This is a genomic window from Desertimonas flava, from assembly GCF_003426815.1.
GTDB lineage: Bacteria > Actinomycetota > Acidimicrobiia > Acidimicrobiales > Ilumatobacteraceae > Desertimonas > Desertimonas flava.
Window position 1 is genome coordinate 1 of record NZ_QKYK01000017.1, and the last position, 56,419, is coordinate 56,419.

General features: G+C 70.6%; 54 protein-coding genes and 1 pseudogene (1 of these 55 cut by a window edge). 22 read left to right on the top strand and 33 right to left on the bottom strand.

The genetic code is table 11. From position 1 onward, the window contains the following. The first annotated feature begins 356 nt into the window (after positions 1 to 356). Positions 357 to 983: an anti-sigma factor gene (locus DN771_RS18025; protein ID WP_116998950.1), complete on the top strand. Its 627-nt coding sequence runs from the start codon at positions 357 to 359 to the stop codon at positions 981 to 983. 65 nt (positions 984 to 1,048) lie between these two features. Here the strand turns inward: DN771_RS18025 and DN771_RS18030 are convergent, their stop codons facing one another. After that, complete coding sequence (locus DN771_RS18030) at positions 1,049 to 2,470, bottom strand: PhoH family protein (RefSeq protein ID WP_162942090.1); 1,422 nt, start codon at positions 2,468 to 2,470, stop codon at positions 1,049 to 1,051. Between the two features lie 107 nt (positions 2,471 to 2,577). On the opposite strand from DN771_RS18030, the gene DN771_RS18035 reads away from it, so the two are divergent. The 4 genes from DN771_RS18035 (at position 2,578) to DN771_RS18050 (ending at position 4,779) form a co-directional block, all read left to right on the top strand. Next, entirely contained in the window at positions 2,578 to 3,030 is a 453-nt protein-coding gene (locus tag DN771_RS18035) for an HIT family protein (RefSeq protein WP_116999047.1), read from the top strand. A gap of 167 nt (positions 3,031 to 3,197) precedes the next feature. Further along, positions 3,198 to 3,488 (top strand): HU family DNA-binding protein, encoded by a 291-nt coding sequence (locus DN771_RS18040; protein ID WP_116998952.1) that lies wholly within the window; start codon positions 3,198 to 3,200, stop codon positions 3,486 to 3,488. Between the two features lie 6 nt (positions 3,489 to 3,494). Continuing rightward, positions 3,495 to 3,875, top strand: a complete 381-nt coding sequence (locus tag DN771_RS18045) for a hypothetical protein (RefSeq protein WP_116998953.1) — start codon at positions 3,495 to 3,497, stop codon at positions 3,873 to 3,875. Between the two features lie 121 nt (positions 3,876 to 3,996). Next, the gene (locus tag DN771_RS18050) at positions 3,997 to 4,779 is read left to right on the top strand and encodes a TIGR03084 family metal-binding protein (protein WP_116998954.1); all 783 of its coding nucleotides are present in this window, start codon (positions 3,997 to 3,999) and stop codon (positions 4,777 to 4,779) included. Positions 4,780 to 4,814: 35 nt separating this feature from the next. On the opposite strand, the gene DN771_RS18055 is transcribed toward DN771_RS18050, so the two are convergent. From DN771_RS18055 to DN771_RS18065, 3 genes are all read right to left on the bottom strand, one after another. After that, the gene (locus DN771_RS18055) at positions 4,815 to 5,705 is read right to left on the bottom strand and encodes an AraC family transcriptional regulator (protein ID WP_116998955.1); all 891 of its coding nucleotides are present in this window, start codon (positions 5,703 to 5,705) and stop codon (positions 4,815 to 4,817) included. A gap of 131 nt (positions 5,706 to 5,836) precedes the next feature. Continuing rightward, entirely contained in the window at positions 5,837 to 6,613 is a 777-nt protein-coding gene (locus DN771_RS18060) for a PIG-L deacetylase family protein (RefSeq protein ID WP_116998956.1), read from the bottom strand. Next, on the bottom strand, positions 6,580 to 7,260 hold the full coding sequence (locus DN771_RS18065; protein ID WP_162942091.1) for a CofC family guanylyltransferase: 681 nt from the start codon (positions 7,258 to 7,260) through the stop codon (positions 6,580 to 6,582). The genes DN771_RS18060 and DN771_RS18065 overlap by 34 nt, the downstream gene beginning before the upstream one ends. 20 nt (positions 7,261 to 7,280) lie before the next feature. Between DN771_RS18065 and DN771_RS18070 the strand changes: the two genes are divergently transcribed. Beyond that, positions 7,281 to 8,447: a hypothetical protein gene (locus DN771_RS18070; protein WP_162942092.1), complete on the top strand. Its 1,167-nt coding sequence runs from the start codon at positions 7,281 to 7,283 to the stop codon at positions 8,445 to 8,447. 15 nt (positions 8,448 to 8,462) lie between these two features. On the opposite strand, the gene DN771_RS18075 is transcribed toward DN771_RS18070, so the two are convergent. Further along, positions 8,463 to 9,071, bottom strand: a complete 609-nt coding sequence (locus tag DN771_RS18075) for a TetR/AcrR family transcriptional regulator (protein ID WP_162942093.1) — start codon at positions 9,069 to 9,071, stop codon at positions 8,463 to 8,465. 40 nt (positions 9,072 to 9,111) lie between these two features. Continuing rightward, positions 9,112 to 10,746 carry an MFS transporter gene (locus DN771_RS18080; protein WP_227462403.1) on the bottom strand — a complete coding sequence of 545 codons (1,635 nt, stop codon included), beginning with the start codon at positions 10,744 to 10,746 and terminating at the stop codon, positions 9,112 to 9,114. 160 nt (positions 10,747 to 10,906) lie between these two features. On the opposite strand from DN771_RS18080, the gene DN771_RS18085 reads away from it, so the two are divergent. From DN771_RS18085 to DN771_RS18095, 3 genes are read left to right on the top strand one after another with little or no spacing between them, the layout of a single operon-like run. Further along, the gene (locus tag DN771_RS18085) at positions 10,907 to 12,148 is read left to right on the top strand and encodes an aspartate aminotransferase family protein (protein ID WP_116998960.1); all 1,242 of its coding nucleotides are present in this window, start codon (positions 10,907 to 10,909) and stop codon (positions 12,146 to 12,148) included. Positions 12,149 to 12,198: 50 nt separating this feature from the next. After that, positions 12,199 to 12,816, top strand: a complete 618-nt coding sequence (locus DN771_RS18090; protein ID WP_116998961.1) for an NUDIX domain-containing protein — start codon at positions 12,199 to 12,201, stop codon at positions 12,814 to 12,816. Between the two features lie 11 nt (positions 12,817 to 12,827). Then, positions 12,828 to 13,559: a ribonuclease HII gene (locus DN771_RS18095; RefSeq protein WP_116998962.1), complete on the top strand. Its 732-nt coding sequence runs from the start codon at positions 12,828 to 12,830 to the stop codon at positions 13,557 to 13,559. 81 nt (positions 13,560 to 13,640) lie between these two features. On the opposite strand, the gene DN771_RS18100 is transcribed toward DN771_RS18095, so the two are convergent. Further along, entirely contained in the window at positions 13,641 to 14,048 is a 408-nt protein-coding gene (locus DN771_RS18100) for a hypothetical protein (protein ID WP_116998963.1), read from the bottom strand. Between the two features lie 153 nt (positions 14,049 to 14,201). On the opposite strand from DN771_RS18100, the pseudogene DN771_RS30915 reads away from it, so the two are divergent. Beyond that, positions 14,202 to 14,294, top strand: a pseudogene (locus tag DN771_RS30915) (winged helix-turn-helix domain-containing protein); the annotation flags it as partial. A 125-nt stretch (positions 14,295 to 14,419) separates the two neighbouring features. Here DN771_RS30915 and DN771_RS18110 read toward each other — a convergent pair. Genes DN771_RS18110 through DN771_RS18155 form a run of 10 tightly spaced genes read right to left on the bottom strand, consistent with a single transcriptional unit; the run spans position 14,420 to position 26,248 of the window. Further along, the gene (locus DN771_RS18110; protein ID WP_116998964.1) at positions 14,420 to 15,616 is read right to left on the bottom strand and encodes a cystathionine gamma-synthase; all 1,197 of its coding nucleotides are present in this window, start codon (positions 15,614 to 15,616) and stop codon (positions 14,420 to 14,422) included. Beyond that, the gene (locus DN771_RS18115; RefSeq protein ID WP_116998965.1) at positions 15,609 to 17,042 is read right to left on the bottom strand and encodes a cystathionine beta-synthase; all 1,434 of its coding nucleotides are present in this window, start codon (positions 17,040 to 17,042) and stop codon (positions 15,609 to 15,611) included. The genes DN771_RS18110 and DN771_RS18115 overlap by 8 nt, the downstream gene beginning before the upstream one ends. Positions 17,043 to 17,081: 39 nt before the next feature. Then, positions 17,082 to 17,915: an IclR family transcriptional regulator gene (locus DN771_RS18120; RefSeq protein WP_116998966.1), complete on the bottom strand. Its 834-nt coding sequence runs from the start codon at positions 17,913 to 17,915 to the stop codon at positions 17,082 to 17,084. Between the two features lie 54 nt (positions 17,916 to 17,969). Continuing rightward, positions 17,970 to 18,743, bottom strand: a complete 774-nt coding sequence (locus tag DN771_RS18125) for an HpcH/HpaI aldolase family protein (protein WP_116998967.1) — start codon at positions 18,741 to 18,743, stop codon at positions 17,970 to 17,972. Further along, complete coding sequence (locus DN771_RS18130) at positions 18,743 to 19,792, bottom strand: Gfo/Idh/MocA family protein (protein ID WP_116998968.1); 1,050 nt, start codon at positions 19,790 to 19,792, stop codon at positions 18,743 to 18,745. The genes DN771_RS18125 and DN771_RS18130 overlap by 1 nt, the downstream gene beginning before the upstream one ends. Next, entirely contained in the window at positions 19,785 to 20,774 is a 990-nt protein-coding gene (locus DN771_RS18135; RefSeq protein ID WP_116998969.1) for an NAD(P)-dependent oxidoreductase, read from the bottom strand. The genes DN771_RS18130 and DN771_RS18135 overlap by 8 nt, the downstream gene beginning before the upstream one ends. Beyond that, positions 20,774 to 22,861 carry a dipeptide ABC transporter ATP-binding protein gene (locus DN771_RS18140; protein ID WP_162942094.1) on the bottom strand — a complete coding sequence of 696 codons (2,088 nt, stop codon included), beginning with the start codon at positions 22,859 to 22,861 and terminating at the stop codon, positions 20,774 to 20,776. The genes DN771_RS18135 and DN771_RS18140 overlap by 1 nt, the downstream gene beginning before the upstream one ends. Beyond that, a complete protein-coding gene (locus tag DN771_RS18145) occupies positions 22,854 to 23,699 on the bottom strand; it encodes an ABC transporter permease (RefSeq protein WP_116998971.1) in 846 nt (281 codons plus the stop codon). The genes DN771_RS18140 and DN771_RS18145 overlap by 8 nt, the downstream gene beginning before the upstream one ends. Further along, positions 23,696 to 24,622 (bottom strand): ABC transporter permease, encoded by a 927-nt coding sequence (locus DN771_RS18150; protein ID WP_116998972.1) that lies wholly within the window; start codon positions 24,620 to 24,622, stop codon positions 23,696 to 23,698. The genes DN771_RS18145 and DN771_RS18150 overlap by 4 nt, the downstream gene beginning before the upstream one ends. A gap of 9 nt (positions 24,623 to 24,631) precedes the next feature. Beyond that, positions 24,632 to 26,248 carry an ABC transporter substrate-binding protein gene (locus DN771_RS18155; protein ID WP_116998973.1) on the bottom strand — a complete coding sequence of 539 codons (1,617 nt, stop codon included), beginning with the start codon at positions 26,246 to 26,248 and terminating at the stop codon, positions 24,632 to 24,634. Positions 26,249 to 26,381: 133 nt separating this feature from the next. Between DN771_RS18155 and DN771_RS18160 the strand changes: the two genes are divergently transcribed. Further along, positions 26,382 to 27,206, top strand: coding sequence for an SDR family NAD(P)-dependent oxidoreductase (locus tag DN771_RS18160; protein WP_205528655.1), 825 nt, complete (start codon positions 26,382 to 26,384; stop codon positions 27,204 to 27,206). Positions 27,207 to 27,265: 59 nt separating this feature from the next. Here DN771_RS18160 and DN771_RS18165 read toward each other — a convergent pair whose 3' ends face one another. From DN771_RS18165 to DN771_RS18175, 3 genes are read right to left on the bottom strand one after another with little or no spacing between them, the layout of a single operon-like run. Further along, on the bottom strand, positions 27,266 to 28,264 hold the full coding sequence (locus DN771_RS18165) for a Gfo/Idh/MocA family protein (protein ID WP_116998974.1): 999 nt from the start codon (positions 28,262 to 28,264) through the stop codon (positions 27,266 to 27,268). After that, positions 28,261 to 29,007 (bottom strand): MBL fold metallo-hydrolase, encoded by a 747-nt coding sequence (locus DN771_RS18170; RefSeq protein WP_116998975.1) that lies wholly within the window; start codon positions 29,005 to 29,007, stop codon positions 28,261 to 28,263. The genes DN771_RS18165 and DN771_RS18170 overlap by 4 nt, the downstream gene beginning before the upstream one ends. Beyond that, entirely contained in the window at positions 29,004 to 29,375 is a 372-nt protein-coding gene (locus DN771_RS18175) for a RidA family protein (protein WP_116999050.1), read from the bottom strand. Before DN771_RS18175 ends, DN771_RS18170 begins: the two co-directional genes overlap by 4 nt. Positions 29,376 to 29,488: 113 nt before the next feature. On the opposite strand from DN771_RS18175, the gene DN771_RS18180 reads away from it, so the two are divergent. Genes DN771_RS18180 through DN771_RS18195 form a run of 4 tightly spaced genes read left to right on the top strand, consistent with a single transcriptional unit; the run spans position 29,489 to position 33,123 of the window. Then, positions 29,489 to 30,469, top strand: a complete 981-nt coding sequence (locus DN771_RS18180; protein ID WP_162942095.1) for a dihydrodipicolinate synthase family protein — start codon at positions 29,489 to 29,491, stop codon at positions 30,467 to 30,469. Further along, positions 30,462 to 31,430: a succinylglutamate desuccinylase/aspartoacylase family protein gene (locus DN771_RS18185; protein ID WP_116998977.1), complete on the top strand. Its 969-nt coding sequence runs from the start codon at positions 30,462 to 30,464 to the stop codon at positions 31,428 to 31,430. Before DN771_RS18180 ends, DN771_RS18185 begins: the two co-directional genes overlap by 8 nt. Beyond that, the gene (locus DN771_RS18190; protein WP_116998978.1) at positions 31,427 to 32,191 is read left to right on the top strand and encodes an SDR family NAD(P)-dependent oxidoreductase; all 765 of its coding nucleotides are present in this window, start codon (positions 31,427 to 31,429) and stop codon (positions 32,189 to 32,191) included. The genes DN771_RS18185 and DN771_RS18190 overlap by 4 nt, the downstream gene beginning before the upstream one ends. A 59-nt stretch (positions 32,192 to 32,250) precedes the next feature. Further along, positions 32,251 to 33,123: a fumarylacetoacetate hydrolase family protein gene (locus DN771_RS18195; protein WP_116998979.1), complete on the top strand. Its 873-nt coding sequence runs from the start codon at positions 32,251 to 32,253 to the stop codon at positions 33,121 to 33,123. A 16-nt stretch (positions 33,124 to 33,139) separates the two neighbouring features. Here DN771_RS18195 and DN771_RS18200 read toward each other — a convergent pair whose 3' ends face one another. The 5 genes from DN771_RS18200 to DN771_RS18220 form a co-directional block, all read right to left on the bottom strand. Further along, positions 33,140 to 34,240, bottom strand: coding sequence for a pyridoxal-phosphate dependent enzyme (locus DN771_RS18200; protein ID WP_162942096.1), 1,101 nt, complete (start codon positions 34,238 to 34,240; stop codon positions 33,140 to 33,142). Continuing rightward, positions 34,237 to 35,694 (bottom strand): M81 family metallopeptidase, encoded by a 1,458-nt coding sequence (locus tag DN771_RS18205; protein WP_162942097.1) that lies wholly within the window; start codon positions 35,692 to 35,694, stop codon positions 34,237 to 34,239. The genes DN771_RS18200 and DN771_RS18205 overlap by 4 nt, the downstream gene beginning before the upstream one ends. Further along, positions 35,691 to 36,956, bottom strand: a complete 1,266-nt coding sequence (locus DN771_RS18210; protein ID WP_116998982.1) for an aspartate aminotransferase family protein — start codon at positions 36,954 to 36,956, stop codon at positions 35,691 to 35,693. Before DN771_RS18210 ends, DN771_RS18205 begins: the two co-directional genes overlap by 4 nt. A gap of 229 nt (positions 36,957 to 37,185) precedes the next feature. Next, a complete protein-coding gene (locus DN771_RS18215) occupies positions 37,186 to 38,085 on the bottom strand; it encodes a metal ABC transporter permease (protein WP_205528656.1) in 900 nt (299 codons plus the stop codon). 42 nt (positions 38,086 to 38,127) lie between these two features. After that, a complete protein-coding gene (locus DN771_RS18220; protein ID WP_162942098.1) occupies positions 38,128 to 39,168 on the bottom strand; it encodes a metal ABC transporter substrate-binding protein in 1,041 nt (346 codons plus the stop codon). A gap of 45 nt (positions 39,169 to 39,213) precedes the next feature. Here DN771_RS18220 and DN771_RS18225 point away from each other — a divergent pair, with 45 nt between their 5' ends. Together DN771_RS18225 and DN771_RS18230 are read left to right on the top strand one after the other, a co-directional pair. Then, positions 39,214 to 40,128 carry a metal ABC transporter ATP-binding protein gene (locus tag DN771_RS18225; RefSeq protein WP_116998984.1) on the top strand — a complete coding sequence of 305 codons (915 nt, stop codon included), beginning with the start codon at positions 39,214 to 39,216 and terminating at the stop codon, positions 40,126 to 40,128. Between the two features lie 60 nt (positions 40,129 to 40,188). Next, positions 40,189 to 40,908 (top strand): nucleotidyltransferase domain-containing protein, encoded by a 720-nt coding sequence (locus DN771_RS18230; protein ID WP_116998985.1) that lies wholly within the window; start codon positions 40,189 to 40,191, stop codon positions 40,906 to 40,908. Positions 40,909 to 40,924: 16 nt separating this feature from the next. On the opposite strand, the gene DN771_RS18235 is transcribed toward DN771_RS18230, so the two are convergent. Genes DN771_RS18235 through DN771_RS18250 form a run of 4 tightly spaced genes read right to left on the bottom strand, consistent with a single transcriptional unit; the run spans position 40,925 to position 45,514 of the window. Further along, positions 40,925 to 41,638 (bottom strand): ABC transporter ATP-binding protein, encoded by a 714-nt coding sequence (locus tag DN771_RS18235; RefSeq protein ID WP_193615385.1) that lies wholly within the window; start codon positions 41,636 to 41,638, stop codon positions 40,925 to 40,927. After that, positions 41,635 to 43,359, bottom strand: coding sequence for a branched-chain amino acid ABC transporter ATP-binding protein/permease (locus tag DN771_RS18240; protein ID WP_116998987.1), 1,725 nt, complete (start codon positions 43,357 to 43,359; stop codon positions 41,635 to 41,637). The genes DN771_RS18235 and DN771_RS18240 overlap by 4 nt, the downstream gene beginning before the upstream one ends. A gap of 1 nt (position 43,360) precedes the next feature. After that, a complete protein-coding gene (locus tag DN771_RS18245) occupies positions 43,361 to 44,233 on the bottom strand; it encodes a branched-chain amino acid ABC transporter permease (RefSeq protein WP_116998988.1) in 873 nt (290 codons plus the stop codon). Between the two features lie 3 nt (positions 44,234 to 44,236). Next, complete coding sequence (locus DN771_RS18250; RefSeq protein ID WP_116998989.1) at positions 44,237 to 45,514, bottom strand: ABC transporter substrate-binding protein; 1,278 nt, start codon at positions 45,512 to 45,514, stop codon at positions 44,237 to 44,239. Positions 45,515 to 45,661: 147 nt separating this feature from the next. On the opposite strand from DN771_RS18250, the gene DN771_RS18255 reads away from it, so the two are divergent. Both DN771_RS18255 and DN771_RS18260 read left to right on the top strand, forming a co-directional pair. Beyond that, positions 45,662 to 46,564, top strand: coding sequence for an alpha/beta hydrolase (locus DN771_RS18255; RefSeq protein WP_116998990.1), 903 nt, complete (start codon positions 45,662 to 45,664; stop codon positions 46,562 to 46,564). Beyond that, the gene (locus DN771_RS18260; protein WP_116998991.1) at positions 46,561 to 47,685 is read left to right on the top strand and encodes an alpha/beta hydrolase; all 1,125 of its coding nucleotides are present in this window, start codon (positions 46,561 to 46,563) and stop codon (positions 47,683 to 47,685) included. The genes DN771_RS18255 and DN771_RS18260 overlap by 4 nt, the downstream gene beginning before the upstream one ends. 48 nt (positions 47,686 to 47,733) lie before the next feature. On the opposite strand, the gene DN771_RS18265 is transcribed toward DN771_RS18260, so the two are convergent. The 4 genes from DN771_RS18265 to DN771_RS18280 are packed head-to-tail and all read right to left on the bottom strand — an operon-like array spanning position 47,734 to position 52,768. Further along, positions 47,734 to 48,213: a nuclear transport factor 2 family protein gene (locus DN771_RS18265; protein ID WP_116998992.1), complete on the bottom strand. Its 480-nt coding sequence runs from the start codon at positions 48,211 to 48,213 to the stop codon at positions 47,734 to 47,736. A gap of 58 nt (positions 48,214 to 48,271) precedes the next feature. Further along, positions 48,272 to 49,891 carry an NHL repeat-containing protein gene (locus DN771_RS18270; protein ID WP_162942099.1) on the bottom strand — a complete coding sequence of 540 codons (1,620 nt, stop codon included), beginning with the start codon at positions 49,889 to 49,891 and terminating at the stop codon, positions 48,272 to 48,274. Between the two features lie 41 nt (positions 49,892 to 49,932). Continuing rightward, positions 49,933 to 51,510 (bottom strand): AMP-binding protein, encoded by a 1,578-nt coding sequence (locus tag DN771_RS18275; protein WP_116998994.1) that lies wholly within the window; start codon positions 51,508 to 51,510, stop codon positions 49,933 to 49,935. A gap of 1 nt (position 51,511) precedes the next feature. Beyond that, positions 51,512 to 52,768, bottom strand: coding sequence for an acyl-CoA dehydrogenase family protein (locus tag DN771_RS18280; RefSeq protein ID WP_162942100.1), 1,257 nt, complete (start codon positions 52,766 to 52,768; stop codon positions 51,512 to 51,514). Positions 52,769 to 52,951: 183 nt separating this feature from the next. On the opposite strand from DN771_RS18280, the gene DN771_RS18285 reads away from it, so the two are divergent. The 3 genes in view from DN771_RS18285 to DN771_RS18295 are tightly spaced (each overlapping or abutting the next) and all read left to right on the top strand, a layout consistent with a single transcriptional unit that may run on beyond the window. Further along, positions 52,952 to 54,238 (top strand): ABC transporter substrate-binding protein, encoded by a 1,287-nt coding sequence (locus DN771_RS18285; protein WP_162942101.1) that lies wholly within the window; start codon positions 52,952 to 52,954, stop codon positions 54,236 to 54,238. After that, positions 54,235 to 55,119 carry a branched-chain amino acid ABC transporter permease gene (locus tag DN771_RS18290; RefSeq protein ID WP_116998997.1) on the top strand — a complete coding sequence of 295 codons (885 nt, stop codon included), beginning with the start codon at positions 54,235 to 54,237 and terminating at the stop codon, positions 55,117 to 55,119. The genes DN771_RS18285 and DN771_RS18290 overlap by 4 nt, the downstream gene beginning before the upstream one ends. After that, on the top strand, positions 55,116 to 56,419 hold the 5' portion of the coding sequence (locus DN771_RS18295) for a branched-chain amino acid ABC transporter ATP-binding protein/permease (protein ID WP_116998998.1). Its footprint extends 376 nt past the window's final position; the window shows 1,304 of its 1,680 coding nt (coding positions 1-1,304); its start codon is at positions 55,116 to 55,118; its stop codon lies off the right edge, out of view. The genes DN771_RS18290 and DN771_RS18295 overlap by 4 nt, the downstream gene beginning before the upstream one ends.

The window sequence follows — 56,419 nt, forward strand, 5'->3', positions numbered from 1 at the left end:
CGCAGCGATCGACAATGACATCCATCGACACCTCCTGTCAGGATCCGAGGCCCGGCCGGAGCGCGAAACAAAGAGGGTGCTACGCGTGCTCGAAGCGACATTGTCGGACACCTGCGCGTTCCTCCGTCATGGTGTCACGCGGGCTGCAAGCGCCAGCCCTTCACGACGTACCCGGACCACCCGCCATCAGAGCCCCAACCGCGACCGCAGATCAAGGCCCACCCCGCGACCAGACCGCAACCCGGAGCAACATCAACTCTCCCATGTCGGGCGAGCGCCGAAGGCGCTCATGATTGGTGTCACACAGTTTCCGGTGGCGCCGGGCACGACCGCTCACTTCGTACCATGAGGGCGACATGAGCGGCCCCGACGACCCCGACGACGACGCCGTGCTGGCCGAGCTCACCCGGCTCGCCGAGGCGGGGGAACTGCCGCCCGACGAGGCCGCCGAGGTCGCCGCGCTCGTGGCGGCCCGTCGAGACCGGGCGGAGAGCGCGGCCGCGCCGCCAGCGACGGCACAGGCTCCCGGGCGCCGCTTCGGCTGGCTGCTCTACCTGCTCCCGGCCCCCCTGGTGGCCGGTCTCGTCATCGGTGTCGGCGCCGTGGTGCGGCGTGACGACGGTCCCGACAAGACGCCCCTCGAGCGCATCCTCGACGATCCCGACATCGTGGTCGGGGTGTTCGGCGGTGACCTGCCCGAGCTGTCGATCGTGTACTCGCCCGACGTTGCCGACGGCCTGCTGTCGGGCGACGACGTCGAGGCGCCCCCGACGGGGGAGGTGTACCAGCTCTGGCGCACCGAGGCAGACGAAGGAGACGGCGACCTGGTGTCACTCGGTGTCTTCACGCCGGATGCCTCGGGCACGGTGGAGGTGCTGCTGGACGGCGCCGAGTCCCCGGCCGATGTCGCCTACACCGTCACGCTCGAGCCGACCGGCGGATCCGAGCAGCCCACCGGTGACGTCATCGCCGAGACCGGCTGACCCGCCTGGCTCTGCTGGCGCGAGAAGACCGTGGCAGGGCGTTGTTGCTCCTTCAGAACCGCCGGCTAGAGCAGTTCGGCGGCGAGGGAGGCGACGTCGCTGCGCTCGCACGCCGTGAGCGTGATGTGGCCGAAGCACTGCTGGCCACGGAACGCCTGGGCGAGCACGGCGAGGGCGTTGTTCGACTCGCCGAGGTAGGGGGCGTCGATCTGGCTCGTGTCGCCGGTGAAGATCACCTTCGTGCCCTGACCGACCCGCGTGAGGATCGTGCGCAGCGTGGTGGGCTCGAGGTTCTGGGCCTCGTCGATCACCACGATCTGACGCTGCAACGACCGGCCCCGCAGGAACGTCACCGACTCGAGCGACAGCTGACCACGCGTGGTCAGCTCCTCGATGAGGCGGCGAGCATCGGCGCTCGACGTGTGATCGGTGAGGGCGACCACGGCGTCGTGGATCGCCGACATCCACGGGTCGAGCTTCTCCTCCAGGCCGCCCGGCAGGTAGCCGACGTCGGCGCGGCCGACGGGGACCAGCGGCCGGTAGACGGCGAGCCGCTCGTAGCGGTTGTGCTCGACGACCTGTTCGAAGCCGGCCGCGATGGCCAGCAACGTCTTGCCGGTCCCGGCGCGGCCGTCGAGGGCGACCACCTCGATGGCCGGATCGAGGAGCAGTTCGAGGGCGAAGCGCTGCTCCTTGGACCGGGCCCGCAGGCCCCAGGCCTCAGGAGCCGTGTGGGAGAGCAGCTCGAACTCGTCACCGACGCGGCGGGTGAGCGCGGACTGTGATCCGGCGCGCAGCACGGCGAACTCGTTCTCACCGATCATGCTTCCACCGTCGACGGCATCGGCGTCGATCGCGCCGGCTGCGTACAGGCAGTCGATCACGTCGAAGCCCGTCTCGAGGGTGGCCCAGCCCACCGACTTGCGATCGGGGTGACGGGTGGTGCGCGAATGCTCGGCCGCGTCGACCCCGAGATGGGCGGCCTTGATGCGGAGCGCGGCGTCGTTCGACACCATCGTCGTCGGCGCCAGTTCGGCCTGTCCGAGCGCGGCGCCGATGATGCGATTGTCGGGGCTCGCCGGATCGAGGCCGTGCTCGACGAGGCGATGCTTCTGCACGCTGTTGATCTCGATGCGCAGGCTGCTCGTTCCCACCTGCACCGCGGTGGCGAGCGAGCCGCCGTGGCGGACGCGCAGCTCCTCGATGGCGCGCAGCGCCGTTCGGGCCGACCGGCCGACGTCGTCGAGACGGTTCTTCAGCCCGTCGAGCTCTTCGATGACGGTGAGTGGGAGGACGATGTCGGCATCGTCGAAGGCAGTGAGACAGTCGGGGTCGGCGATCAGCACCGAGGTGTCCAGGACGATTCGCTGCCGAACCCGTTGCGGCGCCGTCTGGTCGGTTGCCGCCCCCTCTCCGGTTGTGAGCCGTCCTGATCGTTCCGCAGCCACGAGGGCTGGGTCGCCGGTCACGCGGAGAACATCGGTCACCGCCACTCCTTGTCGTCGGGGTTGGGGGTCGTCGGGGTTGGGGCCCGGACGTCCTCGGAAGTTGTATCGCGGCGGGGTGCCGCGGTGGTGGATGGCAGGATGAGCCGATGCCCGAGCGCCCGGCAGTCCGCGATCCCTCGTGCCCGTTCTGTGCGATCGTCGCCGGCGAGGCCGTTGCCGAGGTCGTCCACGAGACCGAGACGGCCGTGGCCTTCCTCGATCGGTCGCCGTTGTTCGCCGGGCACGTCCTCGTCGTACCACGGATTCATGTGGTCACGCTGCCGGAACTGACGGATGTCGGCCCGTTCTTCACCGAGGTCCAACGCATCGCGGCGGCGGTTCCTGCGGCCCTCGGTGCCCAGGGAACGTTCGTCGCGATGAACAACGTCGTCAGTCAGAGCGTGGCCCACCTGCACGTCCACGTCGTACCCCGAACCAAGGGCGACGGCCTGCGCGGGTTCTTCTGGCCCCGAACGAAGTATCGCGACGGCCAGGCCGCGGCCGTCGCGCAGGTGTTGCGGGGCGCCCTCGAGCCGCGTTCCGATTCGAAGAAAGCTTGACGCGTCAAGGCGCTGCGAGGTTGATGTTGCATCTGCAACGAGAGTGATGCTTGCGATTCATCCCTCGCCGCAGTGTCATATCCAACTGCTGCCACACGACAAGCGAGTGGCGGACGGAGCAACGGGCACCGACGCCCCTGACCCGTAGTGGAAATGAAAGAGGACAGATGGCAACCAAGGCAGAACTGGTCGACGGTGTGGCGAAGGCCGCCGGCGTCACGAAGGCCGACGCCGAGCGCACGATCGCTGCGTTCTTCGACGCAGTTGTGAGCGGGGCGAAGAAGGGCGACAAGGTCGCCTGGCCCGGGTTTGGGTCCTTCAGCACCTCGAAGCGTGCCGCTCGCACCGGTCGGAACCCGCAGACGGGTGAGCCCGTGAAGATCGCCGCGTCGACGGCGCTTCGCTTCTCGCCCAGCGCGACGTTGAAGGCTGCACTCAACCCCAAGAAGAAGAAGTAGGTCATCATGGTTCGCAAGCTCGCAACGAAGAAGGCTCCGGCTGCCAAGAAGGCCCCGGCCAAGAAGGCTCCCGCCGCGAAGAAGGCTCCGGCTGCCAAGAAGGCCCCGGCCAAGAAGGCTCCGGCCGCCAAGAAGGCTGCGGCCAAGAAGGCCCCGGCCAAGAAGGCTCCCGCCGCGAAGAAGGCTCCGGCTGCCAAGAAGGCCCCGGCCAAGAAGGCTCCCGCCGCCAAGAAGGCTCCGGCCGCCAAGAAGGCCCCGGCCAAGAAGGCTCCCGCCGCGAAGAAGGCTCCGGCTGCCAAGAAGGCGGCGCCCGCGAAGCGAGCTCCTGCGGCCAAGAAGGCACCGGCCAAGAAGGCTCCCGCCAAGCGGGCAGCGGCCAAGAAGTAGATCCTCGCCGCCGGACGGCCGCGCCTGCGTGGCCCGGCGCCCGACGCGATCGATCGATGAACGGAGGGAACCCGGCGTGCCGGGTTCCCTCCGTTCGCGTCCAGGCTGCAAAGCTGCCGGCGTGGACGCACTCTGTGACGACGTGACCGCCGAGCACGTCGACCTCGACTGTCTCGTCAGCAGCGGATCGCTCGCCGATCTCGATCGCCCGACGCCAGCTCCGGGATGGTCGGTCGGTGACCAGATCAGCCACCTCTGGTACTTCGATCAGCAGGCGTTGCTCGCCCTGACCGATCCCGATGCCTTCCGGGCGTCGACCGAGCAACTCCTCGCGACGGTGTCGGGCGGCGAGGATCCGTCCGTGGCCGCCGGCCGGGCGATCGGTCCGGCCGAACTCCTCGAGCGCTGGAGGGCCGACCGACAGGCGCTGGTGTCCGCCGCGCGTACGGTCGATCCCAAGGCGCGGGTGCCGTGGTACGGGCCGGCGATGAGCGCCCGCTCGTTCGTCACCGCTCGGCTGATGGAGACGTGGGCGCACGGCCAGGACGTGGTCGACTCGCTCGGGGCGGAACGGCGGCCGACGGCTCGGCTCCGCCACGTCGCCCACATCGGCGTCGGGGCGCGGGCGTTCAGCTACGTCACCAACGGTCGCCAGGTTCCCGACGCAGACGTCTTCGTCCGCCTCGACGCGCCCGACGGTGACGAGTGGACGTGGGGAGACCCGAACGCTCCCGACCGCGTGGACGGCCCGGCCCTCGACTTCTGCCTGCTCGTCACGCAGCGCCGCCACCGATCCGACACGGCGGTGCGCGCCACCGGCCCGGCCGCCGACGAGTGGCTCGACATCGCCCAGGCGTTCGCCGGACCGCCGGGGCCCGGTCGTTCACCCGGAGCGTTCTCCTGATCGCGCGGTCGTCGCCGCGCAGGTCTCGCCGGCGCTCAGCGCCGGAAGCGGAGCATCTCGATCTCGGTCGTCATCAGCAGTTCGCGGATGCGTGATGGCGGCTTGCCGTACTGGGCGACGATCGAGCGGGTCATGTGGCTGTGGTCGGCGAAGCCCGTACGCGCGGCCAGCGCGGCCAGGTCGTCGTCGCCCGCGGCGAGTCCCGACATCGCCTCGTGCACGCGCAGCCGGTTGCGGTACTGCGGGATGGTCAGGCCCGTGATCTCGCGGAACACCCGCGAGAGGTGGAACGGAGAACAGCCGACCGACTTGGCCAGGCCGAGCAGGCTGACGCCGGAGGGGTTGGCGTGGATGGCGTCGCAGGCGCCCGACACCAGGCGCCGGTGCTCCGACTCGGTGGTGCGCCGCGAGTAGCTGCGGATGCGCTGGTCGCGCTGACCGACCGCCGCCGCGATCAGGCTCAGCGAGGCTGCTTCGAGTGTCAACGTGTCGGCGTTGGCCGCGTGGGCGTTGCGCAGCTGGCGATGGAGCAGGTCGATCTCCGGCGTGATCGCGAAGTCGGGTCGCGGCGTGTCGGCGCCGGCGACGATGTCGCAGCGGTCGGGGTCGACGCTGATGAACGTCACCTTGTTGGGCTCGATCGGAGTGACGTCGTCGACGCGCCGGGCGCCGATGCGGGCGAGGCCCACCTCGTCGCCGTCGCAGCGCAGGAACCCGGTGTTGGTGTCGACGACCTGCTCGATGCCGTGGGCCATGCGCCGGTACGCGCCGGAGCGGGCGATGCCGAGGCCCCAACCCTCGTTGCGCCAGAACTCCCATGTGGGAGGGGGACGCAATTCGTCGTCGTCGGTCATGTAGATGCCGTCACCACGCCAGACGACGGTCTGGACGTGGTCATCGGTGTCGTGGAGGGGCGCCGCAGCCACGTCCTACATCCTGCCACGTCGTTCGGCATTCGGGCGCCGGACATCCGCGAACTGGAACATGCGTTCCGAACGTCGGTTCCGACCGCCGCTGTGAGCGAGGACCGTCAACGGAGCGTCCGTCACCATCGCCGTCAGAGATCGTCCATCCGGTGGAACACCTCGGCGTGCGTCATCCCCCAGCTCCGCCCGAGCTCGGCGAGCCGATCGGTGATCCGGCGCCGGAACGTCTCGAGCTCGGCGGCGTCGCCGGTGCGGGCGCCCATCGTCGACTCGAACTGGCTCTCGTGGGCGAGCAGCGCGTCGAGCTTCCGGCCGAGCCCGATCGCGGCCGCTTCGGCATGGTTGGGCTCGTCGGCCTCGAACAGGAGGAGCGACTCCGGCCGGAACGGGGCGATCCCGAGCTCCTTGAAGAAGTGGGGGTCGCGTGCTCCGACGATGGCGTCGCAGACCAGTTCCCCGGTGTGGCGGTGGTCGGGGTGCAACCGGTAGCGCTTCCACGGATCGTGCGTCAGCACCACGTCGGGTCGTAACCGGCGGATGGCCCGGACGATCTCGGTCCGCGTCGCCAGGTCGTTGCTCAGCTCTCCGTCGACACGCCCCAGGAAGATCACCTCGCCGGCGCAACGACCGGCGAGACGGCGGGCCGCCTCGCGTTGCTCGTCCTGCCGACGGGCGACGAGCGCGACCGTGTCGGCCGCTGCGTCCCAGGTCCCCTTCGAGCCGTCGGTGCACACGAGGTGGTGGACCACGCAGCCGGCGTCGGCCCACTTGGCAAGCGTCGCGCCGGCGCCGAACTCCACGTCATCGGGGTGGGCGCCGATGGCCAGGGCGACCGCCGGCGGTGTCCGATCGATCGTGGCCTCGACGGTGCCGCTCAGCGGCGGTTGGCCAGGATCGTTCGCAACCATTCGGGAAGCTCCGTTCGTAACGCGGGGTGGGCGAGGTCGCCGGGGGTGTCGACGTCGAGGGCCAGCCGGGAATCACGACGCACCTCGACCCGGTACGGCAGCGACAGCGCCTGACGCAGATGGGCGCGATACGAGCTGGCTCCGTAGCTGGCCGTGATCGGCGCCACGACGGGCGACGCCAGGACATTGGTGCCGTCGCGGCGTCCGTCGGGGACGATCGTGATGGTGCCCGGGCTGGCGACGTCGCCGAGGCTGACGGCAAGCGGCAGATCACTGTGGGCGACGATCAGATGAGTGAAGCCCTTGCCGCCGATGGTCTCGCGACTCGAATCGACGGCTCCGTTGAGCCCGACACCGGGGGTCCAGAGCACCTCGGCACCGATGTCGTCGGCCCACGATGCCACCCCGTCGTCGTCGCACGCCACGAACACGGGGTGCGGCCGGGATGCGGCGACGACCCGGGCCGCGAGCCAGCGCGCGAGGTGAACCCGTTCGGCGGGTTGGAGCAGGCCCGACAGCCGGCCCTTGGCGTGCTCGAAGCGCTTGACGGGGATCAGGACGGCGATGTGCGGAGCATCCGACCGGTCATCGGTGCCCGTCGCCCCACCGCCGCGGCCGTCGGGGTTTCCGTCCACGAGTCCCGGCACCCGCCTTAGCCTATGGCCGTGTGACTGCGACGACAGGGGCCCTGGGCGGAAGCTGGCGGGCCGAGGTGACGCCCGCCGGCGATGTTGAACCCTGGGACGGGTCGGCCCCGCTGCGGTGGTACGTCGCCGCCGACGACCGCTGGCACGATCCGGCGGTCGACGCCGGGGTGCGGCATGAGCGGGTCGACGGCACGGCGGTGTTCGAGACCCGGCTGCGGATCCCGAGTGGCGACGCCGTGCAGCGGGTCTGGTCCGTCGCCGACGCCGGTGGCCTGACCCTCGTCGAGGTGGCCAACGACTCGCCGCTGCCGATCGCCTGCGCCTTCACCCGCCCGGACGTGCTGACCACCCGGCCGCCGACCGACGTCCCGATTCAAGGCATCGATCTGCCTGCGGGCACCGTCGTGGTCCCCATCGGCCACCGCACAAGGGCCGTGGTCGCGCTGTCGCACTCGGGTGGGCTCACCGCCCTTCCCGGCGGGCTCCCCGACTCCGCCGCCGTCGTGCGCGGCTGGGTCACGCGCACCGACGCGGCGAGCCGGCTCGACCTTCCCGACGCTGCGCTGGTGTCGGCGGTCCGTGCCGCCCGCTGTGAGATCGCCCTGGCGGGACCGTCCGACCCAGGCGACGATCCCGAGCGCTTCCTGCTCGGCGTCGCCGAGCTGGTTCGCATGGCGGAGATCGATCGGCGCGGGGCGGGTCAGCTGGCCGCCGATGTGGCGCATGCGGTCGAGATCGTCGCCGAACGGGAATCCACCCTCGCCGCCGCCGCGCTCGACGCCGCCGGGGTGGTCCTGGCCGCCGCCGGCGAGCGGCGCGCCCTGTCCGACCTGGCGCGGATCATCGCGTCGCGGGCGCCGGCGACGCTGGTGCCGGCGGCGGTCGACGTCGACGCCGATGCCGCCGACGTGGCGACCGTGGCGGCCGTCGAGCGGCGGATCGCCGCGGGCGGCCGGCTCTTCCCCGATGGCATCCCGACAGCGTGGATGGGCCAGGGCCTCGAGGCGCACGGCTTGATCGGCGGCCCCTCGTCGCGGGTCTCGGTGGCCGTTCGTTGGCACGGGCCGAACCCTGCGGTGCTGTGGGACGTCACCGGCGACCGGCTGGCGTTGTCCTGCGATGTCGGCGTCGAGCCGTGGGGCACCGAGGCGCCCAGCGGCGAGACGCTGTGGCGACTGCCCGCGTGACCGGACGGGCGTTGCTCAGCCCCGTGCGGCCGACGCCGCGAGTGCGCTCCGCAGGGCGAAGTCGACCAGGCGCGTGGCGTAGGCGCTGGTGAAGGGTTCGCCACTGACGAGCCGGCGATAGAACCACGCGCCCTGGAGGATGTCGACGATCATGTCACGGTCGTCGTCGTCGGTGAGCTCGCCGCGCTGGAACCCGCGATCGATGATCGTGCGCAGGACTCGCTGGCGCAGCCGCGAGTACTCGTTGAGCGAGGCGCGGAGCCGCTCGTCGTAGCACGCCGCCTCGATGAGGTGGGGGAGCACGTCGGATGTCGGCTTGGCCGCCAGCTCGGCGAGGGCCGCGGCGTAGGCGAGGAGGTCGCTGCGCACCGAACCGGTGTCGGGGATCTCCACCGAGGGGGTGCTGGACAACGCCTCGAGGACGAGTTCCTCCTTGGACGACCACCGCCGGTAGATCGTCGCCTTGCCGACGCCCGCCTGCTTGGCGACGAGGTCCATCGAGAGCCCGGCGATCCCACCGTTGCCGAGCAGCTCGATGGTGGCCGACAAGATGGCGTCGTTCGCCGACTCGTCCCGGGGCCGGCCGCGCCGCGCCGGCGACGGGTCCCCGAGCCGGCTGGTCATGGACGTCATCATGGCCTCGTCGCGCCGTCCCGAGCCAGCGTCAGCGTCCGCCGGCCGCGACCGAGATGGTCGGGTCGCCGGGCGTGACCTCGGCGGCTTCGCCGGAATGGTCGGCCAGGGCGTCCGCCGAACGTGCCGGGAGGAACTTCCAGACCACGAGGGCGGCGACGACGATGACCGACGCGCTGAAGCGCAGGCCGATGCTCAACGATCCGACGAAGGCGTCCTTGACGTCGTCGATGAAGCTGGTGCCGGACGTCGACATCTCCCGCCCGACGTCGATGGCATTGGCGAGCGAGTCCTTGGCCCGGGCGAGCGACTCGCCGCGCACGTCGAAGCGGCCCGCCACGTCGGTCACGCGGCTGGAGTACACGCTCGTGACGATGCTCCCGATGATCGCCACGCCCAACGCTCCACCGACCTGGCGGGTGGTGTCGTTCACGGCCGAGCCGACGCCCGCCTTCTCGCGGGGCAGCGAGCCCATGACCGACTCGGTCGCCGGCGCCATCGTCATGCCCATGCCGACGGCCATCACACAGAACACGATGATGACCCGCGGATAGGGCGTGGTGGCGTGGATGAACGACAAGGTGAGCAGGGACAGGGCGACGATGGACAAACCGGTCGTGATGACCCGCTTCGAGCCCAGTCGCTCGACGAGGCGGGCCGAGAGCGGGGCCGTGATCATCATGCATAGGGCGTAGGGGATGAGCCGGACACCGGCGCCCAGCGGGCTGTAGCCGTGCACCAGCTGCCAGTACTGCGTCATCAGGAACATCGACCCGAACAGGGCGAAGAACGTCATCGTGATCGCCCCGTTCGCCGCACTGAAGCGCGGGTTGGCGAAGAACCGCATGTCGAGCATCGGCTCGTCGACGTGCAGCTCCCACGAGATGAACGAGATGGCCCCGACGACGGCCACGCCGAATCCGGCGAGCACCAGGCCGTCGGTCCACCCCCGGACCGGGCCTTCGATGATGCCGAAGAGCAGGGCGCCGAGCGTGATGACCGAGAGGACCGCGCCGGGGATGTCGATCTTGCCCTGGTTGGGATCGCGTGACGTGGGGACGAAGAAGAACCCGAGCCCGAGCGCGGCGAGACCGATGGGGATGTTCACCCAGAACACCGAGCTCCACTCGAAGTGCTCGAGCAGGAGCCCGCCGGTCACGGGACCGATCGCCACCGACAGCCCGGAGAACCCGGCCCAGATGGCGATGGCCCGGCCGCGCTCTTTCGGGTCGCGAAAGACGTTGGTGAGGATCGACAGCGTCGACGGCATGATCAGCGCCCCGCCGATGCCCATGAACGCCCGGCTGACGATGAGGTGGGTCACGCTGTCGGAGAGCGCCGCCGAGATCGAGCCGAGCCCGAACAGTGCGATGCCGATCTGCAGCGCGCCCTTCCGGCCGAAGCGGTCGCTCAGACTGCCCGTGGTGAGCAGCAGACAGGCGAACACCAGGGTGTAGGCGTCGATGATCCACTGGATGTCGGTGTTCGACGCGTGGAGATCCTCCATCAGCGACGGGATCGCCACGTTGAGGATCGTGTTGTCCATCACGATGATCATCAGCGACAGGCACAGGACGCCGAGCGTGACCCAGCGCCGGGCGTGCACGGCCGGATCGAGCGGTTCTTGGAGGGCGAAGGTCTTGCGCACTGCGTCTGCTGTCGTCACGTCGTCACACTGTTCTGGTCGGTACGAGGGCTCTTGATGGGTCAATTCCGAAACGGGACCGTTCCGTATCGTAATGTCCAGGGTTCGGCACCGCGGCCCAGGTTCTCGATGACCTGTGTCACAGCCAGCGCGGGCTCAAACGGCGTTCTACGATGCGGCGATGACGCAACTGGCCCCGGTCTGGGCGACCACGACCACCTTGCCGATCGTGTCCGGTTCGGGCTGCTGGGTGACCACCGACGACGGCCGTCGCTACCTCGACTTCACTGCCGGGATCGCCGTGGCGTCCACCGGCCACTGCCACCCCAAGGTGGTCGCGGCGATCCAGGAACAGGCGGCGACGCTGATCCATGGCCAGGTCAACTGCTATCGCCACGACCTGCTCGACCCGCTCGCCCGCCGTCTCGGCTCGATCACCCCCGACGGGATCGACACGTTCTTCTACGCCAACTCCGGCGCCGAGATCACCGAGGCCGCGGTCAAGCTGGCCAAGGCGGCGACCGGCCGCGGCAACGTGGTGGTGTTCGCCGGCAGTTTCCACGGCCGGACCCATCTGGCGATGGCGATGACCACGTCGAAGACCGCCTACAAGGTCGGCTACACCAACCTGCCGCCGGGCGTCTTCGTCGCCCCGTTCCCCGACGTGCGTGCCGACGTGCAGCCAGGTGGGCTCGACGCCGAGGTCGACGCCGCCCTGGCCGGGCTGCGGTACCTGCTCGCCACGCAGACGGCGCCATCGGACACGGCGGCGGTGGTGCTCGAACCGGTGATCGGGGAGGGTGGCTACCTCCCGGCTCCGCCGGCGTTCTTCCGCGGCGTCGCCGAGATCTGCCGGGAGCACGACATCCTGTTCGTGGCGGACGAGGTGCAGACCGGGTTCGGCCGCACCGGCACGATGTTCGCGGTCGATCGCCACGAGGTCGTACCGGACATCTTGATGATGGCCAAGGGCATCGCCTCGGGCATGCCCCTCAGCGCCCTGGGTGCGTCGGCCGAGCTGATGAGCCGCTGGCCGACGGGTTCGCACGGCGGCACCTACGGCGGCAACCCGATCGCCTGTGCCGCAGCCCTGGCGACCATCGACGTGCTCAGCGAGGACGGCTTCCTCGACAACGTCGAGGAGCGTGGCGCGCAGCTGCGCACCGGCCTGCAGAAGGTGATGGCGGACGACGCGGGCCTGATCCACGTGCGCGGTCTCGGGTTGATGAACGCCGTCGAGTTCGCCGACCCGGCGCGCTGCAAGGCGGTGATCGCTCACCTCCTCGACGAGTCACGGGTGATCACGATGGCCGCGGGGGTCGACGGGGCGACGCTCCGCTGGATGCCGCCGCTCGTGGTGTCGGCCGACGAGATCGACCTCGCCCTGGCCGGATTCGCCGCCGCCGTGGCGGCAACCGCCTGACCGGCGGAACTGCGGGCGCGAGCGGCGGCCGTCCACCTATCGTCTCGCCGATGCGCCGACGGCCGCCACCCCACGACACGCCCGCCGGGCCCAACCCGGACATCCGCAACCTGCGGGTCGAAGTGCTCACCGACGCGTGGTACACGCTGCGCCGGGCCACGTTCGAACAGCGTCAGCCCGACGGCTCGTGGGCGTCGACGTCGCGCGAGGCGTACGACCGCGGCAACGGGGCCGCCGCCCTGCTCCACGACCCCGAACGGGACACCATCCTGCTGGTGCGCCAGTACCGGCTCCCCGCCCACCTCAACGGCCATCCCGACGGCATGCTGCTCGAGGTGCCCGCCGGCCTGCTCGACGGCGACGAGGGGGCCGAGGAGGCGCTCCGGCGCGAGGTCGCCGAGGAGGTCGGCCACGAGGTGGGTCCGCTCCAACGGCTGTTCCGCCTCTACATGAGCCCGGGCTCGGTGACCGAGCACCTGACCTTCTTCGCCGGCACCTACAGCGCGGCGACTCGCTCGGGCGCCGGTGGCGGTGAGGCGGGGGAGGGCGAGCACCTCGACGTCGTCGAGGTGACGCTCGACGAGGCCGCGGCGATGATCGCCGACGGGCGCATCTGTGACGCCAAGACCGTGCTGCTCGTCGATTGGGCACGGCGGCGCGGGCAATAGCCTCAGCGACGATGACGCCCGTACGACGCCTGCCGGCTCGCAAGGGGCCGCGCCCGCCGTTGTCGAAGAAGAAGGCCCCCACGAGGGCGATCGAGAAGGAGCTGTGGGACCGCGGCTACCCGGTGGTCGTCGGCATCGACGAGGTCGGGCGTGGCGCGTGGGCCGGCCCGCTCACCGTCGGCGCGGCGATCGTGCCCCGCGACACCCGCGTCAACGGGATCCGTGACTCGAAGATGCTCACCGAGGCCGAGCGCGAGAAGCTCTTCGACCGTGTCGCCGGCTGGTGCGAGACGTGGGGGATCGGTCACGCCTCGCAGGTCGAGTGCGATCGGCTGGGGATGGCCGCGGCTCAGCGTCTGGCGACGAAGCGGGCGCTCGACGCCCTCGACGTGCGGCCGGCCGCGGCGATCGTCGACGGGTCGTGGGACTTCGTCACTCCGCACGTCGACCACGTCGAGCGGGTGATCAAGGCCGACGCCCGGTGCCTCGCCGTCGCCGCCGCGAGCATCCTCGCCAAGGTCACCAGGGACCGGATGATGCGCGAGTACGCCGTGCACTATCCGGCCTGGAACTTCGAGAGCAACAAGGGCTACCCGTGCGACACGCACCTCGCCGGCCTGCAGGGTTGGGGGCCGTCGGCGATCCACCGCCGGTCGTGGGTGTTCATGGACAACTACGTCCCGTGGGGCGGCATCCACCGCTACCACCGTCCCGACGATCCGGACCAGCCCTCCCTGTTCTGACCCCCGGCTCCTGATCCGAGTACTGAACCTCACCCGAGTACCGAACGCCCCGAATCGGGACCTTCCATACTCGGATGGCCGTCACGGATGGTCCCGGAGGTCTTCCTTCCACGTGCGGAACCGTTGGTGGTCGGCGCCGCTCGGCCCGCGACCGCTGGCTGTTCCGTCGGCGGCGAGCGTGAGGACGTGGCTCCGGCGCAGGTCGTCGACATGGCCCGCCCAGTAGATGGCCGGACCCCGAGCCGGCCCCGACCGCCACAGGAGCCACGGTCCGATCCGGCGAAGGAAGGACGTCACGGCATCGCCGCCGACGTCGTCGGACGTGCCGAGTGACGCGGCGCGGGCGCCGAGGGCGAGCAACTCGTCAGGAGCCTCGATCCACGCCTCAGCCGGGATGCGACGATCGCGCACGGGCGTCGCCGGCAACGCGTCGGTGTGCACCGGCGTGTGATCGAGCGGTCGCTCGTCGTGGGGGAGCGCGCTCGTCATCGATGACGAAGAGTAGGCCGAGCGCCGGCCTCGCGGAACCGTCCCACGCGACGCGGGCTCAGTCTCCGACCGGCCTGCACAGAACCTGCACATCGTCGCCACCACCGTCACACATCCGCTTCGTAGTGGTGGCCCGCGTCCGGGCAACCCGCGCACCTCACGCCGACGGAGTTCGACCTCATCGCCTTCCTCGCGGCGAGGCCGTGGGTGGTCTTCAGCCGTCTCGCCCTGCTCGGAGAGGTGTGGGGATCGCAGCCTGGCGGGCTCGGTTGGAACCGGCGAGGGCTGAGGCCGTCGCCGAGCTACGCGCCCTCTGTCCCGAGGACGGTTGACACCAAGGACCCCGTCGCCGCGCTGGATCCCGGTGGCGCTCAGAGGTCGTCCAGCGCTTGTTCCAGGTCGGCGACGAGATCGGCGGAGGACTCGATGCCGACCGAGAGGCGCACGAGGCTGGCCGGCACCTCGAGCGCCGAGCCGGCAGCCGACGCGTGGGTCATCGCGGCCGGGTGCTCGATGAGGCTCTCGACGGCCCCGAGCGATTCGGCGAGTGTGAACACTTCGGTACCTGCGGCGACACGGCGGGCGGCGTCTTCGCCCGACAGGCGGTCGGTTGCCGCCATCGTGAAGCTGACCATCCCGCCGTAGTCGGCCATCTGCTTGGCCGCTGCGGCATGGCCGGGATGATCGGGGAGCTGCGGGTAGAAGACCCGCTCGACGGCAGGGTGACGGACGAGCAGGTCGACGATCGCCCTGGCGTTGGAGCAGTGGCGATCCATGCGCACGGCCAGCGTCTTCACGCCCCGCAGCACGAGGTAACAGTCGAACGGCGCCGGCACGGCGCCGGCCGCGTTCTGCGTGAACCGCAGGCGCTCGGCGAGGGTGCCGTCGCTGACGGCGACGAACCCGCCGACGACGTCGCTGTGGCCACCGAGGTACTTGGTGGCCGAGTGCACGACGATGTCGGCGCCGAGCCGCAGCGGCTGCTGGAGATAGGGCGTGGCGAACGTGTTGTCGACGACGACCGTGGCGCCGCGCTCGTGCGCGATGGCGGACACCGCCTCGATGTCGACGCACGTCAGCAGGGGATTGGTCGGGGTCTCCAGCCAGAGCACCGTCGTGTCGTCGGGCCATCCGGCGACGAGCGCGTCGAGGTCGGTCAGGTCGACCGGGCTCCAGGCCAGGCCGCGCGGTGCCCACACCTTGGAGATCAGCCGGAACGTGCCGCCGTAGGCGTCGTTGGCGAGGAGCACGCGGCCGGAGGGAGCGCCGCCGTCGCGCGACGACAGCACGGACAGCACCGTGTCCTCGGCGGCGAGGCCACTGGCGAAGGCCAGACCGTGGTCGGCCAGCTCGAGGGAGGCCACGCACGTCTCGAGGGCGGTGCGGGTGGGGTTGCCCGAGCGGGAGTACTCGTAGCCCTGGTGCACGCCGACGTCGGACTGGGCGAACGTGGTGGACAGGGAGATCGGTGTGACGACCGCGCCGCTCGACGGATCGGGATCCTGGCCGGCGTGGATGGCCCGCGTCTCGAAGCCGTGCCGCAGCGCGTCGTTCTCGACGTCACCCACGGCCGGCCTCCGTCGTCAGCGCATCGAGGACCACCGAGCCGGCGGCCGCCTGGAAGTACGACAGGATGTCGGTGCGCGTGATCACGGCGAGCGGCCGACCGCCCGACAGTACGAGCAGCGCCGGCGCCGCCTCGAGCATCTTCATCGCCCGCTCGATCTTCTGCCCGACGCCGATGGTCGGCAGCCTCGGGCCCATCACCTTGTCGACGGGGAGATCCATGACCGCCGGATCGACGGCGATGGCCTCCATCACGTCGAGCTCGTCGATCGCACCGGAGACCTCGGCGTTGGCGAACGGCGGCGTGTTCTTGCACACCGGCAGCTGGCTGATGCCGTTGGCCTTCATCAAGGCGACCGCCTCGCGGACGGGCTGGCCGGGGTTGACGTACAGCAGCTCGGCCATCGCGCCTCGCGTCTCCAGCACGGCGCCGACGCAGTTCTCGCACTCCTGGACGAAACCGAAGTTGGCCATCCACTCGTCGTCGAACACGCGGCTGAGGTACCCGCGCCCCGAGTCCGGGTTGAGCACCACCACGATGTCGTCCGGGCCGGCCCGCTTGGCCACCTGGATGGCCGCGGCGACGGCCATGCCGCCCGATCCGCCGATGAGGATCCCCTCGGCTTCGGAGACCCGGCGCGCCGTCAGGAAGCTCTCCTGGTCGGAGATGGGGATGATCTCGTCGTAGAGCGACGTGTCCCACGCGGCCGGGAAGAAGTCCTCGCCGACGCCCTCGACGAGATAGGGCCGGCCCGAACCACCGGAGAACACCGAGCCCTCGGGGTCGGCGGCGATGATGCGGATGTTGGGGTTCTGCGCCTTCAGGTACCGCGCCGTCCCCGTGATCGTGCCGCAGGTGCCGGCGCCGGCGACGAAGTGGGTGATGCGCCCGGCGGTCTGGCGCCACAGCTCGGGGCCGGTGGTCAGCTCGTGGGCCCGCGGGTTGTTGGGGTTCGCATATTGGTTGGGGCGGAAGGCGCCCAGCTCGTCGGTGAGCCGTTCGGCCACCGAGTAGTAGCTCTCGGGATCGTCGGGCTCGACGGCCACGGGGCACACGACCACCTCGGCGCCGTACGCCTTGAGGAGGGAGATCTTCTCCGGGGCCACCTTGTCGGTCATCACGAACACGCACTTGTACCCGCGCTGGGCGGCGACGATGGCGAGGCCGACACCCGTGTTGCCGCTGGTGGGCTCGACGATCGTGCCGCCCGGCCGCAGCAGGCCCTCACGCTCGGCGGCGAGGATCATCTCGAGGGCCGGCCGGTCCTTCGACGACCCGCCGGGGTTGGTGGTCTCCATCTTCATCGCCAACACGCTGGGGATGCCTTCGAGCTCGGTGAGGCGATGCAGCTTGACCAGCGGCGTGTTGCCGATCAGATCGATCACCGATGCCGCTATCGCTGTGCCGTCGAGGCGTGGATCCGTCACGTCCCGGATGGTACTGACCTCGCCGGCGACTGCCGCCGGTCAGCTCTCAGCGTCGGCGCGACCCTCGCCCGAGCCGGCGACCGGGCGGGCATCGGTGGTTCCGAGCTCGCTGGCTGCCGCCTGGAGGACCGCAGCGACGTGCTCGACGTCGCGGAGGGGGAAACGCCCGGCGGGAGCGCTCAAGCTGATCGCCACGGGCAGTCGTGTCTGGGGGATCGGGACGGCGAGACACCGACCGTCGATCTCGTTCTCACCGTTGTCGAGGGCGTAGCCGAGCCGGCGAACCTTGGCCAACTCGGTCAGGTAGTCCTCGACGGAGACGATCGAGTTCTCGGTGCGGGCGGGCATCCCCGTCCGTTCGAGGATCCCGCGGACCTGCTCCTCGGGCAGGTGGGCGACGATGGCCTTGCCCAATGCCGTCGTGTGGATGGGATCGCGATCGCCACGGCTCGCGGCGAGACGGACGCCGCGCCGGCTCTCGACGATGTCGAGATAGATCGTGGAGTCGCCGTCGAGGAGCCCGAGGTTCGCCGTCTCGCCCAACTCATCACGAATTCGCTCGAGCACCGGGAACGCCCGCTGGCGCAGCACTTCGAGGTGGCGGGACTGCATGCCGACGAATCCGAGGCCGAGTTGGTAGGTGCCCGTGTCGGGGTCACGCTCGACGTAGCGATGGGCCTCGAGGGTCCAGAGGTACCGGAAGGCCGACGACTTCGGGAGTTCGGTGATCTGCGCCACGTCGCTCAACGAGACGCCGTCCACTTCCGACTGCAGCAGGTTGAGGATCGAGCAGACGCGGTCGACGGCCCGGACGGTGTAGTCACGCTCCTCTAGCTCGTGGGCTCCTTCGGCCACCGGATCCTCAGCATTCATCTGCACCTCCGTCCACCGGCCGGCGGCCGTCGGCGATCGCCGCGGCGCATCACGCTACCGCGCCCTTTCGGCACGTCGGGTCGACTCCGCGGCGGCTCGTAGCGCTCCCTCGAGCGCCATCGTGGGCTCGCCGAGGCAGACGAAGCGGAATCCGTCGGCGACGAGGGCAGGCCCGTCGCCGATCATCCACATCGGTTTGCCGGCGGCGGTTCCTGCGGCGCGAATCCGCTCGATCGCGTCGCGCAGCGCCGCCGACCCAGGATCCCAACACACCCCCAGTTGGGCCGACAGGTCGTAGGGCCCGATCGCGATCGCAGTCGTCAGACGATGGGCGGCGATGGCGGACGCGTTGTCGAGCCCCTCGAGCGTCTCGATCTGCGGCATGATCAGCAGGTTGTCCTCGACCTCGGTGCGCCATGCGTCGGCGTGGACGTCGCTGACCCAGCGCACGGCCGGGCCGCCGGGGCGGCGGGTGCCGCGCGGCGGCATGAGCGCGGCGTCGGCGATGCGGTCCATGTCGGCGGTGCTGGCCACCGCCGGCACGAGCAGCCCGCACGGTCCGAGGTCGAGCGCAGCACGGATCGAGCGTGACGCCGAGTCACCCGGCCGGACGATCACGGCGAAGTCCTCTCGCCGGCCGATCGCGCACACGTCGGCCACCAGCTCGCTGTCGAATGGGAGATGTTCGAGATCGATGATGAGGTAGTCGAGGCCGGCGCGGCGTACGACCTCGACCAGGCCGGGCCACAGGTGCAGGCTGCACAGCACCCCGGTGGTCACGACGTCCGGGTCGGCCAGACGGCGTCTCAGCTCCACGGCCGGGCGCATCAACGCACCGCCCCGACTCGAGCGACCACATGTTCGGCGGCCGAGCGCTCGGCGGCCTCGGTCATCGCCACCGAACGAAGTCCGTCGAGACCGCTCACCGCCGGACGGGTCCCGTGGCGCACCGCGTCCACCAGGTCGGCGAGCTGGTCGGCGTACGCGGCAAGCCGGGCCGGATCCATCGGGTCGAGCGGGTCGAAGGCCTTTTGGCGGAACGGCACCGTCCAGCCCTCGGCCGTCCCCACCTCGACGGCGCCGTACGAGTCGAGGCGGACGATGCCGGTGGCGCCGATCAGCTCGAACTGGAGGCCGGAGCCGAGTCCGGGCTGCGGGATGTCGTAGCTCATCCACACCTGGGCCATCGCATCGTTGGCGAAGCCGTAGGTCGCCATTGCGCTGCGTCCCACCGGTGGCGAGTCGCCGTATTGGGTGATGCGGCCGTACGCCTCGACAGGTTCGGCACCGACGAACCAGTACAGGAGGTCGCACGCGTGGGCGGCCCACGACGCGAACACGGTCTGCTGCGCGGGATCGAGCTTCCACTCGTCGTGCGTCACCGACGTGTCCCAGAAGCCCGTCTCCGGTCCGATCACCCGGGCCATGCGAACGGGGCCGACCGCGCCAGAGTCGAGCACGCCGCGGACGAATCGGGGCGCGGCGCGGAATCGGTGCTGCGACACAGTGGCAAGGAGGGTCCCGGCCGCCTCGGCGGCGTCGATCATCGCTCGGGCATCCTCCGACGTGGAGGAGAGCGGCTTCTCGACGAGCACGTGCTTGCCGGCCGCGGCGGCGGATTCGACGGCTGTCCGGTGCACGTGCGGCGGGGTGGTGACGATGACGACGTCCACGTCGGACCGGCCGATGAGCTCGGCCGGGTCGTCGACGTGCTCGCACTCGTAGTCGCTCGCCAGTTGCGCCGCCCGCCGCCCGACGGCCACGCCGACGAGCCGCACCCGGTCGCCGACCAGGCGGCACACCTGGGACCACGTGCGGCCCATGAATCCGCTGCCGATCACGGCGACGCCGAGTGGTGCACCGGTGGCGTCAGGCATCGCCGGCCCCCGTTGCCAGGCTCGCCGGGAGACGTCCGTGGGCGGTGAGCAGCTCGATGATCCGTCGTGCCGCGAAGTGATGCATGTCGCGGAACGCCTCGACCGAGGTCGCCGCAGTGTGCTGCGTGAGGACGACGTTGTCGAGGCCCCGAAGCGGGTCGTCGGCCGTGGGCGGCTCGGGGTTGCGCACGTCGAGGGCAGCCGCGCGCAACCGTCCCGCCCGCAGCGCGTCCGCCAGGGCACCCTCGTCCACCAGGCCGCCGCGCGCGACGTTGACCAAGATGGCGCCGGGATCCATGAGGTCGAGTTCACGGGCGCCGATCAACCCGGTGGACTCCTCCGACAGGGCGGCGCACAACACGACCGCGTCGGCGCGCTGCAACAGATCGTCGAGTCCGAGGAGCTCGACGTCGTGATGTGGTGACTCGACGAGGTAGGGATCGTGGGCGATCGTCGTCATGCCGAGACCACGGGCCTTCTCGGCGAAGCGGCTCCCGATGCGACCGAGGCCGACGACTCCGACGGTCGTCTCGGCGACGCGGCGGATGCGGTAGAAGTCGTCGCGGTCGCGGACCTGCCACTCGCCGCGTGCGGCGAGAGTCGCGCACGGCACGAGCATGCGCTGGGCGGCGAGGAGCAGGGTGATCGCGTGATCGGCCACCTCCTCGGTGCAGTAGCCGGGGACGTTGGACACCTCGATCCCGAGCTCGTCGGCGAGGGCCCGGTTCACCCCGTCCATGCCGACCGAGTAGCACAGCACCGCGCACGCCCGCTCCGCCGCGCGCAACAAGTGGTCGGAGAGTCGGCCGGACGCGACGAGCAGATCGGCGGTCGGCACCATGGTCTCGACCTCTCGCTCGTCGGCCGGCAGCAGCAGCTCGACGCCGTGGCGGGCGAGTTCGTCGGCTTCGTGGTCGTAGTCCCACCGGATGGTGGTGATCGGATCGACGACCACCACACGCGTCGGGGAAGGGGGCGTCATCAGTTCTCCGTTCGGGTCGGTGGGGTGAGAGCGACGGGGACGTCGGGCTTGCGCCGGATCGGCGCCTCGGCGACGGCGAGCGAACCGGGGAAGTGGCACGCCACCATCCCTCCGGTCGTGACGGGCGAGAGCACTGGCACGTCGGTCGCACAGCGGTCTTGGGCGACGGGGCACCTGGTGTGGAAGGCACACCCGGGCGGCACCGCCAGTGCCGACGGAGGTTCGCCGTTGAGCACGATGCGCTGATCCGTGTCGGGCTCCTCGTCGATGCTCGGCACCGCAGACAGCAGCGCCACCGTGTAGGGGTGTTGCGGCGAGTCGAACAGGGCGCGCCACGGGGCGACCTCGACCAGTCGGCCGAGGTACATCACGGCGACGTCGCTGGCGATCTCGCGAACGCCGGCCAGGTCATGGGACACGAAGAGGTAGGTCAACGAGTGCTCTGCCTGGAGCTCGCGGAGCAACGACACGATGTGGGTCTGGATCGACACGTCGAGCGACGCCGTCGGCTCGTCGAGCACGATCACCTTCGGTCGAGGCGCGAGTGCTCGAGCGATCGCCACGCGCTGGGCCTGACCGCCCGACAGCTCGCGGGGGCGGTGGCGGGCGAGGCTGGGCGGCAGGCGGACCGCGTCGAGGACCTCCCGGACTCGCGCCTCGCGCTCGGCACGGCCGACCCCGAGGTTCACCAGGGGTTCGGCGACGACGTCGTTCACCATGAGGTGTGGATTCAGCGAGCCGTGTGGATCCTGGAAGACCGCCTGCATCCACTGCTCGCGGCGCGCCCGGTCGCCGCCCGTGCGCGCGTCCTCGCCGCTCAACTCGATGCGGCCCGACGTCAACGGGGTGAGCCCGAGGACAGCGTGGGCGAGTGTCGATTTTCCCGACCCCGACTCGCCGACCAGAGCCAGGGTCCGGCCCGGGGCGATCTCGATGGACACCCCGCCGAGGGCGACCAGGTCGCGACGGCGGTGGAGGAGGCCGCCGGCGGCACGGACCTTGTAGACGCGGGTCGCGTCGCGTACCGCGACCAACGTCTCGGAGGGCCCGTCGCCGTCCACCGCGGTTGCATCGGCCCCGACCACACTGGTCACGTCGACCGATGCGTCATTCCCGTCGATGGGGTGCCAGCACGCGACCCGTGCCGCCGAACCGGGCACCGGAACGAGCACGGGGACCTCGGTGTCACACCGATCGGTACGACGGTCACAGCGGGGCGCGAACGCGCACCCGGCCGGCAGGTGCGCGAGGTCGACGGGCTGGCCGGGGATCGGGCGGATCTCACCACGCTGGGCGCCGAGCCGGGGTGTGGCCGCCTGCAATGCCCTCGAGTACGGATGATGGGCGCGACCGAAGAACTCGGAGGCGGGGGAGTCCTCCACGATCGAACCGCCGTACATCACGAGGACGCGGTCGCAGAGACGGCGGATCAGACCGAGGTTGTGCGACACGATGAGCAGCGCCATGTCGGCCCTCGGGCCGGGCTCTCCGATCGTGGCGAACAGCTCGGCGATCTGGGCCTGGATGGTCACGTCGAGCGCGGTGGTCGGTTCGTCGGCGACGAGAAGGGTCGGGCCGTTCTCGAGTCCGAGCGCGATCAGGCCCCGCTGGCGCATGCCGCCCGAGAGCTCGTGGGGATAGCGGCGCAGTTGTGACTCGGGGTCGGGGAGCCCGGCGTCGCGCAACGCCTGTTGCGAGCGTTGCTCGATGAGGGCCCGCTTCCTGAGCCCGTGGGCGCGGAGCCCGGCCTTCAGATGGCTGCCGATCGTCCGCAGCGGATCGAACGAGGTCAGCGGGTCCTGGAACACCATCCCGGCGCGTGTGCCACGGAGCTTGCGGAGTTCGCCCGATCCGAGCGTGACGAGATCGGAACCGTCGAGCCGGACCGTTCCCTCTTCGATCGTCGCCGCGTCGGGGAGCAGCTGCATGACGCTGTGGGCGAGCGTCGACTTCCCAGAGCCCGATTCGCCGACGACACCGACGCGCTCGCCGCGGTCGATCGTGAACGTCGCGTCGCGGACGGCGCGCAACGAGCCGAAGGCGACCGTCAGGTGATCCACATCGAGGAGCGGGTGCCCGTCAGGCATGCGGCCGCCGATCGGTCCGCAGCGTGGTGCCGAGCCCTTCACCGATCAGGTTGATGCCGAGCACCGTGATGAGGAGCATCACGGCGGGGGCGACGGCTGCGGCTGGCACGAAGTAGACGGCGCGTACCCCCTCGGTGAGCAGCACGCCCCAGTCTGCGTCGGGCGGCTGGGTACCGATGCCGAGGAAGCTGAGGGCCGAGAGCACGACGATGCCGTTGCCCGCTCCGATCACGAGGAGCACGAGGGCGACGTCGCGAACGTTCGGCAGGACGTGCACCCGCAACATGCGGTGCAACGGCGTGTTCGAGACGCGGGCGGCCTTCACGAACGTCGCTGTCCGGATGGGGAGCACCGTGCCGCGCAGAACGCGCGCGTACGGGGCGATCGCCGAGACGGAGACGGCGATGACGGCACCGGTCATGCTCGGGCCGATGATGGCGATGACGACGAGGGCGTTGAGCAGCATCGGGAAGGCGAGCAGGACATCGACCACCCGCATGACGACGGCGTCGAACCGGCCACCGATGAACCCTGAGGCGATGCCGATCACGATGCCGACGATGGCACCGATGCCGACGGCCGCGACGCCCGCGATGATCGACATCGTGCCGGCGGCGAGCAGGCGGGCGAGCACGTCGCGACCGAGCCGGTCGGTGCCCAGCGGATGGTCGCCCGATGGTGATGCGTAGCCGTTCACGGCGTCCGTCGTCAGCGGGTCGAGATCCCACACCAGTGGGCCGATGATGCTGATCGCCAGCACGATCGTGAGCAGCACGAGTCCGATGCGAGTGGTGGGCAACGAGAGCCACCGGCGGAGTGTGGGCCAGCGCTCGGTCATGTGGCACCGATCCTCGGGTCGATGACGCGGTACAGGACGTCGACGACGATGTTGACGAGCAGGATCACGAGGGCGACCACGAGGATCTCACCCTGGACTGCGGGCAGGTCACGGCGCTCGATGGACTCGAAGATCGTCGTCCCGAGGCCGGGCCAGGCGAAGATGTTCTCCACGACGAGCGCGCCCGCGATCACCCGGCTGAACTCCACGCTGAGGAGTGTGATCAGCGGGATCGACGCGTTCGGGGCGACGTGGTTGGTGAGGATCGTCCGTTCGGCCACACCGACGGCCCGAAGCGTTCGCACGAACGGTTGCTGGCTGGCGTCGGCGATGCCCGCCCGCACGACGCGGGCCTGGATACCGGCGAGGGGGATGCCCAGCGCCACGGCGGGGAGCACGAGCGACGTCCACCCCTTGTCACCGGCCACCGGGAACCAGCCCAGTTGCACGGCGAAGACCACCGACAGGATCGTGGCGAGGAGGAAGTCGGGCGTCGCGGCCATCATCGTCGTCGCGGTGGTGAACCCGACCCCGGCGTCGCCTTTGCGCCGGCGTCCCACCCAGACACCGAAGGGCACCGAGATGCACACGGCGATCAGCAGGCCGGCGCACGACAGGCGGAGGGTGTTGAGGATGCGATCGCCGATGATCGTCGACACCGGACGATCCGTGAGGTACGACGTGCCGAGGTCGCCGCGGAACACGCCGGTGAGGTAGTCCCAGAACTGGTGCCAGAGGGGGTCGTCGAGGCCGAGCTGCTCACGCAGCTCGGCCGCGACGTCAGGGTCGAGCGTCGTCCCGGCGATCACCTGAACGGGATCGCCCGGAACGAGGCGAAGCATGAGGAACGTGACGACGAGCACCGCGAACGCGACCGGCGCGGCGCCGATGACGCGCCGGATCGCGAACCGGATGAGCTCCATCGTCTCGATTCAGTCGTCCGCGGGGTGGACGTCGTTGATCTTGAGGATGCCGTCAGGCTGCATCCCGATGCCGGCGATGTCCTGCGACGAGAAGACGCCGATCTGGGACTCGTACAGCGTGATGCTCGTGAAGTCGGCGGCGAGCAGGTGCTGGGCCTCCGAAAGGAGGCCGTTGCGAACCTCGGCGTCGAGCTCCTGGCTGGCCTCGTTCAGCACGGCATCGAGTTCCTCGTTGCAGTTGAACGTCAGGTTCGTGCCCTGCGGGTTGTCGGCCGACGGGATGGTGTCGCACGAGAAGAGGATGAGCATCTGGCTGGCCGGTTCGTTGATGCCGTACCGCCCGACGTAGATCCCCTGCTCGCCCGCCCGCCTGGTCTGGGTGACGGTGGCGAACTCCTCGGCCTTGATCGTCGTCTCGATGCCCACCTGGCGCAGCTGGTCCTGGACCAGCTCGGCGATCGGCACCCACGGGTCGCCGGTCGCCGTCAGGATCTCGAAGCTGATCGTCTCGCCGTCACGCTCGCGGACGCCGTCGCCGTTCAGTTCGTAGCCGGCCGCGTCGAGCAGTTCGCCGGCCGTCTCGACGGAGAACTCCGGCTGGACGTCGGCGACCGTCGGGTCGTAGCCGGGCATCAGCGTGGGCAGTGCGCTGCGGTTCGGCTGGCCGAGGTCGCCCGCCACCGCCGCCCGGATGCCGTCGCGGTCGATCGCCGCGAAGATCGCCTCACGAACCGCCGGGTCGGTGATCACCGTGGCGTTCAGCACGACCCAGTGCTCGCTGATCGACGGGAAGATGTCGACGTTGAGGTCGCCGCCGGCGCTGAGGCGCTGAGCCTCGGGTCCGGCGAGCTGGGCGATGTCCACCTCGCCGGCCGTCAGCAGGTTGGCGCGCGTCGACTCGTTGTCGACGTAGCGGAACACGACCCGGTCGTAGGCCGGCCGTCCATGGTTCTCGAGATCGGTGCGGATCGACGTGTAGTCGGGGTTGGCCTCGAGGATGAGCTCCTCGCCGATCGTGTACTCGACGAAGCGGTACGGACCGGTGCCGACGGGATGCTCGGCGAAGCCTCCGGCCTCGGCAGCGGTGGGGGAGACGATGCTCAGGTTGGCGTTGGCCAGGGCCATGAACGCCCCGCCGAACGGCTCGGACCAGGTGACGGTGACCGTGAACTCGTCGACGACCTCGGCACTCTCGTAGGGACCGAGCACCGCCTTGGCGTTCGTCGATTCGGTCGCCGGATCGACGATCCGATCGAGGTTGTACTTCACGGCCTCGGCGTCGAACGGCGTGCCGTCGTGGAACGCCACGTCCTGGCGCAGGGTGAAGGTGATCGACTGTCCGTCCACCGTCCAGCTCTCGGCGAGGTTCGGCCCGACCGTACCGTCGGGGAGCAGCACGACGAGCGTGTCGTAGAGCGCATGCATCTCGTCGCTCAGGTACTGGACGTTCTTGTGGGGATCCAGCGACGGCTGTTCGGCCGCCTCGGCGATCACCAGCTCACCGGCCCCGCCTTCCGCTGACGCCACGGATCGGGCGCCGGCCGAACCGGCTGTGGTGGTGAGCCCGACCGCGAGGGCGGCCCCGAGCGCGAGGATCGCCGCGGACCTGGGGATCTTTCTGGACATCGTTCGTTACCTCCGGAGTCGCCGCTCACCGGCGCAATTGATGGTCTGCCCCAGTAAACGGGCGGGATCTCAGCGTGTCAATAGATGAAACGTGCATTTCGTTTACTCGGGAGCGTCTGCTACGGTGGCTGTCGTGGACGGCGGACCAGGGGCGTTGGGCGCAGCGGAGGCGAACCATGCGACCAACAGCCCCTTCCGTCTCGACGGGCTCGTGTCGGTCGTGACGGGCGGCGCCGGCCTGTACGGCGTCGGGCTGGTCGAGGCGATGGCCGCGGCCGGCGCCACGGTCGTCATCGCATCGCGCGACACGGCTGCCACCGAGGCAGTCGCGGCACGCCTGTGCTCCGAGGGTCGATCTGCCGTGGCAGTGGAGCTCGACCTCGCCGACGAGGCGTCGATCGTCCGCTTCCGGGATCACGTCGTCGCCGAGTTCGGTCGGTTCGACGTCCTCGTCAACAACGCGGTCACCCGGCGGGGCGGCACGATCGACACGGTCACGTTCGACGATCTGCTCGCCACGACGACCGTCAACTTCGCCGGGCTGCTCACCATCTGCCGCTACGCCGGTGAGCAGATGAAGCGGCAGCGCTCCGGCGCTATCGTCAACGTGTCGTCGATCTACGGCATGGTCGGGCCGCAGCTCGAGGTGTACGAGGGGACCCCGCTGTACAACCCGGCGTACTACGCCTTCGACAAGGGCGGGATGATCAACCTGACCAGGCACCTCGCAGCCGACTACGGCCGCTGGGGGATCCGCGTCAACTGCGTCAGCCCGGGCGGGCTGCATACACCCGATCAGCCGGCGTCGTTCGTCGAGGCCTACCGGCGTCGCACGCCGCTCGGGCGGATGGCCACCGGTGCCGACCTCGCCGGACCCGTGGTGTTCTTGGCCTCGCCGGCCGCGGCCTACGTCACGGGTGTGAACCTGCCCGTCGACGGCGGCTGGACGGCCATCTGACCCGGCGGCGAGCCCGCCGGCCCGCGACCGCCGAACCGGATCCACGCCAGCCCTCGTCCTCACGTGCGAGGCACCGCCGGGACGTCCACCCAGCCTTCTGATTCCGAGGCCCGCCGGACACTGTCGGCGACCGCGAGCGCCGCGACCCCGTCAGCCAACGTCACGAGGGGCGGGACCCCGCGAACGACGTCGAGGAAGTGGGCGAGCTGGGCCCCGAACGCATCGTCACGATCGGTCGCGACGACCTCGTGCACCGGGGCCGCGCCGCGGTCGAGCCGTATCGTCGCCATCGCCACGTCGACGGTCAGCGTCCCATCGGTGCCGACGAAGGTCGCCCACCGCCCACGGTCGGAGCGCAGGTAGTCGAGGTGCACCGTCGCCGCCGCGCCGGACTCCAGCTCGAGCAGGGCGTCCACGGCGTGCGGGTGCTCGCGGCGGCAGGCGACGTCGTCGGCGAGGTCGTCGAACGTGGTCGCGGTGGCCGCACACCGTCGCACCGGCCCGAGCAGCCAGCGGACGGTGTCCCACTCGTGGCTGTAGTCGACGACGAGGCGGTAGGGGACCGGCTCGCTGAACCGGTTGCGGGCGACGGCGAGCGTCTCGGCCGCGCTGACCGACAGGTGGGCGGACGCGATTCGCCCGATCGCCCCGTCGCCCACGAGGGTCGCGGCGCGGCGCAACAGCGGGTGGTGGCGCAGCACGTAGCCGACCAGCACGCCGTCGCCAGCCGTGGCGGCGAGGGCGTCGGTGGCCTCCGCGAGTGACGGGGCGACCGGCTTCTCCAGGAGTACGGGCAGTCCGAGGCGGTGGCAGTCGACGAGCTGCGGCACGTGGGCCGCATCCGGCGAGGCGATGACGACGGCGTCGAGGCCTCCGGCGAGGAACTCGCTCCAGTCGATCGTGACGCCCAGCGGCGTGTCCGTGCGGTGACGGTCGTCGATTCCGTGTGGGTCGTATGCCGTGACGTCGACGTCGCCCCGCGCGGCCAGCAGGCGGGCGTGCCGGGAGCCGATCGAGCCGAGCCCGGCGACTCCGACGTGCAGTCGGGGTGGGTTCACGGGACCAACCCCGCTGGGGTCCCGCCGCCGGCGAACGCGTCACGAGCCGCGAGCAGGTGGCTGGTCGCCGAACCGAGCACGTGCTCGCCGTGGCCGGCCAGGAGCGCGTCGGGAGCCAGGTCGGCGACGAGGCCGATGCTCGCGGCGAGCGCCTCGACGTCGGTGTCGGGCGTGTCGAGGATCGCGACCCGCCCCCGGGCGAAGACGAGATCGCCGCTGAACAGCACTCGCCGTCCGGAGAGCTCGGTGCTGAAGCAGAGGTGGCCGGCTGAGTGCCCCGGCGTGAGGTGAGCGGTCACCATGGCGCCGCCGCCGTCGAAGCGCGCGCCGTCACCGATGGTCACCGCCGGATGTGTCCGGAACACCACCTCGTCGGGATACACCCCCGCCGCCTTGGCGTCGTCGAGCCCGCTCGCTGCGTGGTCGGCCGTCTCGACGATGGCGGCCGTCTCCGGCGCCGCCCAGATCTCGGCACCGAGGGCGTCGGCCAGGTCGGCCGCGCCCGCCGCGTGGTCGGCGTGGCCGTGGGTGAGCAGGATGCGCCCGATGCGCCGACGGTCGACGCCGGCGCGGTCGATCGCCTGCAGCGTCGCATCGGTCCCGAGGCCGCAGCCGGCGTCCACGAGATAGGCGTCGCCGCCGTCGGGGTCGGCCACGAGGTACACGTGACAGTCGTGGGGGTCGCTGAGGGAGCAGCCGAGCCACCCGCTGGCCACCAGCGTCACCTCGGGGAGCAGCCTCATCGCCGGGCGGCCACCACGTCGACCTCGAACCTGAGCGTCTCGGGCAGACAGCCCGTGAGCGTGGTGCGGGCCGGGTACGGCGGCGTGAACCACTCGCGGTACAAGACGTTGGCCTCGGCGAGGTCGGCAGGGTCGCGGACGTACATGCGGACCTGGACGACGTCGTCGAGCGTGAGCCCGTCGGCGGCGAGCACCCGCTGCACCCCTTCGAACGAGCGGCGGAACTCGAACGCGAGGTCGCCACCGACGATGTTGCCGGCCTCGTCGACCGATGCCTGGCCCGACACGAACACGAACCCGTTGGCCCGCACGGCGGGGGAGAAGGGCAGGGGGCCGGCGGGCCCGGCCAGCTCGATGGCATCCCTCATCGGCCGGACCCGCCGGTCGTCGGGGTTTCTTTGAACGAAACGCGCATTTCATCTACAGTAGTCGGGCCGGCCGATCGCTGCCGCACCGCTGGCCCGACCCGAAGGAGACCCGTGTGCCGACCACCCCTGCTGCGCGCCAGAGCCTGCCGGCCCCCGCGGTGCTGGTGCCGCTGGTCACGCCCGTCGAGCCAGGCGGCCGGCCGGACCTCCAGTCGCTCGGATCGCTGGTCGACTTCGTGATCGCGGCGGGTGTCGACGGCGTGCTGGTGCTCGGCTCGTCGGGCGAAGCCGCCGGGTTCCCGGCCGTCGTGAGGCAGGAGATCGCCACGCACGTGGTCGGCCACGTCGCCGGCCGGGTCCACGTGATGGTCGGGGTCCCCCCGGCGGGCGCCGGCGACCAGATCGAACATGTCCGGGCAGTGTCCTCGGTCGGGCCCGATTCGATCCTCGTGACGGCCCCGATCGGCCTCGACGTCAGCCCGGCCGAGGTGACCCGGCAGTTCGAGGCGGTGTCCGCCGTGGCCGAGGCCCCGGTCGTCGCCTACGAGGTTCCCGGCCGTGTCGGCGTCTCGCTGGGGGTTCCCGTGATCCGCGACCTGGCCGCCCGAGGTGTGGTCGCCGGCCTCAAGGATTCGTCGGGGAACCTCGGCAAGGGACGCCAGATCGCAGTCGCGACGCGCGACATCGACGGGTTCGTCCGCTACACGGGCACCGAGACATCGATCGACAGCGAGCTCGCGGCCGGCTACGACGGCTCGATCCCGGGGATCGCCAACGTCTTCCCCGACTTCTCGGTCGAGGTCTCCCGCCGCCATGCCGCCGGCGATCCCGATGGCGCCCGCCGAGTGCAGGACGCGGTCGTCGAGCTGCTCGACCTGTACTCGCACCCGGTGCCCGACGGCAGCGTCACCTCAGGGTTCCTCGCCACCGTCAAGACGGCGCTCGTTCAGCTCGGCGTCATCGCCACCGTCGGCGTCACCCGCCCGCTCACGCCGGCCGACCCGGCGGTGACGTCGCACGTCGCACGCGTCCTCGCCCGGGCCGACGAGCTGCGCGGGGCATTGGGCATGGGCGGCGTGGCGACTCGTGGTTGACGTGTCGCGCCGCCGGTTGCCCGTCGACGGCATCCGTGCGCTCGATGTCGTCGAGTTCGGCGACACCGGCCGCGGGCCGCGAGCGGTGGTCCTGGGCGGCGTCCACGGCGACGAGCTCGAAGGGGTGACGGTCGCCCGGCAGCTGGTCGCCGTGCTCGAGGACGTGCTCCGCCGCTCCCCCGGCGCTCTCCTCGGCAGTGTCCAGGTCGTGCCGGTCGCCAACCCCGATGCCTTCGATGCCGGCACGAGGACGTCGCCGTCCGACGGCGGCAACCTGGCGAGGGCCTTCCCGGGCGCGCCGGCCGGGAGCTACACCGAACGGGTGGCTGACGTCCTCACCCGCGAACTCATCGCCGGCGCCTCGCTCCTCGTCGACCTCCACTCCGCCGGCCGCCACTACGCGATGCCGGTGTTCGCCGGCTGTGTCGACGCCGGGCCGGTCGGCGCTCGCTCACGCGAGGCCTGCCTCGCCTTCGGCTCGCCCACGTCGTGGATCCACCTCACGTCCAACCCGGGCCGATCGCTGTCGGCGGCGAGCGACCTCGCCGTGCCGTCGATCTACGTCGAGGGAAGCGGCGGCGGGGGGCTCTGCGGGGACGACCTCGACGTCTACCTTCGCGGCGTGCGCAACGTCCTCGCCTGGGTCGGGGCCGTCGATCCGGTCGCCATCGGGGCCACGGTGCCGGCGGGCCCGGCGCGGCTGCTCGTCGGCGGTGACGGCGACACCGACGCGTCCCTCGCCGCGCTCGACGACGGCTGGTTCGTCACCCGGTCCTCGCCCGGTGCCGCCGTCCGCAGCGGCGACCTGCTCGGCGAACTGCTCGACGGCGGGGGCCGCGTGCAGGCGGCGATCACGGCCCCTGCTGACGGAACGCTGATGATGCTGCGCCGCACCGCAGAGGTACGGGCCGGCGACGGTCTCGCCATGGTCGGTCCGCCGGTGCGCGAGGAGCAGCGGTGACCGGGCCGGAGCGACGCCCGGTGGCCCTCGTCACCGGCGGCGGCACCGGGATCGGTGCGGCGATCGTGCGGCGCCTCCACCGGTCGGGCTTCCGCGTGGTCGCCGGCCAGCGCACCGACCAGGAGTCCGCCGCGGCCCGCGAGCGCTTCGCCGCCGAGGGACTCGACGTCGACATCATCGCCGCCGACCTCCGTTCCCCCGCTGCGTGCGCCGCGCTCGTCGACGAGGCGATCGCCCGGGCCGGCGCTCTCGACGTGCTCGTCAACAACGCCGCCGTCACCGGCCCGGCCGCCATCGCCGCGCTCGTGGACGCCGACGACGACTTCGTCGACGAACTGATCGACGTCAACCTCAAGGCGGCCATCCGCTGCACCCGCCACGCGGCGCGCTGGATGATTCCCAACGGCGGCGGGGTCGTCGTCAACATCGCGTCGGTCGGCGCCTACGCCGCCCAGCGCGACGCCTCCGTGTACGTCGCGTCGAAGGCGGGGCTCGTCGGCTTCACCCGGGGCGCGGCGTTCGACCTCGCCGACCACGGCATTCGCGTCATCGGCGTCGCGCCGGGCGACATCGCACTCGACGCCGCCGGACCGACGCCCGCGCCCGTCGAGCCCGGACCGTGGTGGCAGCGCCGGACACCGCTGGGACGGCGTGGCACGCCCGACGACGTGGCGGCCGCCGTCGGGTTCGTGGTGTCCACGGACGCCTCGTTCATCACCGGTGAGACGATCACCGTCGACGGCGGCTGGACGTCGTACTGACGCCCCACGACACGCGCTCCGGCGAACACAGCACCCGACACGAATCACGAAAGACGGACATGACGCTCGAATTCCTCCGCTACGGACCAGTCGGTGACGAACGACCAGCCGTCCGCACCGCCGATGGCACCGCGTTCGCGCTCGACCGGCTGACCGCCGACCTGGACGGCGCGTTCTTCGAACGCGACGGGCTCGACCGCGCGGCGGAGGCGGTCGCCGTCGGTGACCTCGCCCCGCTCGATCTCAGCGGGGTCCGCCTCGGCCCGCCGATCGCCCGCCCCGCCGCGCTGGTGTGCATCGGTCTCAACTACGCCGCGCACGCCGCCGAGTCGGGCGCCCAGGCGCCCCGGCATCCGGTGGTGTTCCTGAAGCACCCGGGCTGCATCGTCGGGCCGAACGACGACGTGGTGATGCCGCCGAACTCCGACAAGAGTGACTGGGAGGTCGAGCTCGCCGTCGTGATCAAGAAGACACCGCGCTACCTCACCAGCGCGACGCAGGCCCGCGACCACATCGCCGGCTACGTGCTCTCCAACGACCTGTCCGAGCGGACGTTCCAGCTCGAACTCTCGGGCGGTCAGTGGAGCAAGGGCAAGTGCGTCGAGACGTACAACCCGCTCGGTCCGGTGCTCCGGCCTGCCGGCGAGGTCGATCCGACGGACCTGCGCCTGCGGACGTGGGTGAACGGCGAGCTGCGCCAGGACTCCTCGACGGCCGATCTGATCTTCGGCGTCGACGAGCTGATCGTCCACCTCAGCCAGTACATGCTCCTGCTGCCCGGCGACGTGATCAGCACGGGGACGCCCGAGGGGGTCGCCCTGTCGGGCCGCTTCCCGTACCTCGCGGTCGATGACACGATCGCCATGGAGATCGACGGGCTCGGGCGCCAGGAGCAGCGGGTGGTCGACGCCTCGTCGGCCCCGTGCGGCTGACCACCCGGGCGTCAGGTCATCCCACGCCGGTGCGCCCGCTGCCCATCCACGCGGGAAGTGCCAGTTCGAACGTGGCGGCCGCGGCCGCTCGTTCGGCGAGTGCCGCAAGGGCGGCCGCGTCCTTCCATCCGGCGCCGGTGAGCAAGGCGACGGCTTGGGCGCCGGCGGGTAGGCGGCCGCGCTCGACGTCGGCGAGCAGGCCGGCCAGCGCTGTCGCGCCCGCCGGCTCGACGAGCATGCCGCGCGTGGCCAGTCGGCGCTGGGCGGCGTACACCTCGCTGTCGGTCACCTCGGTGAGATGGCCGCCGGAGTCGTTGATCGCCGGAACGACGTCGTCGAACATGGCGGCGACCTGAAGACCTGAGATCTCGGTCGTGGACGGCTGGCCCAGCCGCGGCGGACCCCCGCCGAGCGCAGCGCGAACCGTCGGGCAGCCGGCCGGTTGCACGGCGACGACTCTCGGCACCGACTCACCGCCGGCCGCCAGGTAGCCCGCCCACAGCGCGGCGACGAGACCGCCGCCGCCGACCGGCGCGTACACGTGGGTCGCGGCGGGGTGCTGCTCGGCCAGCTCGAGAGCGATGGACCGCGCGCCCATCATGATGTCCGGGGCGTAGCGGCGACCGGTGAGGAAGGGGAGGAACCCGACCCGGTCGGCTTCGTCGAGTACCCAGGCCGCCACCCGCTCGGTGGCCCCGGCGTCCGTGCCCAAGCCGTCGACCAGCTGCACCGTCGCACCGACGGCGCGGATCTGGACGAGCTTCGATGCCGGTGCGCCGCGGACCGCCAGCATGTGGGTGTGCAGGCCGGCGGCGGCGCCGTAGGCCGCGGCGGCCGCCCCGCCGTTGCCCGACGATGTGCCGAGGAGCCCTCGGAGGCCGCGCGACCGGGCGAGTGAGGCGGCCACCGCAGCGATCCGGTCCTTGAACGATCCGGTGGGGTTGAGGTGCTCACACTTCAACCAGAGCCGTACGTTCGAGGTCGATCCCAGGAGGTCACTGGCCTCGACCGTCGGCGTGTGCCCCTCGCCGAGCGTCACGAGGTGGCGCCGCTCGATGTCCAGCTCGCCGGCCCACGACGGCACGTCGGAGCCGTTCGTTCGCGCATGGGTGGTCACGTTCCCACCGGCCGATGTCGCCGAGGGAGACGCGACAGGTCGATCGGGCAGGCACCGGGCGTGTCGACCTCGATGACGAGGGCCGGATCCTCGATGGCCGAACGCCACGCGACCGCGCCCTTCATCACCACGACGGCCAGGTCCCTCGGGGCGATGCCGACCACCTCGAACTGCTCGGCGTGGAAGGGCGGCGTCGGCCGGCTGCACACGATGACGCGCACCCCGCCGACGCGCAGCAGCACGGTGGTACCCATGTCGAAGCTCGCCCCGGTCATCCACGAGCCGCGAGTGGTGTAACGGCCGTCGCTCACGGCGAGGATCTCGGCGTCGATCGGAACGGGGTCGCCGTGGAGGCGGTCGGACTTGCCGCCGAGGGTCGCCGTGATGCGCCCGCCCGGCCCGGTGCGCGCCGCCGCGGCGGCGACGTCGGGGTCGGCGATCGTGACCACGGCGTCGGGTGCCTCCTGGCGGAGCAACTCGGAGAGCAGCACGGTGCCGTCGCCGGGCGAGCCGCCGCCGACGTTGTCGGCGACGTCGGCCAGGACCACCGGGCGCTGGTCGGCACGCAGGGCCCGGGCCACCGCATCGGCGGGGGCCGGCCGGTCGATCGCGAACCGGTCGGCGGCCGAGCGGACGTCGTCTGCGGTCGCCGACGCGATCGCGTGGAGGTCGTTGGCGTCACCGCGGTCGCCGACGACGAGGACGCTGATCCCGGCGCGGGCGACGTCGCTGTACGGAAAGCCGGCGGTGATGCCGACGCGGGCGCCGGACACGCGGGCGGCGCGATCGCGCGCGCGTGTCACCAGGCCCCGCATCGGCTCGGCGTCGGTGGCCTGCGCCAGGGGGCACGTGAGCAGCGGCACCTTGGCGATCACGGTGACGAGGTCGCGGCCGCCGAGGGCGTCGCCGAGAAGGCCGGCCGCCTCGGCTCCGCGCTCCCACATGTCCACGTGGGGATAGGTGTCGTAGCTGATGACCACGTCGGTGGCGCCCACGAACTCGGCCGACGGGTTGGCGTGGAGGTCGAGCACCGCGGCGACCGGGACGTCGCCGACGGTCGACCGCACCAGCTCGACGGTGCGGGCCTCGACGTCGTCGCAGCCCTCGGCGACCATCGCCCCGTGCAGGTTGAGCAGCACGCCGGAGAACGGCTGCCGGCGGTGGGCACGGTCGAGCGTCGCCGTCATGCGATCGAACAGCTCGTCGATCGTGCCCCGGGTCGCCGGTCCCGACGGCCAGGCGCCGGCCGAGAACACCGGCTCGACATCCACCCGGGCGGCGTCGAGGAATCCGCCGATCACGCTGCGCGTCCCGCGGTGGCGCTCGGCGATCGCCGCGCCCTCGAGGAGCTCGAACTCGCGGAAAGCGGTCAGGTCGGTGACGACCGGGCTGTAGGTGTTGGTCTCGTGCCAGAGGCCGACGACAGCGACGCGGGGCAACGCCGGCGTGCTCACCGGTTGGCGACGTGGTCGTCGAGCGCCCGCCCGAAGCGCGTCAGCGTGTCGGACAGCTCGGCCGACCCGTGGGCGGCCGAGACGTACCAGATCCCGCGCCCTGCGACCCACACGCCGTGACGACACAGCCGCTGGGCGAATGCCGCGTACCCGTCGAGGTCGAGCGAGGCGAGGCCGGCGTAGTCGGAGATCACGCCCGAGCGGCCGAAACTCACGTGGAAGGCGACGGGGATGCCCTGCACGTGGAGAGCGACTCCCGCAGCGTCCGCCCGCTCCGACAGACCGGCCATGAGGGCCGTCCCGTGGGCGTCGATCCGCTCGTAGGGAGGATCGTCGCGGAGCACCTCGAGCGTCGCCGTCACGGCGGCCGCAGCCATGACGGAGCCGTTGAACGTGCCCGAGTGGTTGACCGTGCCGGCCCCGAACGCGTCCATCAGCTCGCCCCGCCCGGCGATCGCGGCCACCGGCCACCCGCCGGCGAGCGCCTTGCCGTACACGGCGAGATCGGGCGTGACCCCGAACCGCTCGGCGGCGCCGCCGAGGGCGAGGCGGAAGCCGGTGATCACCTCGTCGAAGACGAGCACCGTTCCGTTGGCGGTGCAGAGGTCGCGCAGTCCCTGGAGGAAGCCGTCCTGGGGGACGATGGCTCCGTTGTTGCACATCATGGGCTCGAGGATCACGGCGGCGATCTCGCCCGGGTGGGCGTCGAACGCCCGCCGCACGGCAGCGAGGTCGTTGAACGGCACGACCACCCAGTCGGCGAGGTGGTCGGCCGGCTGCCCGACCGTCGCCGGCGACCCGGTGTTGCCGTCGAAGGTCATGAGCACGGTGTCGAACCAGCCGTGGTACTGGCCGGCGAACCGCAGTAGCCGCCGGCGACCGGTTGCGCCGCGCGCGAGGCGAAGGGCGCCGTGCACCGCTTCCGACCCCGAGACGCCGAGGCGCACCGAGTCGGCCCATCCGAGCGCCTCGACGATGTGCTCGGCTGCGACCACCTCGAGCTCGTGCTGGGCGCCGTACACCATCCCCGAGCTGACCGCTCGAGTCACGGCCGCGACGACCCGCTCGTCGGCGTGACCGAGGAACGCCGGACCCTGACCGAGCAGGTAGTCGACGTACTCGTTGCCGTCGACGTCCCAGAGGCGGGCACCGCGGCCGTGCTCGAAGAAGATGCGGGGGGCGCTCAGCCGGACGTTCGAGTTGACCCCGCCGGGAATGACGCGGGCGGCGCGTTCGGCGAGGTCTGCGCTGGTCGTCGTCATGTCGTCGCCTCCGGGACCACCGCGCGCGGTGTTTCAGTGTTCAGAACCGTCATTTCGTTTTGGAGCCTAGCCGTCCCAGGCGCGCCGTCAAGAGACCGGACGGGCGTGGCGTCGACGTTGTCGGCTGGACCGCTTCGATTCCCGCCTCGTCGGTGAGGAGCGGTGACTCGGAGTCATGCCTCACTGCCGGTCGCGGCCGCACGGCGCCGGATTGCCGGCTGTCGGCCGGCTATCGGAGTGGCGCGGTGGGTCGGGTCGTCCGGTCGGCGGTCGCACCGGAACGTCGCAGCAGGGCGGCAACGCTCCCCGCGACGAGGGCGAGGAAGAAGACGCCGACGGCACAAAGCGCCATCGTGGCCCCGGCCGCCGTGGATTCGTTGTAGCTGATGAGGAGCCCGAGCATCCCGGCGGCGACGCCGACGAGCGTGGCGAAGAACATCACCAACGGGACCCGGGTGGCGAAGAGCGTCGCCGTCGCCGGCGGGGCGATCAGGAAGGCGAACACGAGAAGGTTCCCGACGGTCGAGAACGACGACACGATCGCCACGGCGAGGAGTACGAGCAGGCCGATGTGGGCCAGTCGCGGGTGGAGGCCGAGCATCGCAGCCTGGCGTTCGTCGAACGTGCTGACGAGGAAGGAACGGTAGAAGACGACCACGGCGACGACCGTGATCGCTGTGGCGATGGCTTGGCGAGTGAGATCACCGTCGTCGACGCCGGTGACCGATCCGAACAGGAAGCGGTTGAGCTCGCCGCTGTACGAGCTGCGCTGGCTGCTCATGATGACGACGGCGAGGCTGAGGAACCCGACGAACAAGATGCCGATCGAGGCGTCGTCGGGGAGTGGGGACGCGGCGCGCACCACGTTGACGCCGCCGACCATGGCGAGCGCGGCGATGAACGCCCCGACCGTGGTGTTGCCGCCGAGCACGAACGCGATGGCGATGCCGGGCAGAACGCCGTGGGCGAGAGCGTCGCCGAGGAAGCTCATCCCGCGCAGGACCACCCACGTGCCGACCAGCGACGTGCACAGCGCGGTGAGGGCGACGACGGGTGCTGCTGCCCGCACGCTGTCACTGTGGAGGAACGGCTCGACCCACCACGACCAGGGGTCGGTCAGGAACTGCACGGACGATGTCTACCGGGTTCGACGAGGCCGCCGCGCCGTCCGCTAGCGATCCTGGCCGGTCAGAGCGTCGATGATGAGCGCGGCGTCGCTGAGGAGCATCGCCTGATAGGTGTCGGCGCCGGAGCCTTCCTCGCCGAGGGAGTCGGTGTAGAGCGTGACCACCTCGACGCCCAGTCGGTCGCCCAGGGCGGTGGCGTCGTCCGTCGCCTCGAGCGCTTCGGCGAAGATCGCCGGGACCCCGTTGCCGCCGTTGGCCGCCTCGATCGTGTCCGCCAGCTCGTCGAGCTCGGCCGGTGAAGCCTCGACCAACGTCGACGAGGACGGCAGGACGCTGCCCAGGACCTCGAACCCGTACCGCCGGGCGAAGTAGCCGAGGGCATCGTGATTGGTCACAAGGAGCCGCTGCTCCGGCGGGATCTGCTCGACGAGTGCGCTGATCTCGGCGTCGAGGTCCTCGAGGGAGGCGATGAGCGTGTCCGCGCAGTCGGAGATCTCGGACTCGTCCGCTCCGGCGGCCACGAGCGCCTCGGCGAGGGCCGGCACCGCCTCGGCGACGAGCGTCGGGTCGAGCCACACGTGCGGGTCGGCACCGGTGTGGTCGTGGTCGGCGTGGTCGTCGCCGTCGTCGTGGCCGCTCTCGTCGTGGCCGCTCTCGTCGTGGTCGCCCTCGTCGTGGTCGCTCTCGTCGTGGGCGTCAGCGGACTCGTCGTGCTCGATCTCGTCGTCGTGGTCGCCCTCGTCCATGGCGTGGGTGGTGACGTGGTCGGTGACCGCGAAGAGTGCCGTCCCGTCGCCGGCGGCGGCGTCGAGCGTGTCGATGAGCCCGGCCTCGAGGCCGGCACCGTTGACCACCACGAGCGCGGCGTCGCCGAGCCGGTCGCGGTCCTGCATCGACGGCTCGTACGCGTGCGGGTCGCCGCCGGCGGGGATGAGCGTCTGCACGTCGACCGTGTCCGCGCAGTCGAGCTGATCGACGACGTCGGCCCAGATGGACATCGTTGCGATGACGACCGGTCGATCGCCCGCCGCCTCGACGGGTGCGACGGTGATCGCGGCGCCGGCGGCGGTGGCGGCGACGGCCATCGTCGCACCTTGAACGAAACTAAGAAGCATTCTCAAGATGGTACCGTGGTCACCGACATGGACAACCCGGCACCACACACTTCCGGCACGGCGGTCGCCGCGGCGCCACCGGTCGTGACGACGCACGACGTGTGTGTGCACTACGGGTCGGTGCTGGCGCTGGCCCCGGCCACGCTCGAGTTTCCCGCCGGCCAGTCGGTGTCACTGGTCGGGCCCAACGGCAGCGGCAAGAGCACGCTCCTGCTCGTGCTCGCCGGGCTGTTGAAGCCCACGTCGGGCTCGGTGTCCCGCCGCGACGGGCTGCGAGTGTCGTTCGTCGCTCAGCACCAGGAGCAGCATCGGTGGATGCCGCTCGGTGTGCGGGACGTGCTGCGCATGGGGCGCTACGGCGAGCGCGGCCTGCTCGGTCGGCTCGGTCCCGACGATCGCGCCGCCATCGATGCGGGGGTGGAGCGGATGGACATCGGCAGCCTGCTGCGCAAGCCATTCGGCAGCTTGTCCGGCGGCCAGCGTCAGCGAGTCCTCGTGGCCCAGGCGCTCGCCGCGCGGCCCCAGCTGTTGCTCCTCGACGAGCCCATCACCGGCCTCGACCTGGTGTCGCAGCAGCTGATCCTCGACGTCGTCACCGGCGAGGCGGCCGCCGGCACCACCGTCGTGCTCTCCACGCACCATCTGGGCGAGGCCCGCCGGACCGATCGGGTGCTCCTGCTCGCCGGGTGCATCCTCGCCGACGGCCCACCCGCCGATGTGCTGTCCCCCGCGCTGCTCGCCGAGGCGTTCGGCAACCGCATGGTGCCGGCCGGGGACGGTGCCAACGGTGTCCTCGTTATCGACGACCACGGTCACGCCGACCACGAACACGCTCCGGCGCAAGACCGCGTCGTCGACGTCGCCGAGCTGCTCCCGCATCACCATCACGACCACAGCCACAGCCACACGTCATCCGACACGTCTCACTGACCTACGTCGCCCGGAAGAATTCGTTCCGGCGTCGAACGGGCCGCTCGACAGACTGACGTGATGCGCCGACTCGCCGACCGACTGGCGGAGATCCCCGGCGTCGTCGCCGTCACCCTCGGCGGCTCCCGAGCCGCCGGGACGCATCGCGCCGACTCCGACTGGGACTTCGGGCTCTACTACTGCGGCACGATCGATCCCGACGACGTGCGGGCGCTCGGCTGGGAGGGCCAGGTGTTCGGTCCGGGTGACTGGGGACGGATCGTCAACGGGGGCGCGTGGCTGCAGGTCGAGGGCCAGGCGGTCGACCTGATCTATCGCGATCTCGACGACGTGCTCGAGTGGACCGCGGCGGCCGAGCAGGGCCGCTTCGAGATCCAGCGCGAGGTCGGCTACGTCGCCGGCATCGCGACGTATGTGCTGGCGGGTGAGCTGGCGATCAACGAAGTCCTGGTCGGCGATCTCCCTCGGCCCGTCTTCCCGGAGGCCCTGCGGGAGGCGGCGCCACCGTTGTGGTTCCGGCTGGCCGCCGGCGCCCTCGAGGTCGGCCGAGGACACGCGCGGCGCGGCGACGGCGTCGCCGCGGTCGCCAACTACGCCCAGGCCGTACTGGCCACGGCCCAGGGTCGACTCGCCGCCCGGGGAGAGTGGGCGTTGAACGAGAAGGGCATCGTGGACCGAGCCGGACTGTCCGAGGCCGCGATCCTTCTCGCTGGGGGCGCCACTGAGCGCTCAGCCGAACAATTGGCCATGATGCTCACCCTGCCGCGCCGGCGGCGCTGACCGGCGGGTCGAACCTCTAGAACCACTCCCAACGGTCGGGAGCTCCCGCCAACTCGACACCGGTCCGGTCGGCGACGACCGCTCCACCGCGTAGCACGATCGCTCGATCGGCGATGTCGAGGGCGCGATCGACGTGCTGTTCGACGAACAGCACCGCCGTTGCGTGCGCGTTGCTCCATGCCGTGAGCACTTCGAGGATCTCGTCGAAGAGGCGTGGCGAGATGCCGAGCGACAGCTCGTCGAGCACGAGCAGGCGGGGCCTCGACAGCATCGCCATCGCCAGGCCCAGCATGCGTTGCTGGCCTCCGCTGAGGGTGCCGGCCCGTTGCCGGAGGCGTTGGCCGAGCACCGGGAACAACGCCGACACCTCGTCGGCCGGCTCGGTCGACCGAGAACGGCGGGGAAGGACGTACGTGCCCATCGTCAGGTTCTTCGCGACGCTCAGCTCGGGGAACACGAAGTGCTGCTGCGGGCTGTACGCCATGCCGGCGTCGATCCGCGTCGGTGTGTCGGCGGACGTGACGTCGACGCCGCCGAACTCGATCACGCCGGAGCGGGGCTCGACGAGACCGAGGACCGTCTTGAGCAGCGTGGACTTGCCGGCGCCGTTGTGGCCGATGACGGCGACGACCTCACCGACGCCGACGGTGAGGTCGACGTCGAACAACACGTCGCGGGATCCGTACCCGGCGCTGATGCCCCGAACGCCCAGCAGCGTCTCGCCCGTCACGCCCGCTCCCGTGCCGGGCCGCCGAAGTAGCTCTCGACCAGGGCCGGGCTGGCCATCAAGTGGTCGACGGTGTCCACGGCGACGATGCGTCCCTCGTCGAGGAAGTACGCCCGGCCCTCGAGGCGGCGGATCACATCGAGATTGTGCTCGACCAGACATACGGTCCGGCCCGACCCCGCCAAAGTCCTGACGACGTCGAGCATCATCGACACCCGTCCGGGATCGGTGCCGGCCGAGGGTTCGTCGAGCAGCATCACGGTCGATCCCATGGCGAGCAGACGGGCGAGCGCCACCAACTTCTGGTCGCCGAACGCGAGATCGTTGACCGGCCGGTCGGCCAGATGATCGAGGCGCACGAAGCTGAGACACTCAGCCGCAATTCGCCGCGCTGCGTCCTCGCCTCCGCGAACCCGAGCGGGAGCGAGGAACAGCGGTCCGAGTCGCTCGCCGGGTTGTTCGGGCACGGCGACGACGACGTTGTCGAACACGCTCATCGTCTGGAAGAGGCGCACGTCCTGGAACGTGCGCCCGACCCCGGCCCGAGCGGTGCGGTACGACGGCTGACCGGTCAGGTCGAGCTCACCGAGCGTGACCGTTCCGCCGTCGGGTCGTAGATCGCCGGTGAGGACGTTGAACAGGGTCGACTTGCCGGCGCCGTTGGGTCCGATGAGCGCCGTGATCTGCCCTTCAGGGAGCTCGATGTCGACGTCGTCGAGCGCGGCGATGGCGCCGAATCGCTTGCTCAGGGCACGGCCGCCGAGGCGGCGCCCGGCCCCGGCCGGAGTTGAGACCACCGAGTCGCCACCCGGTGCGACGGCTTCTGGCAGGGGAGGGGCACCGCCGAACAGGCGACCGACGTGACGCGACTCTCTCAGCAGACCGGCAGGCCGGTAGCGCACGAGGAGGATCAGGGCGACGCCGTAGGCGACGTTGCGAATGGGAGCCGCGTTGTCACCGCCGATGTCGAGCTTGGCGAGGATGTCGGGCAGGGAGATCAGCGCCGCCGCGGCGATGACCGACCCGACCGGGTTGGCTGTCCCGCCGAGCACGACGATGGCGGCGACGAGCATCGCGGCATCGAGCCCGAACGACGTGGGGCTCACGAATTCGAGGTAGGAGCCCCACAGCGCGCCCACGAGCCCGGCCATCGCAGCGCTGATGGCGAACACCTGGAACTGGAACCGCACGACCCGCTTGCCGAGCGCCGATGTGGCACGCGGATCGTCGCGGATCGCCTTCAGCACCCGTCCGTAGGGTGACTCGCCCAGTCGCCACACGACCGCGAGGATCACCGCCGTGACGACACTCAGCACCGGGACCCACGCCACGACCGACTGCGGGGACAGGCCGAAGAGCGACGCCGGTTCGATCGGAAAGAGCCCAGTCGCCCCGCCCGTCACGTCGACCCACGAGCGCGCCACCTGGTTGCCGATGGACAGGACGGCCAGCGTCATCAGCACGACGTACTCGCCGCTCATGCGCAGTGACGCCAGCGCCACGACCAGCCCTGCCACCGCGCTGGCCAGCACGGCCACCGTCGTGGCTGGCACGAAGGGCCACTCGTGGGTCCGGGTGAGCACGGCCATCGTGTAGGCGCCGAGGCCGAAGAAGGCGGCATGGGCCAGCGACAGGTAGCCGAGATAGCCCATCACGAGATTGAGCGAGATGGCGAGGGCGCCGAACACCAGCGCCTGGTTGACGACGTCGACCCACAGCTCCATGTCAGCTCGCGGTCCGGAACAGGCCCTGTGGGCGCAGCAGGAGGATCGCCAGGAGGACGACGAGAGCGATCGTCGGCTGCCAGTGGCCGGGCAGCCACAGGCCGCCCATGCTCTGGGCCAGTCCGAGAATCAGGCCGCCGGCGGCGGAGCCGAGCAGGCTGCCGGCCCCGCCGAGGAACATCGCGATCAGCCCCGAGACGACCACGCTGAGCCCCATCGACGGGTTGATCGCCGACGTCGACGCCACGTACAGCCCTGCCACGCCGACGAGGGCTGACCCGACGACGAAGGCCAGCAGGTGCACGCGCTCGACGCGGACCCCTACACCGCGAGCCAGTTCGACGTTAGTGCGTACGGCGCTGGTCGACGACCCCCACCGCGTGAAGCGGTCGGCCGCCCACACCACGGCGATGCTGAGCCAGGCGACGGCAATGAGGCCGACGTCGAGCCGGGTGATCGCTGCCGAGCCGATCAGGTACACCTCGGATGGAATCAACTGGAGCCCGCGATTCCCGGCGCCGAGCACGATCTGGAGCACGTTGACTCCTGCCACGTAGAGCCCCATCGACACGAGGAACATGCCGAGGTCGCCAGTGCCCGCTCGCCGCATCGGCCTGTACACGAATGCCTGAGCGGCCGCCCCGGACGCCGCCGCCGCCACGATGGCTGCGGCGGCGGCGAACACGATCGGGGTGCCGAGATCGTCGACCAGCAACACGGCGGTGTACGACGCCACGACGATCGACAGGACGTGGGCGAAGTGGAAGACCCGCGCCGTGCCGTAGATCACCGACCAGCTCACGCCGACGAGCGCGAACAGGCTGCCGTTGACGATGCCGTCCAAGAAGAGCTGGAGGGCGAGCCGGCCCCTCACTTGCTACGCACCGGCGAGGTCGGCGAGTGTGCGGCCCACCTGGAGCTCACCGTCGGCGATCACCCCGACCGGGACGGCGACGTGGCCCTCGACGACCGACACCAGGAACGGTCGTTGGTAGCCGTGGGTCTCGGTGTCCCAGACGTACGGCGTGCCGATGATCGATGTCGGTGTGGCCGGGTCGGCGATGAATGCGTCGTACAGCGCCTCGCGGTCGTTGGGGTCCGCCCCGGCCCGCACGGCACGGGCCACGAGGTCGGCGATCAACCAGGTGTTCTCGTAGAACATCGACGCGAACGGCTCGGGGTCAGTGCCGTAGGTCTCCCGGAAACCGTCGACGAAGAGGCGGTTGAACGGGTGATCCAGCTCGGGGTCGAGGGCGTAGGTGATCGCCACGTATCCCTCGTCGGCGTCACCGGTGATCGCCTCGAACTGCGGATCGAACTCACTGCCCATGATCGTCCCCTCGAAGCCGCGATCGCGCAGCGCCGTGATGACGTTGGCGTTGTCGGGGCCGAACAGCACGAGGAACACGACGTCCGGCTCTCCGGCCAGGGCGCGTGCGATCTGGGGGCCGACGTTCGACGATCCGATGTCGACGAGTTCGGTGGCGTCGACCGACCCACCGAGCTCCTCCCACCGGGCTGTGATCTCCTCGCCCGCGGCGATCCCGGTGGCCGTATTCCAGGCGATGATCGCTGCTGTGGTCGCCTCGGGCGACGTCTCGTGCACATAGTCGGCCATGAAGCGCAACGGCGCCTGGCCGTCGGGGCCGCCCATCCACAGGTACTCGCCCGCGCCCAGCTGTTCGGGCGTCGCCCCCGCCGGATTGAACGTGAGGAGCCCGGCGTCGTCGATGATCGGCACGATGGCGATCGAGGCCTCGGGGAACGAGGTCTGGGCGATCGGGGTGCCGTCGTCGACGAGCTGCCGGGCCGCCGAGATCGCAGCCTCCGGCGTGCCGCTCGCGTTGTCGACGCGGTTGAACGTGATCGTCGGTCCGCCGGCTGCCGCGATCTGGGCGGCCGCGAGGTCGGACCCGTTGCGGAAGAGGTCGGCGTACGACGCCGCTCCGCCCGTGAGCGGCAGGATCTGGCCGACCTCGAGGGTGACGTCCGACAGGTCGACGTCGGACCAGTCGTACCCCGACGGGTTGGCTGCGGGGCCGGCGTCGGCGGGAACGCTGGTGCCGGCCACCGACGTCGTGGCGAGCACGAGTGGAGCGAGTAGGCCGGCGGTGGCGGTCACCGCTAGACGGCGGCCGCGATGGACGTGGAACATGAGTACTCCCCCTGGTCAGGGACCGGCGATCCCCGGTCCGGACGCCCTCTGGCGCCTCGCGCTGTGGCTCGTTATAGTGCGCTTATTCGTTTTTGATGTCAATAACGAAATCGAGCGTCGAACGCTTCACACCATTGGGGGATCGCGATGTCTGCACGGGCCGAATTGGAAGCCGCCCTGGCTCCGTTGATGGAAGGAGTCGTCGAAGGCGAGCCGACGCTCGCCACGCAGCGGGAGGGTCAGGACCGCTTCGGTGATCTGATCCCGTTGCCCGACGGCGCCCGAGTCCGTGACGACACGCTGGGCGGTGTCCCGGTGCGGTACATCGAGTTCGACGGCACCGCCCAGGGACCGGTGCTCTTCTACCTCCACGGTGGGGGCTACACGATCGGCTCGTTGCGAAGCCATCAGGGCTTCGTCGGCACGTTCGCCGGGCTGGCCGGTGGCTGGTCGGTGCAGGTCGACTATCGGCTCGGTCCGGAGCACCCCCATCCTGCAGCTGTCGACGACGCCGTCGCCGCCTACCTGGCCCTGGTGGAGTCAGGCGTCGACCCTGGTCGCATCGTCGTCTCGGGCGATTCCGCCGGCGGCGGATTGTCCCTGGCGCTCCTCGTCGCCCTCCGGGACGGCGGGCATCCGCAACCGGCCGGCGCCACGCTGATGTCCCCGTGGACCGACCTGAGCTTCACGGGCGAGTCGATGACGACCAACAAGGCGGTCGACACGATGGTCATGATCGAGTTCATCAGCGTGATGGCGAACGACTACATGGCCGACGGTGACCCGACCAACCCGCTGATCTCACCGGTCTACGCCGACCTCACCGGACTGGCTCCCCTGCAGCTTCACGTCGGCGGCGACGAGATCCTGCTCGACGACTCGCAGCGCATCGCCGATCACGCCGCCGCGGTCGGCGTGCCGTGCGACCTGCACGTCTGGCCCGAGATGCTCCACATCTTCCCGTACTTCGCTCCGCTGCTCCCGCAGGGCCACGTCTCGTGGCAAGCGCTCGGGATGATGGTCGACTTCGTCAAGGAGCACGCGGCGTGACCGACGTGACGAGAACGTTCGTCGGCCTGCCGTCACCGATCGTCGGGCGCGCCGGAGCCGGTGGCTATCCGTGCCAGGGCATCTACCACGCGCCGACGGGGGTCCAGCCGACGACTGCCTTCATCGCCACGCACTACAACGTCGACTTCTCCGAGCACTACCTCGCCGATCACCTGGCGGAGCGGGGCTACGGCTTCCTCGGGTGGAACACCCGGTTTCGCGGCGCCGAGCCGTACTTCCTCCTCGACCACGCCCTGGCCGAGATCGCCGTCGGTGTGCGCTGGCTGCGTGAGCAGGGCGTCGAACGTGTCGTCTTGCTCGGCAACTCGGGAGGCGGATCGCTGATGTCCGCCTACCACTCCCAGTCGCGCTCGGTGACCATCCGCCCGGCGATCGGTCGGCCGCTCGTCCCGCAGATCGAGGACCTGCCCGCGGCCGACCTCTTCGTGTTCGTGGCGGCCCATCCCGGCCGGCCCGAGATCCTCACCGACTGGCTCGACCCGAGCGTCATCGACGAGCACGACCCGCTGGCCCCGCGCGACGAGAACCTCGACCTGTTCAACGGCACCGTCCAGCCGCCGTACTCCGACGAGTTCGTGGCCCGCTATCGGGCCGGGCAACGGGCCCGCAACGAACGGCTGACGACGTGGTGCCTCGAGCGCCTCGACGAGCTCCGTTCCGAGGGGATCGGCGATCAGCTCTTCGTGATGCGGCGCACCTGGGCCGACCCCCGGTTCGTCGATCCCACCATCGATCCGTCAGCGCGTCCGACGCCGCACTGCTACCTCGGTGACCCGGCGAAGGCCAACGCCGGGGTCTTCGGGATCGGCACCGTGAGCACGCTGCGCACGTGGCTCAACATGTGGAGCCTCACGGAGTCCGACTGTCGCGGCGCTCAGCACCTCGAACGGCTCGAGCTGCCGACGCTTCTCGTGCAGCCCGATGCCGACTCGGGTGTGTTCCCCCTGCAGGCCGAGGAGATCCTCGGGTCCATCGGCGCCGTTGACAAGCAGATGGTCACGCTGCCCGGTGACCACTACTTCCAGGGCGAGGGTCAGCGATCCGCGCTCGCCGACGTCGTGGCCGAGTGGACCGCAGCCCACGGAGCCGGGCCGGCGTGACGTCGACGGGTGGGTGGAGATCCTTCGCCCTCCCGTCCTCCTCCCGGGTCAGCTCGTGGTAGGAGCCGACAGGTCGTTGCGGGGGCGGCGGAGATACTCGCGACCATCGCTGCCTTCGTTGCCGTGCAGGACGATCGAGTGTTCGCAGAATCGCCAGCGGCCCTCGTCGAGGCGCAGGGCGGACCGGTACGAACCGAGCGCCCAGAACGTGTCGCCGTCGAGCTTGCGATGCCACGCCTGCACGTAGGCGGTGGCGTGCACGACGTCGCCGTCGACCGAACGCACCCGCACCTGGCTGATGTGATGGCTCGTCTCCCGGAAGAGGCCGAGGAGGCGACGGGCGTGCCCGGCGATCCACTCCCGACTCGGCACCGGCCGGCCGCCGTCGAAGCGGCAGTCGTTCGTGAAGTTGGCGGCGAAGGCCTCGGGGTCGGCGTCGTCGGCGGCCTCGGCGTAGTCGTAGTACGCCTCGCTGACGACACGCAGCAGCTCGGGATCTCGCGAATCGAGTGCGGTCGGTTCGGTCATGAGTGGTTCCCCTTGTCGGTGTGGCGGTGGATGATGGCGGCGACTGGCTGCTTCGGGGTCACGAGGCCGTGGCGCGTCGGATGCTGCCGTCGCCGTCACAGCCGATCACGAGCGTCCTGGGGTCCTCGGCGTACAACGACGCCGAGCGGCCGCGGCGGTCGGATCGTCGGGGCATGCCGATGGCGAGGTCGGCGGCGACGACGTCGCGTCGGTCGTCGGGGGCGACGAGCACGACCCGGCGGGTGCCCACCTCGGAAACGGCGACGCCGTCGGCCAGCACGGCGACCGCCTCAGGTTGGGCCAGGCCGCCGTGGTGGCGGACCTCGCCGACGGTCCACACGGCGATCGTTCCGGTCACGCGGTCGCACGCCGCCACCTGAGCATCGTCGGCGGACACGGCGATGGCGTCGACCTGGTCGAGCCCGACTTCGATCTCCCTGACCCGGGCTCCGTCGCGATCGAGTTGGACGACGCGCCCGTCGATGGCGGCGTACAGCGCCGAGCGAGATGCTGCGAGGGCGCTCGCCCCGCCCGACGTGAGACCGAGGATCTGCTCGCTCATCGACCCCGCGGTCGTCACGACGCTGCGGGTGGCCAACGTCGCCGGATCGATGGCGAGGATCTCGCCGGCCATCGTCAGGGCGAACAGCTCGTCGCCGATGCGTGCGGCGGCACTGGCCACGAACTGCTGTCCGGCGAGCAGTCTGGTGAGGCGATCGATGCGTCCGTCACGATCGACGCGCAGGATGCTGTTGTGGTCGGCGACGAGCAACGCGGAGTCGTCCCAACGGGCGATCGAGCCCGGCCCCAGGAGCCCGCCGGGGGCGATCACCGCCGTGCGCAGGCCAGTGGTCGGATCCCACCGCTCGACCCGGGCCTCGACGAAGTTCGAGGTGTACAGCGCGCCCGCTGCGTCGAAGCAGAAGTTGTCGATCGTCGGCCCGGGAGCGGCGAGCGGCTGCCGGTGGCCGGAGACGAGGTCGACGGCGACGACCTCGCCAGTGCCGGCGTCGGCGACGACGAGCCGGCCGTCGGCGGCGAACTTCACGGCCGTCGGTAGGGCGAACCGGTCGGCCACCGTGGTCACCTCGGGGTCGTCGGGATCGGTCGCCGCGACAGCGCCGGAGAACACCTGCGGGAAGTACAGGCGCCCGTCGGGCCCGCGCTCCATCCCGTTGAGCCAGTCGTACCCCTCGGCGATCACCCGGTACCGATTGAGCTCGTGGCGATCGAGCTCGAGGACACGACCACCCTCGCGCATCTCGTCCACGAAGAGTCGGTCGGTCGCCGGGTCGAGAGCGATGCCGTTGGGGGCGATCGTGTCGTCGAGCAGCACTTGGTACCGCTCGCCCGCACGGAGGCTCACCCGGTTGTTGAGCGTCTCCGTGACGAAGCAGGTACCGGCCGAATCGAACACGAGGTCGTCCGGCCCCTCCATCGGTGAGCCCATCGGGTCGGCGATGTCGAGCCGGCCGGTCGCCGGATCCCACGCCGAGATCTGGTCGCCGTTCACCTCCGTGATCCACAGCCGGCCATCGGGGGCGATGCGGATGCCGTTGGAGACGTACAGCTGGTTCGGCGCGACGATCGTGGTCAACGTCCAGCCGGCGCCCGGACGCGGCTCGTACTCCTCGTAGTGCGACCAGCGGGAGCGGAGATCGGTGTCCATGTGGTCCATGTGGAGAGTCCTGTCGTCGGGCGTGTCGGTCGAGGTGACGCTCACACCAGGCGCGAGGCGCGCCCGGCCCAGTACTGATCGCGGAGGCGACGCTTGTAGAGCTTGCCGTTGGCGTCACGCGGTAGCTCGTCGACGAAGTCGACCGATCGGGGGATCGAGATGCTGCCCAGTCGCTCGCGGCACAGCGCGATGAGCTCGGCGGCGAGGGGCGGCGTGGCGCCGACTCCGGCTCGGAGCTGGACGACGGCTTTGACCTCCTCACCGAGATCGTCGTTGGGCACACCGATCACGGCGGCGTCCTCGACGCGATCATCCGACGACAACACCTCCTCGATCCCCTGCGGATAGATGTTGACGCCGCCGGAGATGATCATGTGGCTCAGGCGGTCGGTGAGGAAGAGGTAGCCGTCGTCGTCGAGGTGGCCGATGTCGCCCAGGGTCACCTGGCCCTCGCGGTGGATCTCAGCCGTCTTGCCGGGAGCGTTGTGGTACTCGAAGCGGTGGTTCGTCATCACGTCGAAGTAGACGAGGCCGTCTCGGTGCGGCGGCAGGTCCTCGCCCGTCGCCGGGTCGACGATGTGGATCGTGCCCCCGGTCCAGTGGCGCCCGACAGAGCCCGGTCGTTCGAGCCACTCCTCGGACCGGATGCAGGTCGAACCGCCCTCGGTACCGGCGTAGAACTCGACCAGGATCGGCCCCCACCACTCGATCATCCGGCGCTTGACCTCCACCGGGCAGGGGGCCGACGCGTGGTAGGCGACCTCGTGCGACGAGAGGTCGTACCGGGCGGCCACGTCGGTCGGGACCCGCAGGAGGCGGGTAAACATCGTCGGCACCCACTGGCTCGCCGTGATGCGGTACCGCTCGATCAGGGCGAGGGCCCGTTCGGCGTCGAAGCGATCCATCACGACCGCCATGCCACCGATGGTGTTCATCCCGAAGCTCCAGATCGACGGTGACGAGTGGTAGAGCGGACCGGGCGAGAGGTATCGGGTCGACTCGTCGTGGCCCCACGTCCGCAGGATCGACTCGCCCAGGCTCGGGTTGCTCGCCGGATCGAGACCCGTGAGGGCGACCCGGATCCCCTTGGGCCGGCCGGTGGTGCCGGACGAATAGAACATCGACGCTCCCATCGTCTCGACGCGAAGCGCTCGGTCGTCGTGACGAGCGAGCGCATCGGCCCACCGGAGATCGCCGGCGCGCCCCGCGTCCCCGCCGATCACGATGCCGACAGGTGGGGTGCCCGTCCCGCCGAGGTCGCGGTCGGCGACGGCCCGTTCGATCACGTCGGTCAGGCGTTCCTCGTAGAACACCGCCTTGGCGCCGCAATCGCCGAGCACGTAGGAGACCTCGCCGGGCGCGAGATGCCAGTTGATCGGTGTGAGGTAGAGACCCGATCGCATCGCGGCCCACCACACGCTGGCGAACTCGGGGATGTTGCCGGTCATCACCGCCACCGGGTCACCGGGGCGGAGCCCCAGCTCGTCCCGCAGGAAGTGGGCGACTCGGTTGGAGCTGCGATCGAGGTCGTCGTAGGTCAGCTCGACGGCACCGTCTGGCCGGTCGAACACCACGGCGACGGCATCCGGGGTGTGGGCAGCCCAGGCACCGATGTGCATATCAGACCTCGCTCGCCGTGGCGGGCCGGGGATCACGGGGCAGGCGGAGGATGCCCTCGGCGAGCACGTTGCGTTGGATCTCGTCGGTGCCGCCGCCGATGCGCAGCCCCGCCGTCTCGAGGATCTGGCGACCCCACGCGTACGTGCCCCACTCGCCTGTGTCGGCGACGAGGCTGGCACCGAGGATCAGCGCAGCGGTGTGCCCCATCGTCCGCAGCAGCTCGGTCGACAGCAGCTTCAGGGTCGACGCCAGCGGCCCGGGATCGCCGCCGCTTCGGCTGACGTCGGTCACGCGTGCCGACGTCAACTCGGTGACCCGGCGCCGGGTCACGACGTCGGCAAGCGACTGGCGCACGACCGCGTCGCCGGCGACTCCCCGTTCACGGGCCAGGGCGATGAGGCGTGTGGGATCGGTGTTGGGGCCGGCGAGAGACAACGACACCCGCTCGAGATTGAGCGTCGTCCGGGTGATGGCCCAGCCGTCGCCCTCCGCTCCCAAGCGCAGCTCGTCGGGGACGACGACGCCGTCGAGGAACACCTCGTTGAACGCCGAACCTCCGGTGATCTGTCGGATCGGCCGAACGGTCACGCCTGGGCTGTCGAGCGGGACCAAGAAGCACGTGATGCCGCGGTGTTTGGGGGCCGCCGGATCGGTCCGGCACAAGAGCATCCCGTAGTGGGCGACGTGGGCCACCGACGTCCACACCTTCTGACCGTCGACGATCCACGCGTCACCGTCTCGGCGCGCCGTCGTACGGAGGCCGGCGAGGTCGGAACCGGCGTCGGGCTCGGAGAACAGCTGGCAGAACACCAGGTCGCCGCGCAGCCCCGGCACGATGAACCGGCGACGTTGCTCAGCGGTGCCGAATCGGTCGATCGCGGGGATCACCATGTGGTGCCCGATAGCCCAGATCTCGTCAGGTGCTGTCTCGTACTCGCTCTCGGCGCTCTCGAAGGCGTGTTGGTGCTCGGCCGTCAGCCCGAGGCCACCACTCGCTCGCGAGATCGTGATCCCGGCGAAGCCGGCTTCGTGGCGGGCGGTCAACCACATTCGGGCGTCGTCGACCCACGTGGCCGATTCGGGGCGTTCCCACTCGGGGAACAGAGCCAGCGAGTCGTTGGACCCGGGGACGCGACGGCGGCCGTGAGCGGCGAGCCAGGAGCGGGCGCGTCGCTCGAAGTCGGCGACGGATTCCAGCTCGGGGCGGTGGTCGGACCCGTCGCCGGGCCCACTGTGGTCCGGGGGGTTCGACGTCATTTTCGTTTTTGACATCGAAATCACAAAGATGCATAGTAGGACGTCCGTCACACCGAGATCCAGCCCGGCCGGGCGGATAGGCGGGCTCGGACACTCGACATCGACAGACAGATCGGCGTCGCGGGACGACGTCATCGCGCACGCATGGGGGGAGCAGCAATGAATCCGACAGGACGACTGAACATGACGGCCCGGCGTCTGGCGGCGGTGGCCGCCGGACTGGCGGCCGTGGGCGCCGCGACCGGATCCGTCGCGGCGACGGCCCCGACCGGGACGGAACCGGTCGGGTCGGAACCGACCGGCGGCATCGCCCAGGTCTTCGCGGAGGCCGGATACGACTGGAGCGACCTCGACCTCGCCGACGTGACCGTCGACGTCGGTCAGCTGATCCCGCGCTCGGGTGACTTCTCGTTCCTGGGTGACGCCATGCTCGCCGGTGCCGAGCTCGCCGCCGAGCAGATCCGCGCCGCGGGTGGGCCGGCGATCGAGTTCCACACCGAGGACATCGGTGCGGGGGACCCGGAATTGTCCACCGCCGGGGCACGCACCCTCGTGTCCGATGGCGTCCCCGTCATCCAGTCCTCGTTCGGGCCGGCGACGCTCGCGGTCGTGCCCATCGTCGAGCAGTCGGGCACCTTGCTGTTCCAGACGGCCGGGGCGACGGAAGATCAGCTCGACGTGAGCGACTTCCTCTGGATGGGTCGTCCGACGGCGACCGACCCCTACCCGGCGCTCGCCGACTACGTCGTCGAGACCAGTCCCGACATCGAGCGCGCCGCGCTGATGGTGTGGAACGAGGGGTCGGCGATTGCATCGGCGAAGCTCATCACGGACCGGTGGACCGAGCTCGGCAACGAGTTGGTGATCGAGGAACTCGTCGCTGTGGGCGAGGCCGACATGGGCGCGAGTGCGACGCGAGTCGTCGGGGCCGATGCCGAAGTCGTCTTCATCGTCACGTTCGGCGGCGACACGGCGACCGGTATCAACGCCCTTCGCGACGCAGGCTTCGAGGGGCAGATCGTCGGGGTCGACTGGAATCCCGCCGTCACCGAGGCGTCCGGCGGCAGCGACGACGGGTACCTCTTCGTGACCGACGCCCAGGACGCCACGCTCAGCGATCCGTTCGCCCAACTCTACCTGACCGGCTATCCGGAGGCGACCGGCCTCGACATCGACGTCTTCTCGGCGCTCTTCTGGGACAACACCGTGCACATCGCCGAGCTGGCCGCCCGGGTGGTGCGCGAGGGCGGCGATCCCAACGACAGCGCAGCGATGATCGCGGCGTTGAGCGGTGATCCGCACATGCCCAACAGCAGCGTGGGCACACCGGTCGCGTGGGATGTCGAGACGGGAGCCCAGACCTTGAAGCCCCACGGCTTCTATCTCGTCGAGGGTGGCGTCCCGACGCTGATCGGGCTCGTCACCGATGGTGAGCTGGAGCTCGGGGCCTCCCTCGAAGACGCCGGGTGAGCGTCCTCCCGGACCTCGACCTCGCCGCGCAGCTCTTCGTCGACGGCCTCGTCGACGGCAGCTTCGTCGCGATCGTCGCGGCCAGCTGGAGCGTGATCTATTCGACGACGAAGGTGTTCCACTTCGCCCATGCCTTGACGTTCGTGGTCGCCGCGTACGTGACTGCCCTCGTCGCCGGAACGGCCGGGTTGCCGCGGCCGCTCGCCCTGGCCGCCGGCGTCGGCGCGGCGATGGTCGTCGGCGCGGCGACCGAGGTGACGCTCTACCGGCGGCTGCGCAACCGGGGTTCGTCGGGGTTCGGGATGTTCCTGGCGTCGATGGGACTGTTCATCGTCGGCATCAACGTGCTGTCGATCGTGCTCGGCACGCGACCGCGCAACATCGGTCGCTTCCCGTCGAACGCCATCGAGTTCGGGCCGGTGCGGGTGACGGTCGTCGACCTCGTGATGGTCCTGGCGGTCTGGTCGATCGTCGCCGCCACCTTGCGATTCGAGGTCCGCTCCCGTTGGGGGCGAGCGATGGTGGCGGCTCGTGTCAACCCCACGATGGCGCGAGCGGTCGGCGTCGACCTCCAGCGCGTCTACCTCGTGGCCTTTGCCATCGGATCCGGCCTGGTCGCGCTCGCCGCGTTCTACCAGACGGCCAAGACGTCGGCCCAGCCATCCATGGGGATCGACCCGATCATGTCGGGGCTGGTGGCGATGTTCCTCGGTGGGGTCGGCCGCACGGCAGGCGCCGTGCTCGGCGCCCTGATCCTCGGGGTCAGCCAGAACCTCGGTGGCCTCTGGCTGCCGGGCCACTGGCAGGAGATCGTGTCGTTCGTGATCCTCTTCCTCGTGCTGCTCCTGCGGCCGCAGGGACTGCTGGCGTCGCCGTCGTGAACAGCATCTGGATCGACGTCGCCAACCGTGGCCTGATGTTCGCCATGCTCGCCGTGGGCGCCAACGTGCTGCTCGGCGTGGCCGGACAGCTGTCGCTCGCCACCGCGGCGTTCTTCGGGATCGGCTCGTACACGTCGGCCGTCCTGACCGCGGATCACGGCTGGGGCTTCCTGCCCGCCACGTTGGCTGCGATCGCAGTCAGCTCGCTGCTCGGGGCCGTTCTCGCCCTCCCCGTGCGTCGGGTGCAGGGTGAGTACGTGGTCCTCCTGACGCTCGCGTTCCTCAGCGTGGTCAACCGACTCGAGAGCTCGTGGATCGACCTCACGGGCGGGGCCACGGGCAAGTTCCCCATCCCGGGAGCGTGGGTCTTCGGTCTCGAGCCACGCACGCCGTGGGGGTTCCTGCCCGTGAACGTGGTGCTGCTCGTCATCGTGGTCGTCGTGTGTCTGGCGGTCGTCGAGTCGCCGTACGGGCGGATCCTCAAGGGCTTGCGCGACGAACCGACCGCACTCAGCGCGGTCGGGGTCAACACGTTCCGCACTCAGCTCTCGGTGTTCGCGCTCTCGGCGGGCGTGGCCGGTCTCGTCGGCTCGGTGTGGTCGGCGTACTTCGCGTTCGTTGCCCCGACGGCCTTCAACCTCGACCAGACCATCTTCATCGCAGCCATCGTCGTGCTCGGCGGCATGGGCAACCTCTGGGGGTCGGTGATCGCCGCGTTCGTCCTCGTCGCCATCCCGCAGATGCTCAAGTCGGTCGACCTCGGTGCCGACCACAGCGCCCAGATCCAACAGATCGTGTACGGCGCCGCGCTGGTGGGTTTCATGCTGCTTCGTCCCCAGGGGCTCTTCCGGGAACGGGTGGCCGAGCGGGGCGGTAGTGATGTGGGCCCTGTCGTCGGCGTGTCTTCACGGGAGGCGTCAGCGCCCCTGGAGGCTCGACAGGTCGGCAAGGACTTCGGTGGTGTGCGCGCGCTGGACGAGGTGTCGATCGAGCTCGCACCGGGGTCGATCACCGCGCTGATCGGCCCCAACGGCGCCGGCAAGACGACGCTGTTCAACGTTCTCGCGGGAGCGCTGGCCCCGGACCGGGGTTCGGTGTGGATGGCCGAGCGCGAGCTCACCGGGCTGCGCGTCGATCAAGTCGTCGGCCACGGCGTGGCCCGCTCGTTCCAGGACGTTCGCCTGTTCGGCTCGATGTCGGCGCTCGGCAACGTCGCCGTCGGGATCGGGGGACAGGTCGGCACCACGCTGCGCGGCATCCTGCGCCATCCGGTGAGGACGTTCCGCCAGCGTGGGGTGGT

What these genes read in the sequence shown, in the direction of transcription:
- DN771_RS18240 (WP_116998987.1), bottom strand. Translation starts at nt 43,359, where the DNA reads ATGGAGCTGTGGGTCGACGTCGTCAACCAGGCGCTGGTGTTCGGCGCC.
- DN771_RS18155 (WP_116998973.1), bottom strand. Translation starts at nt 26,248, where the DNA reads ATGTCCAGAAAGATCCCCAGGTCCGCGGCGATCCTCGCGCTCGGGGCC.
- DN771_RS18150 (WP_116998972.1), bottom strand. Translation starts at nt 24,622, where the DNA reads ATGGAGCTCATCCGGTTCGCGATCCGGCGCGTCATCGGCGCCGCGCCG.
- DN771_RS18090 (WP_116998961.1), top strand. Translation starts at nt 12,199, where the DNA reads ATGCGCCGACGGCCGCCACCCCACGACACGCCCGCCGGGCCCAACCCG.
- DN771_RS18120 (WP_116998966.1), bottom strand. Translation starts at nt 17,915, where the DNA reads ATGAATGCTGAGGATCCGGTGGCCGAAGGAGCCCACGAGCTAGAGGAG.
- DN771_RS18045 (WP_116998953.1), top strand. Translation starts at nt 3,495, where the DNA reads ATGGTTCGCAAGCTCGCAACGAAGAAGGCTCCGGCTGCCAAGAAGGCC.
- DN771_RS18220 (WP_162942098.1), bottom strand. Translation starts at nt 39,168, where the DNA reads ATGGCCGTCGCCGCCACCGCCGCCGGCGCCGCGATCACCGTCGCACCC.
- DN771_RS18280 (WP_162942100.1), bottom strand. Translation starts at nt 52,768, where the DNA reads ATGACGTCGAACCCCCCGGACCACAGTGGGCCCGGCGACGGGTCCGAC.
- DN771_RS18175 (WP_116999050.1), bottom strand. Translation starts at nt 29,375, where the DNA reads ATGAGGGATGCCATCGAGCTGGCCGGGCCCGCCGGCCCCCTGCCCTTC.
- DN771_RS18145 (WP_116998971.1), bottom strand. Translation starts at nt 23,699, where the DNA reads ATGACCGAGCGCTGGCCCACACTCCGCCGGTGGCTCTCGTTGCCCACC.
- DN771_RS18255 (WP_116998990.1), top strand. Translation starts at nt 45,662, where the DNA reads ATGTCTGCACGGGCCGAATTGGAAGCCGCCCTGGCTCCGTTGATGGAA.
- DN771_RS18210 (WP_116998982.1), bottom strand. Translation starts at nt 36,956, where the DNA reads ATGACGACGACCAGCGCAGACCTCGCCGAACGCGCCGCCCGCGTCATT.
- DN771_RS18040 (WP_116998952.1), top strand. Translation starts at nt 3,198, where the DNA reads ATGGCAACCAAGGCAGAACTGGTCGACGGTGTGGCGAAGGCCGCCGGC.
- DN771_RS18270 (WP_162942099.1), bottom strand. Translation starts at nt 49,891, where the DNA reads ATGGACCACATGGACACCGATCTCCGCTCCCGCTGGTCGCACTACGAG.
- DN771_RS18125 (WP_116998967.1), bottom strand. Translation starts at nt 18,743, where the DNA reads ATGCGCCCGGCCGTGGAGCTGAGACGCCGTCTGGCCGACCCGGACGTC.
- DN771_RS18170 (WP_116998975.1), bottom strand. Translation starts at nt 29,007, where the DNA reads ATGAGGCTGCTCCCCGAGGTGACGCTGGTGGCCAGCGGGTGGCTCGGC.
- DN771_RS18035 (WP_116999047.1), top strand. Translation starts at nt 2,578, where the DNA reads ATGCCCGAGCGCCCGGCAGTCCGCGATCCCTCGTGCCCGTTCTGTGCG.
- DN771_RS18250 (WP_116998989.1), bottom strand. Translation starts at nt 45,514, where the DNA reads ATGTTCCACGTCCATCGCGGCCGCCGTCTAGCGGTGACCGCCACCGCC.
- DN771_RS18025 (WP_116998950.1), top strand. Translation starts at nt 357, where the DNA reads ATGAGCGGCCCCGACGACCCCGACGACGACGCCGTGCTGGCCGAGCTC.
- DN771_RS18100 (WP_116998963.1), bottom strand. Translation starts at nt 14,048, where the DNA reads ATGACGAGCGCGCTCCCCCACGACGAGCGACCGCTCGATCACACGCCG.
- DN771_RS18275 (WP_116998994.1), bottom strand. Translation starts at nt 51,510, where the DNA reads ATGCACATCGGTGCCTGGGCTGCCCACACCCCGGATGCCGTCGCCGTG.
- DN771_RS18265 (WP_116998992.1), bottom strand. Translation starts at nt 48,213, where the DNA reads ATGACCGAACCGACCGCACTCGATTCGCGAGATCCCGAGCTGCTGCGT.
- DN771_RS18085 (WP_116998960.1), top strand. Translation starts at nt 10,907, where the DNA reads ATGACGCAACTGGCCCCGGTCTGGGCGACCACGACCACCTTGCCGATC.
- DN771_RS18060 (WP_116998956.1), bottom strand. Translation starts at nt 6,613, where the DNA reads ATGGTTGCGAACGATCCTGGCCAACCGCCGCTGAGCGGCACCGTCGAG.
- DN771_RS18140 (WP_162942094.1), bottom strand. Translation starts at nt 22,861, where the DNA reads ATGCCTGACGGGCACCCGCTCCTCGATGTGGATCACCTGACGGTCGCC.
- DN771_RS18230 (WP_116998985.1), top strand. Translation starts at nt 40,189, where the DNA reads ATGCGCCGACTCGCCGACCGACTGGCGGAGATCCCCGGCGTCGTCGCC.
- DN771_RS18285 (WP_162942101.1), top strand. Translation starts at nt 52,952, where the DNA reads ATGACGGCCCGGCGTCTGGCGGCGGTGGCCGCCGGACTGGCGGCCGTG.
- DN771_RS18130 (WP_116998968.1), bottom strand. Translation starts at nt 19,792, where the DNA reads ATGCCTGACGCCACCGGTGCACCACTCGGCGTCGCCGTGATCGGCAGC.
- DN771_RS18135 (WP_116998969.1), bottom strand. Translation starts at nt 20,774, where the DNA reads ATGACGCCCCCTTCCCCGACGCGTGTGGTGGTCGTCGATCCGATCACC.
- DN771_RS18075 (WP_162942093.1), bottom strand. Translation starts at nt 9,071, where the DNA reads ATGACCAGCCGGCTCGGGGACCCGTCGCCGGCGCGGCGCGGCCGGCCC.
- DN771_RS18095 (WP_116998962.1), top strand. Translation starts at nt 12,828, where the DNA reads ATGACGCCCGTACGACGCCTGCCGGCTCGCAAGGGGCCGCGCCCGCCG.
- DN771_RS18195 (WP_116998979.1), top strand. Translation starts at nt 32,251, where the DNA reads ATGACGCTCGAATTCCTCCGCTACGGACCAGTCGGTGACGAACGACCA.